The sequence below is a fragment of the Bacteroides sp. 43_46 genome (assembly GCF_001915455.1).
Classification (GTDB): domain Bacteria; phylum Bacteroidota; class Bacteroidia; order Bacteroidales; family Bacteroidaceae; genus Bacteroides; species Bacteroides caccae.
Window position 1 is genome coordinate 1 of the sequence record NZ_MNQN01000118.1, and the last position, 46,207, is coordinate 46,207.

At 43.4% G+C, this 46,207-nt stretch carries 42 protein-coding genes; 15 read left to right on the top strand and 27 right to left on the bottom strand.

Annotated features, from left to right (window positions below; translation table 11 throughout):
- Positions 1-481 (top strand): transketolase C-terminal domain-containing protein (locus tag BHV72_RS12900; RefSeq protein WP_286856126.1); only part of this gene is annotated, 481 nt, incomplete at its 5' end.
- 84 nt (positions 482-565) lie between these two features.
- Here BHV72_RS12900 and BHV72_RS12905 read toward each other — a convergent pair.
- The 4 genes from BHV72_RS12905 to BHV72_RS12920 all read right to left on the bottom strand — a co-directional run bounded on the left by BHV72_RS12905 (position 566) and on the right by BHV72_RS12920 (position 6,236).
- Positions 566-3,853: a S41 family peptidase gene (locus BHV72_RS12905; protein WP_286856127.1), complete on the bottom strand. Its 3,288-nt coding sequence runs from the start codon at positions 3,851-3,853 to the stop codon at positions 566-568.
- Positions 3,854-3,873: 20 nt separating this feature from the next.
- Positions 3,874-4,695 carry an MBL fold metallo-hydrolase gene (locus BHV72_RS12910; protein WP_122364963.1) on the bottom strand — a complete coding sequence of 274 codons (822 nt, stop codon included), beginning with the start codon at positions 4,693-4,695 and terminating at the stop codon, positions 3,874-3,876.
- 252 nt (positions 4,696-4,947) lie between these two features.
- The gene (locus BHV72_RS12915; protein ID WP_005678067.1) at positions 4,948-5,487 is read right to left on the bottom strand and encodes a flavodoxin family protein; all 540 of its coding nucleotides are present in this window, start codon (positions 5,485-5,487) and stop codon (positions 4,948-4,950) included.
- A gap of 119 nt (positions 5,488-5,606) precedes the next feature.
- Positions 5,607-6,236 carry a nitroreductase family protein gene (locus tag BHV72_RS12920; RefSeq protein WP_122264963.1) on the bottom strand — a complete coding sequence of 210 codons (630 nt, stop codon included), beginning with the start codon at positions 6,234-6,236 and terminating at the stop codon, positions 5,607-5,609.
- A 132-nt stretch (positions 6,237-6,368) separates the two neighbouring features.
- Here BHV72_RS12920 and BHV72_RS12925 point away from each other — a divergent pair, with 132 nt between their 5' ends.
- Together BHV72_RS12925 and BHV72_RS12930 are read left to right on the top strand one after the other, a co-directional pair.
- Positions 6,369-7,223: an AraC family transcriptional regulator gene (locus tag BHV72_RS12925; RefSeq protein ID WP_022042164.1), complete on the top strand. Its 855-nt coding sequence runs from the start codon at positions 6,369-6,371 to the stop codon at positions 7,221-7,223.
- A gap of 113 nt (positions 7,224-7,336) precedes the next feature.
- Entirely contained in the window at positions 7,337-8,026 is a 690-nt protein-coding gene (locus tag BHV72_RS12930) for a Crp/Fnr family transcriptional regulator (protein ID WP_022042163.1), read from the top strand.
- A gap of 72 nt (positions 8,027-8,098) precedes the next feature.
- Here BHV72_RS12930 and BHV72_RS12935 read toward each other — a convergent pair whose 3' ends face one another.
- The 11 genes from BHV72_RS12935 to BHV72_RS12985 all read right to left on the bottom strand — a co-directional run bounded on the left by BHV72_RS12935 (position 8,099) and on the right by BHV72_RS12985 (position 18,046).
- Entirely contained in the window at positions 8,099-9,376 is a 1,278-nt protein-coding gene (locus BHV72_RS12935; RefSeq protein WP_122364965.1) for an alginate export family protein, read from the bottom strand.
- A gap of 29 nt (positions 9,377-9,405) precedes the next feature.
- Entirely contained in the window at positions 9,406-10,197 is a 792-nt protein-coding gene (locus BHV72_RS12940; protein ID WP_005681415.1) for a cytochrome c biogenesis protein, read from the bottom strand.
- Positions 10,194-11,429: a cytochrome c biogenesis ResB family protein gene (locus tag BHV72_RS12945; RefSeq protein WP_122364966.1), complete on the bottom strand. Its 1,236-nt coding sequence runs from the start codon at positions 11,427-11,429 to the stop codon at positions 10,194-10,196. The genes BHV72_RS12940 and BHV72_RS12945 overlap by 4 nt, the downstream gene beginning before the upstream one ends.
- Positions 11,430-11,440: 11 nt before the next feature.
- Positions 11,441-12,922: an ammonia-forming cytochrome c nitrite reductase gene (gene nrfA, locus BHV72_RS12950; RefSeq protein WP_005678036.1), complete on the bottom strand. Its 1,482-nt coding sequence runs from the start codon at positions 12,920-12,922 to the stop codon at positions 11,441-11,443.
- 42 nt (positions 12,923-12,964) lie between these two features.
- Positions 12,965-13,561, bottom strand: coding sequence for a cytochrome c nitrite reductase small subunit (gene nrfH / locus BHV72_RS12955; protein ID WP_005678035.1), 597 nt, complete (start codon positions 13,559-13,561; stop codon positions 12,965-12,967).
- Positions 13,562-13,702: 141 nt separating this feature from the next.
- Complete coding sequence (locus BHV72_RS12960; protein ID WP_122264449.1) at positions 13,703-14,185, bottom strand: DUF4625 domain-containing protein; 483 nt, start codon at positions 14,183-14,185, stop codon at positions 13,703-13,705.
- On the bottom strand, positions 14,185-16,341 hold the full coding sequence (locus BHV72_RS12965) for a TonB-dependent receptor (RefSeq protein ID WP_122295486.1): 2,157 nt from the start codon (positions 16,339-16,341) through the stop codon (positions 14,185-14,187). The genes BHV72_RS12960 and BHV72_RS12965 overlap by 1 nt, the downstream gene beginning before the upstream one ends.
- 86 nt (positions 16,342-16,427) lie before the next feature.
- Positions 16,428-16,742 (bottom strand): hypothetical protein, encoded by a 315-nt coding sequence (locus BHV72_RS12970; protein WP_032837819.1) that lies wholly within the window; start codon positions 16,740-16,742, stop codon positions 16,428-16,430.
- A gap of 141 nt (positions 16,743-16,883) precedes the next feature.
- Complete coding sequence (locus BHV72_RS19660; RefSeq protein ID WP_229093677.1) at positions 16,884-17,030, bottom strand: hypothetical protein; 147 nt, start codon at positions 17,028-17,030, stop codon at positions 16,884-16,886.
- Positions 17,031-17,176: 146 nt separating this feature from the next.
- Positions 17,177-17,332 carry a hypothetical protein gene (locus BHV72_RS12980; RefSeq protein WP_172680729.1) on the bottom strand — a complete coding sequence of 52 codons (156 nt, stop codon included), beginning with the start codon at positions 17,330-17,332 and terminating at the stop codon, positions 17,177-17,179.
- 12 nt (positions 17,333-17,344) lie between these two features.
- Positions 17,345-18,046, bottom strand: a complete 702-nt coding sequence (locus tag BHV72_RS12985) for an SIMPL domain-containing protein (RefSeq protein ID WP_005681419.1) — start codon at positions 18,044-18,046, stop codon at positions 17,345-17,347.
- 469 nt (positions 18,047-18,515) lie between these two features.
- Between BHV72_RS12985 and BHV72_RS12990 the strand changes: the two genes are divergently transcribed.
- Complete coding sequence (locus BHV72_RS12990; RefSeq protein ID WP_005681420.1) at positions 18,516-18,791, top strand: putative quinol monooxygenase; 276 nt, start codon at positions 18,516-18,518, stop codon at positions 18,789-18,791.
- A 133-nt stretch (positions 18,792-18,924) separates the two neighbouring features.
- Here BHV72_RS12990 and BHV72_RS12995 read toward each other — a convergent pair whose 3' ends face one another.
- Positions 18,925-19,341: a pyridoxamine 5'-phosphate oxidase family protein gene (locus BHV72_RS12995; RefSeq protein WP_122295485.1), complete on the bottom strand. Its 417-nt coding sequence runs from the start codon at positions 19,339-19,341 to the stop codon at positions 18,925-18,927.
- An 81-nt stretch (positions 19,342-19,422) separates the two neighbouring features.
- A complete protein-coding gene (locus BHV72_RS13000) occupies positions 19,423-20,247 on the bottom strand; it encodes an AraC family transcriptional regulator (RefSeq protein WP_055173676.1) in 825 nt (274 codons plus the stop codon).
- A gap of 75 nt (positions 20,248-20,322) precedes the next feature.
- On the opposite strand from BHV72_RS13000, the gene BHV72_RS13005 reads away from it, so the two are divergent.
- Positions 20,323-20,925 (top strand): 3'-5' exonuclease, encoded by a 603-nt coding sequence (locus BHV72_RS13005; protein ID WP_122295484.1) that lies wholly within the window; start codon positions 20,323-20,325, stop codon positions 20,923-20,925.
- Between the two features lie 75 nt (positions 20,926-21,000).
- Here BHV72_RS13005 and uxuA read toward each other — a convergent pair whose 3' ends face one another.
- From uxuA to BHV72_RS13030, 5 genes are all read right to left on the bottom strand, one after another.
- Positions 21,001-22,170, bottom strand: coding sequence for a mannonate dehydratase (gene uxuA, locus BHV72_RS13010; RefSeq protein WP_005681423.1), 1,170 nt, complete (start codon positions 22,168-22,170; stop codon positions 21,001-21,003).
- A 43-nt stretch (positions 22,171-22,213) separates the two neighbouring features.
- Complete coding sequence (locus tag BHV72_RS13015; protein ID WP_005678019.1) at positions 22,214-23,026, bottom strand: SDR family oxidoreductase; 813 nt, start codon at positions 23,024-23,026, stop codon at positions 22,214-22,216.
- Positions 23,027-23,048: 22 nt separating this feature from the next.
- Entirely contained in the window at positions 23,049-24,119 is a 1,071-nt protein-coding gene (locus BHV72_RS13020) for a LacI family DNA-binding transcriptional regulator (protein ID WP_005681424.1), read from the bottom strand.
- 376 nt (positions 24,120-24,495) lie between these two features.
- A complete protein-coding gene (locus tag BHV72_RS13025; protein WP_005678016.1) occupies positions 24,496-24,783 on the bottom strand; it encodes a YtxH domain-containing protein in 288 nt (95 codons plus the stop codon).
- A gap of 46 nt (positions 24,784-24,829) precedes the next feature.
- Positions 24,830-25,075: a GlsB/YeaQ/YmgE family stress response membrane protein gene (locus BHV72_RS13030; protein WP_005678015.1), complete on the bottom strand. Its 246-nt coding sequence runs from the start codon at positions 25,073-25,075 to the stop codon at positions 24,830-24,832.
- 360 nt (positions 25,076-25,435) lie between these two features.
- Here BHV72_RS13030 and BHV72_RS13035 point away from each other — a divergent pair, with 360 nt between their 5' ends.
- On the top strand, positions 25,436-26,638 hold the full coding sequence (locus tag BHV72_RS13035) for an MFS transporter (RefSeq protein ID WP_005678013.1): 1,203 nt from the start codon (positions 25,436-25,438) through the stop codon (positions 26,636-26,638).
- Positions 26,639-26,734: 96 nt separating this feature from the next.
- Here BHV72_RS13035 and BHV72_RS13040 read toward each other — a convergent pair whose 3' ends face one another.
- Together BHV72_RS13040 and BHV72_RS13045 are read right to left on the bottom strand one after the other, a co-directional pair.
- A complete protein-coding gene (locus BHV72_RS13040; RefSeq protein WP_286856128.1) occupies positions 26,735-28,216 on the bottom strand; it encodes a RagB/SusD family nutrient uptake outer membrane protein in 1,482 nt (493 codons plus the stop codon).
- Between the two features lie 14 nt (positions 28,217-28,230).
- Positions 28,231-31,356, bottom strand: coding sequence for a SusC/RagA family TonB-linked outer membrane protein (locus BHV72_RS13045; protein WP_122140712.1), 3,126 nt, complete (start codon positions 31,354-31,356; stop codon positions 28,231-28,233).
- A gap of 160 nt (positions 31,357-31,516) precedes the next feature.
- Between BHV72_RS13045 and BHV72_RS13050 the strand changes: the two genes are divergently transcribed.
- The 6 genes from BHV72_RS13050 to bioD all read left to right on the top strand — a co-directional run bounded on the left by BHV72_RS13050 (position 31,517) and on the right by bioD (position 38,390).
- A complete protein-coding gene (locus BHV72_RS13050; RefSeq protein WP_005678009.1) occupies positions 31,517-32,626 on the top strand; it encodes a DUF4421 domain-containing protein in 1,110 nt (369 codons plus the stop codon).
- 90 nt (positions 32,627-32,716) lie between these two features.
- Complete coding sequence (gene bioA / locus BHV72_RS13055) at positions 32,717-35,158, top strand: adenosylmethionine--8-amino-7-oxononanoate transaminase (RefSeq protein WP_286856129.1); 2,442 nt, start codon at positions 32,717-32,719, stop codon at positions 35,156-35,158.
- On the top strand, positions 35,155-36,309 hold the full coding sequence (locus BHV72_RS13060; RefSeq protein ID WP_005678007.1) for an 8-amino-7-oxononanoate synthase: 1,155 nt from the start codon (positions 35,155-35,157) through the stop codon (positions 36,307-36,309). The genes bioA and BHV72_RS13060 overlap by 4 nt, the downstream gene beginning before the upstream one ends.
- Complete coding sequence (locus BHV72_RS13065; RefSeq protein WP_149882289.1) at positions 36,306-36,965, top strand: DUF452 family protein; 660 nt, start codon at positions 36,306-36,308, stop codon at positions 36,963-36,965. The genes BHV72_RS13060 and BHV72_RS13065 overlap by 4 nt, the downstream gene beginning before the upstream one ends.
- Before the next feature lie 10 nt (positions 36,966-36,975).
- Complete coding sequence (bioC, locus tag BHV72_RS13070; RefSeq protein WP_286856130.1) at positions 36,976-37,743, top strand: malonyl-ACP O-methyltransferase BioC; 768 nt, start codon at positions 36,976-36,978, stop codon at positions 37,741-37,743.
- Positions 37,740-38,390, top strand: coding sequence for a dethiobiotin synthase (gene bioD / locus BHV72_RS13075; RefSeq protein ID WP_122350544.1), 651 nt, complete (start codon positions 37,740-37,742; stop codon positions 38,388-38,390). Before bioC ends, bioD begins: the two co-directional genes overlap by 4 nt.
- Before the next feature lie 56 nt (positions 38,391-38,446).
- On the opposite strand, the gene BHV72_RS13080 is transcribed toward bioD, so the two are convergent.
- Genes BHV72_RS13080 through BHV72_RS13090 form a run of 3 tightly spaced genes read right to left on the bottom strand, consistent with a single transcriptional unit; the run spans position 38,447 to position 42,101 of the window.
- Positions 38,447-38,971 carry a biotin/lipoyl-containing protein gene (locus BHV72_RS13080; RefSeq protein ID WP_005681434.1) on the bottom strand — a complete coding sequence of 175 codons (525 nt, stop codon included), beginning with the start codon at positions 38,969-38,971 and terminating at the stop codon, positions 38,447-38,449.
- Between the two features lie 23 nt (positions 38,972-38,994).
- Positions 38,995-40,506 carry an acetyl-CoA carboxylase biotin carboxylase subunit gene (gene accC / locus BHV72_RS13085; protein WP_005678003.1) on the bottom strand — a complete coding sequence of 504 codons (1,512 nt, stop codon included), beginning with the start codon at positions 40,504-40,506 and terminating at the stop codon, positions 38,995-38,997.
- Positions 40,507-40,556: 50 nt separating this feature from the next.
- A complete protein-coding gene (locus BHV72_RS13090; RefSeq protein ID WP_005678001.1) occupies positions 40,557-42,101 on the bottom strand; it encodes an acyl-CoA carboxylase subunit beta in 1,545 nt (514 codons plus the stop codon).
- A 250-nt stretch (positions 42,102-42,351) separates the two neighbouring features.
- On the opposite strand from BHV72_RS13090, the gene BHV72_RS13095 reads away from it, so the two are divergent.
- The 3 genes from BHV72_RS13095 to BHV72_RS13105 all read left to right on the top strand — a co-directional run bounded on the left by BHV72_RS13095 (position 42,352) and on the right by BHV72_RS13105 (position 46,010).
- Positions 42,352-42,939 carry a DUF3575 domain-containing protein gene (locus BHV72_RS13095; protein ID WP_286856131.1) on the top strand — a complete coding sequence of 196 codons (588 nt, stop codon included), beginning with the start codon at positions 42,352-42,354 and terminating at the stop codon, positions 42,937-42,939.
- 25 nt (positions 42,940-42,964) lie between these two features.
- Positions 42,965-44,416, top strand: a complete 1,452-nt coding sequence (locus BHV72_RS13100) for a DUF3868 domain-containing protein (protein WP_286856132.1) — start codon at positions 42,965-42,967, stop codon at positions 44,414-44,416.
- 94 nt (positions 44,417-44,510) lie between these two features.
- The gene (locus tag BHV72_RS13105; RefSeq protein ID WP_286856133.1) at positions 44,511-46,010 is read left to right on the top strand and encodes an L-lactate permease; all 1,500 of its coding nucleotides are present in this window, start codon (positions 44,511-44,513) and stop codon (positions 46,008-46,010) included.
- The last annotated feature ends 197 nt before the right edge of the window (positions 46,011-46,207 follow it).

Sequence of the window (46,207 nt, forward strand, 5' to 3'; positions counted from 1 at the left end):
TCAGAATGAACACCCGGTGGCTATCCGTGTGCCCGCAACAGATGTGATTAGCTGTGGCGAGTCTGTGGAATCCGATTACAGCGTTCTCAATCGTTATAAAGTCGCTCATCGCGGTTCGAAAGTAGCTATCCTTGCGTTAGGTTCGTTCTTCGGATTAGGACAGTCGGTGCTGTCATTGCTGAAAGAAAAGGCAGGTATTGATGCAACGCTTATCAATCCCCGATATATCACCGGCATTGACAATGAGCTAATGGAAGAACTGAAAGCCGACCACCAACTAGTGATTACATTGGAAGACGGTGTGTTGGACGGTGGTTTCGGTGAAAAGATTGCCCGTTATTACGGTGCCAGTGATATGAAAGTCCTTAATTATGGAGCGAAGAAAGAATTCGTAGACCGGTACGACATACAAGAGTTACTTCGTGCCAATCATCTGACAGATGAACTGATTGTAGAAGATATCAGAAAGATTATCGGCTAAAGAAGTCCTAACCAGTTCATTATATATTCATGTAGGTTGATGCACTTCCGTAACGGGGGATATGCATCAACCTACTTCTATTTACTATCTATTCTGACTGTCTATCTCTTTAAGCAATTCGTCAACAGCCGTTTTCAGTTGCATATCTTCCCCTTTCACTACCGTTTCAGGGCTATTGGCAACCTTAATATCAGGCTCTAACTGGCTATTTTCCAGATAACTTCCATCCGGCAGACGATAACCGATAATAGGAATACCGAATACCAGTGAAGGGTCTTGCAATGTTTCCCAAGATACGCTTGTCATTGTTCCCGGCACAGGCATACCGACCAGTTTGCCTATCTTCTGGTGTTTGTACACCCAAGGCGTACCGTGCGCATTGGAATAGTTAGCTTCACACTGCAACATGATAGAAGGTTTATTCCAGCGACGGCTCGGCATATCACAGGCTTCGCGTCCGCGTACTACCTGCGTAAAGTATTTCTGACCGCTGAAAAGTATCTCGATATCTTCGTGCAGACGACCGCCGCCATTGAAACGGGTATCAATCACAATTCCGTCACAGTTGTTATATTTACCCAAAATATCCGAGTAAACAGTACGGAAACTTCCGTCGCCCATGGACTGGATATGTACATACCCCAACCGGCCGTTCGACCATTTCTCAACATCGGCAGCACGTTGTTTTACCCAACGTTTGTATAACAAACCGTTGAGTCTTCCGCTAGTGATAGGCATTACCACTTCTTCCCAACGCTCCTTATTCTGCGGATTATACAACGAAACCAGGGTTTTCTTTCCGGCTTTATTATTCAGTAAAGCAGTAATATCCTTATCCGGAGCCAGTTCCTCACCGTTAATCTTTTCAATAATGCAGCCTGCTTTTACTTTTGTACGGGAATGGTCGAACGGGCCTTTCTCGATTACCTCAGCGATTTTCATTCCTTTTTCCTGGTAATTCCAATCGAACAACAAGCCCAGATTAGAGGTCACATCTCCCCCGCCTCTTGGAGAATAACGTCCTCCCGTATGCGAGACATTCAGTTCGCCCAACCATTCGCTCAGTAATTCCGCGAAGTCGTAGTTGTTATCAATATGAGGCAGGAACTTGCGGTAAGCAGCCGTCATGGCATCCCAATCGACCCCATGCATAGTAAGATTGTAGAAGCGTTTTTGATGTTGCTTGTACACATGGTCGAACATTGCTTCACGCTCGGCAGCCAAGTCCATTTTCATTTCAGCCTGATAACTGATTGATTTCAATGCATCCGACTTCGCATCCATTTTCTGCATCATCCGGCTTCCCAACAAGAAAATGTCCCCTTTCTTATCCAACATCAATGATGCCCAACCGGTATTGAGTTTGTGCAAACGTTTTGTGTCTTTTTCACGAAGATTCATTTTCCAAAGGTCATAGCCGCCTTCGAAAGCTGAGAAGTAATAAAGATTCTCTCCGTCTTTTGAGAGTATGGCACTGCCTAAATCGGAAGAGTTGGGAGTCAGACGGACGATACGGTCTTCAATGCCGTTAAGCTCTACTACTATATCTTTCTTGTCTGCTTTATCTTCGGATGACTTGTCCTCGTCAGCTTCATCCTTTTTGGACTTATTTACATCTTTCTTCTTGTCACCGTCTTTCGCTTTCTTCTGTTCCTTTTCTAATTCTTTAAGCAGTTCGAAGTTTTCCTTGCTTAAGCGATAGCGGTCATAAGCATCCTGATTCAAGAATACCAGCATCACATCCTGTTGTGAACCCCAAGAAGCATGCGCACGCATACCGTAACGTTCAGTTTGGAAAAGAATAGCGTTTCCGTCCAGTACCCAACGCGGAGAACCGCTAATATATCCGCTGTTAGTCAAGTTGGTAATAGTACCGCCTTGTGCGCTGACAATACCTATATCCGAATAAGGATCATGGCGATTGCCAATAAATTCAAGAGTAAACCATTTGCCGTCCGGCGACCATTCATAGTCGAATCCGCCTCCGGTATTATACCATGTAGAACCGTCCGTCACTTGACGAACTTTCTTCGTCTTTAAGTCAAGTACCATTAAGCGGTTACGGTCTTCGATAAAAGCCAGCTCCTTACCGTCCGGAGAATATTGCGGATAAGCACGTTCCACTGTTTTTGAAGGAAGCAAGACTTCTTCCTCGATAAGAGTTGCATTAGGGAAATTGGCTTCTTCCTTACGGGCTATTTTGGCGGTGTAAAGTTGCCAGTTACCCGTCCTTTCACTGGCATAGACCAGCGTCCGGTTATCCGGGGCAAAGGACACAGCGGCTTCTTTTCCCGGAGTATTCGTGATTTGCTTTGTTGTAGTGTAATCCGTCGAAGTGACAAAGACATCACCACGCACAATGAAAGCAACCTGTTTGCCGTCCGGAGATACGGAAGCGGAAGTAGCGCCCTGAGAAAATTTGAGGGAAGCAATCTCCTTTTCGTCATCCCGGACAAGTTCGACGTTTACTTTCTTCGGACGGGCATTGGCTTCCTGTGTATAAAGCTCTCCGTCATAGGTATAACACAATGTACCTTTATCACTGATTGACAAGAAACGTACCGGATGCGTACGGAATGTAGTTATCGTTTTTACCTCTTGAGGCACATTCGACGTTTGCGAAGTATTCAGTGAAAAGTTATAAACATTGAATGAGCCGCCGTTGCGCTCGCTAAGAAAATAGACAGAATTGCCGTCGGGCGCATACACCGGATTGCGGTCTTCCCCTTCCCGGTTCGTTAGATTGGTATGTTTTCCCGATTGTGTGTTATACAGCCAAATATCTCTGGTTATAGAAGAAGTATGGTGTTTTCTCCATTCATCTTCGAAGCCTTTACGGTCTTGATAAAGAAAGTTTTTCCCCGATTTATCAAAGCAAACCCATTCGGCAGGAGTAGCGAGTACTTGCTCGGTACGTCCCCCGTCAGCAGGTACTTTATACAATTCCGTCATTGCTCCGGTAGGAAACAAAGCGCTACCTGCGGGGTCTTGAATAGATGCGGAGAAAAGTACAAACTTTCCGTCCGGAGTAAAAGCCGAAGGAATCTCCGAAGCGGAATGATAAGTCAGCCTTTGGGCGGTTCCGCCGTCAGCAGGCATGATAAAGAGGTCGAAATTCCCATTCCGGTCGCTGGCAAATGCAATTTGTTTTCCGTCGGGCGACCAAACGGGGTTGGCTTCATAAGATGCTTGTGTTGTCAACTGAACGGCTGTCCCACCCTGTGCGGGGACTTTGTAAATATCGCCTTTATAACAAAAGACAATCTCCGTTCCATTCGGTGAAATACGTGCGTCACGCATCCACAAAGGAGTAATGGCATAGCCGGACAATGCGGTCAATGCCAGTGCTAAAGAAGTTATTAGTTTCTTCATATCAAATTATTATATATATTTTATTTCAACAAATCAGTTTGAATTAGTTTTCCCGTGTAATTATAGAATACCCTGTCACCAAAGTCTTTGTAGAAGAAAGCATATTTATCTACTCCTGTACAATGGCAGACACCAATCTGACGCGGCAGATATTCTTTCAGATAATCTGCAATGATCTGATATTTCCGTTCTTCTGCGTTATGAATATGAAAACCGCCTAACAGTAAGTTACAAGGAGATTCGGGAAATGCCGCACGGACTGTTCGCAGGATATTTGTAATTCCTCGATGAGAACAGGCGCTCAATACAGAAAAACCGTCCGGCTCTACCAACACTACCGCCAATTCATCCTGAAAAGTATCCGGTATATGGCAACCATCTTCTTTCTGAACCCGAAAGCGTTCGAAATGGGTATCCTCACGGTCGATAATATCAATAGAGGGAAAGAGAAATACGCCGGGAAGCAGTTCGGTCTGTTCTTCGATAAAACGGAAACGGGAAAGGTCGAAAGTCTGCGTATGCTTCATTCCATTTTCGCGTTCATCCTTAAATTTTGGAGAGAAGGCTTCGCGTTTGCAGACAACTGTTGCTTGTTTGTTCAGCTCCAAGAAATGACGCAGACCTCCCGTGTGGTCACTGTGCCCGTGGGATAATATCAGATAATCGACTTTCTGCAAGTCAATATGCAGCAGGCGGGCGTTACGGATAAACAAATCGGACGCTCCCGTATCAAAGAGTAATCTATGTCCCGATGTCTCAATATAGAGAGAAAGACCGTGCTCTGCCTGCAATTTACGTCCATAGACACAATTCTCTACAAGAGTCGTTATTGTATAGCCCATGATGCTTAGTTATTAAACGAATCATACAAAATAAAAAGTTCTGCCACAAAATTATAATAATTCTGTGGCAGAACAAGCAATCCAGTCAATTAAAATTCTTGACTTTTCAATCTATTCGATTGAAATATCATTTTTATGCTTCAAAAGGTCACATAAGATAGCGTCACTATCCGGTCGTCATAGCGTCACTATCTTGTTGTTATAGCGTCACTATCCTGCAAGCATAGCGTCACTATAATAAGCCAGTGACAGTTATACCATTTTTCCCATGTTGTAGGCTTCCTGCATGTATGGAGTATCTTTAATCTCCCCTACCTTCCAGGCGCCGATTCCATAGACCGTTCCTTTTTCCTGTGGCCCTTCCAGACAATCGAGGAAGCCACGGAAACCGTCTATTGTACGTTCCATCATTGCCTTATTATCCTCTGCCGCCGCAATAATGAAATAAAACTCCTTGTTCGTTATCTCCGTATAGCGTGCGCAGCAACGGTCAATCATAATCTTCATCTGTCCGCACATCGTATAGAAATAAACAGGAGTTGCCATTACAATCACATCGGCAGCAATCATCTTCTCCACGATTTCCGCCGCATCATCCTTCTGCGGACAAGGCTTTCCGTACATACTGCAAACACTGCATCCCGTACAAGGATGAACCGTTTTGTCTTTCAATACAATCTTTTCCACTTCATTGCCCGCTTCGAGAGCACCTTTCATAAATTCATCACAAAGCAAATCCGAATTGCCGCCTTTCCGCGGACTGGACGAAATTATCAGAACTTTTTTAGCCATAACTTTACTTTATTAGTTTTATCTTTTAGAATGATTCAGTCTTTTCACTCTGCAAAAATAGGCAATTTATAACATAGCGAATGTATATAAATTACAGAGAGATGTACCTTAATTACAGATTACCAGACATTCCTGTGAATCCTATCCCCTACCCGGATTTCTTTCTGCTTACAAATATGTGCATTCTCCGCTGCATAGCCAATAGCGAGAAAACAGGCAAACTCATATCCGTCAGGAGCATTGACGAGATGTTTCACATACTCCGGTTCGTTGCCAATAGGAATACGGAATGCACACGCCAGTCCTTCCGCCGTTGCTGCTAACAGGATATTCTCAACGGCTGCCCATGCAGAAGCGAAATAGTTAAGTGAACTTTGGTCGGCAGGTTGGCACAGAGGAAAATCCTTTTGCCGAAAAAATGGAAGTACGAGACAATTACTTTGCATAAGCATACGTTGTTGTTTGGGCAACGCATCGACAAACATGGCGTGTTCATCCTTATCCATCATGTCGGCAGCAGCATCAAGCCCTGTCTGCTGAATGTTCTTGGTGTTTTCCGCCACAGGCGATATGAGTCGGGCAATGTTTTCCTGCCCTCTCACGACAATAAACTCAAACTGTCGCAAATGGTCATTAGTCGGAGCCTTGAATGCAGCCGACAATACCTTCTCCAACACTTCATCCGTCACCTTCTTATCGGAAAAGTCGCGAATAGTTCTTCTTTTCTCTAGTACTTGATAGAAATCCATAACAATACATTTTAATAGTTATACTTATTGTTTCCGGCAGCAAAGTTACCCAGCTTTCTTGTTATATATTTGTGGTATCATCTTAGATATTTGTCGTATATTTGCATATAAGTCATTTTAAGCATTACTTTTATGGAAGATACCGCCATTCCTTATGAATTGCCCGAAGTGGAGAATCACTCTTTTTTCTTTATAGACCAACGAGTGACAACAAGCATCGAAGCCAAACTGCACCGGCATGATGCATGGGAGTTGTATTATGTTGTCCACGGATATGGCAAACGAATGGCAGGCGACACACTACACCCTTTCGCAGCAGGTGATGTGGCGTTAATACCGCCGTCCATGCTACACCGCTGGGAGTATTCGCCGGATTCAGCAGACGATGACGGGTATGTCCGTTATTTAATGGTCGCTTTCAGCCATTCGCTTGTAGAACGGTGTATGGCAGTATTCCCCGAACTACGTAATCGTCTGACGGGCATTACATTCCCGACGAACGCTCTGAAATTCGGTATTGGAAGTTCACAAAGCATTCGCCGGATATTGTCACGGATGAACGATATGGACGAGTTGGGACGCCTATGCGAAATGTTTCGTCTGCTACCTGTCATCTTTACCTCATCCGACCATACCCTTGCCGGAAAGCCCATGAGTATTGAACGTGACGTGAGACGTATGCAGCAAATCTGTGCTTATGTAATGGCTCACTATATCCATACCATATCTTTGGATGATATTGCCGCAGAAGTAGGCATGAACCGCTCTGCTTTCTGTTCCTACTTCAAACGTTGCAAAGGAATGACCTTCTCGCAGTATGTAACCCAATATCGCTTAAATACAGCCTGCGAACTTCTTAAACATTCACAAAAGCAAGTATCCGAAATTTGTTTTACGGTCGGCTTTAATGATTTGCCCCATTTCGTCCGGATTTTCACAAACACCTTGGGAGTATCTCCGTCCAAATACAGAAGACAATTTCAATAGTCATCTCTTTGACTGTTTTGCATTCAAGCTATTTTAATGCCATTTCTCCCCTTTTATTCGTTTATTACGGAGATTTTCAGTAAGTTTGTCCACGATACGAACAACATGATGCAATGAAAAAAATACAACTGACCGACACACATAAAGAAAAGCTGTTCCAAATCCCTCTTTTCCGGGATTTGCCCTTGAATATTAAAGAATCCCTATTGGAGAAACTGGATTTCGTAGTCTACGCAGCAGACAAGAAAGAGATAGTTGTCACACAAGGAACGCCTTGTAACAAACTGTATGTGTTGTTGGAAGGGAAATTACGCACGGATATTATCGACGGACTGGGAAACGAAGTGATGATTGAATATATCATTGCGCCACGCACCTTTGCCACTCCTCATCTTTTTAATCCGAATAATACATTGCCTGCCACGTTCACCGCCCTTGAGGACAGTGTGATACTTATGGCAACCAAGGATTCCACCTTTAAAGTTATCAGCCAAGACCCGCAAGTGTTGCACAATTTTCTCTGCATTGCCGGTAATTGCAACATTTGTACCGTATCACGGCTGAAACCACTCTCCCGAAAGACTGTCCGGGAAAGATTTATCGTTTATCTGTTTGAGCACAAAAAGAAGGATTCTCTGATAGTAGAGATTACACATACGCAATCCCAACTTGCCGAATACCTCAATGTATCGCGCCCTGCTCTATCGAAAGAAATAAATAAGATAATCAAGGAAGGACTCATGACTATGGAAGGGAAACGGGTGGAAATTCTGAACAAAGTAGCTTTAGAGAAATTCATATAATAAAAATGTGGCGCAGCTTAAACTTTCGGTATTATGCTGCGCCACGCTTATCAGAATATTATCCTTATTTAATTACCATTTTGTGAAAAACACTCTCGGATTGATATTCAACGATACCCATCCCCAATCTTGCCAGCTCTTATGATTACCGCCTTTCACTGCATCCATCGTCTTTGTGCCACGCATGAAAGAATATCCGGCAGAGAGTTTCACGTCTTTCATCACCGACCAGTTAATCTGATAATCGACTTCCGAACCCAAGGACTTCTTCAAGTCCGGCAATTTAACCGCAGTAGTGAAATAGTGATAATTCAACTCCATATCCACTTTGTCCGACGCACGGAAACGACCACCGATACGGCTGTCCATTAAACCCGGTGCATAACCGTTCACAAATAGATTCGCATAGAAATAATCCATACTTCCGTAGAACTTATGGTGTGTTCCGTAGAGAGGGTCGAACGCTTTAAACTTGTCGCCGTTTCCCTTATCGCCACTCAGATAATCGAAACTTGCTACAACTCCCCATGTCTTGTCAAAAGCATAGGCAACCTGCACGCTTCCCATTAATGCCGACACTTTCTCAGCATCCTTATTCTTGCCCGTCTGATAGTAGAAAGCACCGTCCAGATTCCAGCTACCGGGCTTATAGGTAAGATACGTTCCCATTGTTTGCAGATAACGGGTATGCGAATCCTGCGTAGCCGCATCCCCGGTTTCCAATCCCAGGTTCATAAACAGCAAAGAAGCGCCGAACGGAATTGCATCCGCCTTATAGTGATACCATACAGTCTGCATATTCTTATAAGGCTGTGCACCGGAAGCATAATAAGTACCGCCTATCTTCTTCTCGTCATTCTGGTTGAAGGCAAGAATAAGGTGTACCTCATTATTCTTATTCGCATATCCCAGTTTCAATGCGTCATGATAACGTCCCGCCACATTCCAGTCCAATCCGCCCAAAATACGCTCATCGTCATAAACCAATGCCTGACGCCCCAACTGGGCAAAAAGGCCGTGTCCGAAATCAAGTTTTGCCCATGCTTCGTTCAGGACAAAACGCCCGTTCTTGTCGATCTGCGGATCTTGTCCCCAAACTCCGACGTGCTGTGCCGACATCTTGATTTCCAAGTCCGACCGCTTGTAGTCAATTGACAAACGGGCACGATTGTTGATAGACGATGCGGCTTTCACCCCTTCATTGCGAGGAAACCAAGCTCCGTTCCGATACTCCGCCCGAGGTCTGATTTGCATCGACATCGAGAACTCATTTTCCTTCTCCGTGTTTTGTGTGTATGCCATGCTTGGCAATAGCATCATAAGCACTAATGACCAATAAAATGTTTTCATCAATATTGCAATTTAAATGATTTGATATTTCAATTCAAATTATAAGTGTGTACACTGACACCTTGTGCCGACGGAAGATAATTGATTCCATACCAGCACATCTGTAATAAAACAAACGATACTAACAAAATAACTAATGCCGGACGCACTTTCAACGGTTTACCCAGTCGGAAATGTATATATGTAAGATAAGAGAACCAAGTTGCCGCTGCCCATGTTTCTTTCGGATCCCAAGCCCAGTAATGTCCCCAAGCTTCCTTTGCCCAAATAGCTCCCGTAAGCATACCCAATGTCATAAAAGCCAGACCTACATAAGTAAGGTTATCGCATAAATCCATTTCTTTCCGTTCAATCTCTTCTTTCTTGAACCAAAGCAGATAAATAGCCATTACCACCGCAGCCCCCAACATAGCATAAGCAAACATATACACAATAACATGAGGAGCAAACCATGGACTCTGTAAAGCAGGCATTAACGTCTTGTTGTGAATCTCCGGCTTAAAGATATTGATACAGATAAAGACTAATGACAGAACGCAACTGAAACTAAGAATCCATTTATACTTCCAACGTATATACGTTATCAATCCAGCCAACGGCAGAAAGAAAGAATACCACAAACGTGTCTCTCCCATTGTCCGCATCGGAGGACGTTCCAAAGAAACCCACATGCCGAGGATAAAACAGAAAAATACAGCCAATCCCAACAGAGTAAATCCGTATGCCCATACCGTTTTCTTTCCTTTCCAAGCAGCAAAAGCCCCCAAGCTCCAACAAACCAATGCGACTACCGCAAACAATATAAAATATTCCCAACTCATTCCTTTTCCTCCTCTTTTCTCTTTTGTGCATTCACAAACAGACAAACGGCCCCGAGCATCATCATAACTATCCCTGTATAAACTACCGGCAACCACGGATCACGAACCAGTTCGAAGATACTAATATCACTCCAACCCCCTTTCGACTCATCATAACTAAGCTGATAGATTTTCCAGCCTTCTATCTCCATAGGACGGTTCACTTCAATCGTATCTTCCGTAATTGTTCCCTCCTGCGTATAGACTTTCACTTTCGAAGCAAAGCGTTGCGGTTCTCTTTCCGGCATTACGAGGCTAGTCAGAGAATCAAGGCGCAATGCCTTATAAGGGAAAAGAAAACTCCCACAACTCACCCAGCCTTCCTTCGTCTGCCGGTTCTTTCGGTTCACAGCTTTCAAATGTACAGCGTAAGTTGCTCCCATAGAATGAAAATCCGTAAACTTCAGCGTATCCTCGGTAGCTACGGAGGCCGCCATTGGAATGGATTGTTGAATAGTCAGTTCCCAATCCTGCAAAGTCCCACCGTATACTTCTTCTTCAAGCAATAAATGTACAGGAGATTTTTCGGGAAGTGCACGTCCGGTTTCATTATCAATCAGCATCAGTTTCGGCGGATATTCATCAATAGTAAAATCTTTTAATTCGATAGCCAACGGAAGTTCTGTCAGTTGTCCTTTATCATCGGTAGCCCGCCATTCCGCGTTTCCCATTCGGGTAGTCATTTTCAGTCGCTGCATATCGGCATTCCCTAAAGTAGCTGCAATCAATGCAATGAATAATCCGATATGATTGAGAAGAAACGAAAGGCGGCCGAACTTCAAAGGGAAACTGGTACGGAGTATCGTTAATCCCAATGCAGTGGCCATCCATAAATAAAGCAGAACGAAAGACCAGGATGAAATCATCTGTGAAAATCCCAGTATGTCATTCGAAGCATGACCGGAAGGAGCCTGCCGGATAAGACCCATTACCACCGTCATACCGACCACCCAGACAAGGGAAAAAACGGCTGCGGAATAATGGCTCAACCACCCAAACAAATAGACTCGTTTACGGAGAAGGTGCATGGCTATCAGAACAATGATATATACTGATAACACTATTAAATTAACCGGCCAGGCAAACAGATTCCAATTGATACCTCCTACCGTTATTTGCAGCAGTGCACCTATCACCAATAATCCTGCACCAATAATCAGACCTTCTTTATAGCTCCACGGTTTGCTCCACATATACTACTATCTTATTTTTGTGCCAGACGACCATTTGATTTCGCTTTCTCCAACCAAGCCGGAACAGTCGTTTTCAGAAATCTCTCCTTGGCCGCTTTTTCCGCGTCGATATCCAGACCGATATATTGCTGTGCCTTTCCTTTAGTGGAAATATCAGGCATCGGCACATCTCCGGTAAATCCATTCTTCGCAAGCACCTTAGATACAGCTAAACGGGCCTGCATAGCACGATCGAGCCCATGAGAAAGGATTCTCTGAATTTCCTGCGGCGCATGAAAAGCACCTCCGTGGGAAGCCACTCCGAAATCCCAACGCCACTGCGCCTGACGAATCAGAGCAAGCACATTTTTCATTTGCTCTTCTGTCGCCCCATTATCCCAGGCATATTTAGCTTCGATATGCGCTTTTGCCAACTCCTGCTCCAAACGGTTACGGATTTCATTCGCTTTGCGTTGACGTTCATAAACGTTATTACGCAATGTTTCTTCGCTTTCACGGTGACAGACCTGACAAGTACGGTCAATCATTGCCAACGGACTCTGGATATGGTGGTCGCTGAACTTCACACCGCCTTCACTCTTATAAGGCATGTGGCAATCGGCACAAGAGACACCTCTCTGACCGTGAATACCCATTTGAGCAATTTCGTAATCCGGATGCTGTGCTTTCAAGATCGGGGTACGGCTCAATTTATGAATATAATCATAAAAACCGGCTTCATCATAATAGGCTTCCATATCTTCCACAGTAAAGCCTTTATCCCAAGGGAAAGTCAGGTATTTGCCGTCACCCTTGAAGTAATATTCTACGTGACATTGCGCACATACGAGCGAACGCATTTCCTGTGGAGTAGCCTTTGTGATATCCTTGCCTTGACGTTGGAACGCTTCAATCAAAGCCGGACGGCTGATATGAAGATTCATCGTTTCCGGATCGTGGCAATCGGAACAACCGATCGGGTTCACAATTTCCGCACCCATGGCACCCCACTTATTGTTATAGAAAGAATCAACGCCCAATGCTTCCATCATACGGGGAACATCCGGGCTCTTGCAGGTCCAGCAAGTAGACGGTTGAGGACCGTCGGTAGGATTCACAGGTGCTCCGGTACGAAGCGAAGCCGTGATATCTTCGATAGCATGCATATGTCCGCGCGGAGTGGAATAATCTTTCGAGAAAGCATATCCCGCCCAAAGTATTACCATATTAGGACGTTGTTCCAGTACATCAACAGCAACATTTCCATTAAACTCACTTTGGAAATCTGTTTTTGCAGTTTCCGCCCAAGTCTGATATTCACGAGGGAAATCATTCTTAAAGAGTTCGTTGCGTGCTTCAATCCCTTTGATGACAGTCTTGCGATTATTAAAGATACTAGTTACTTCCGCCCGCCTCTCCATTAATGCAGAAACGCATAGTCCCAAAACAAAAACAACAACCATTGAGCCTCCGAACAACAGCCATCCTTGCCATGATTTTAATTTCTTTTCCATTCTATATCGGTTTTATTGTTTTATTACGTAGTTATATTTTGCTTATTCTTTATTATCTATCATTTTTTGGAGCCATTCCGGCACGGGCGATTCGGGAAGCGGTACAATAGCTCCCGGAGCCGTGGACAGCGAGTTCTTCCCGCCATGAGGGACATCGCGGTGACAATCCCAACAAGCCTTTCCTTCTCCTACTTGCGACAGCATATAATCTATCTTTCCCGTCTTCACAAACTCCGTATTCAGTTGTGTATGGCAACGGATACAGTTATTCATAATCACTTGCGAACTGGCTTCGTGTGCCTGTATCACCTGCGGCTCACTTTTCGTGAGAAACGCCGCTACGTGCTTCATTCCGTCAATCCCCTTGAATGTCCACTTCTTTACCGCGTTTTCGTGAGGAACATGACAGTCATTACAAGTAGCATCCCGGGCATGCGAACTATGAAACCAGGTTGCATAATAAGGAGACATGATATGGCAATTCACACATGCTGCCGGATCATCTCCCAAATATGTATGTGCCCGAAGCATATACATAAATAAAACTCCTCCGCCCACGATAACGCCGGTAACAATGACAGCTATTATCTTCGATTTGTACGAAGGAAAAATTCGATTTATAATTGGCAACTTTATCATAGGGAAAAGTATTTTTCACAAAAGTAAAGCTTTGAAAACAATAAAGGTGTAATATCTATTACACCTTTAAATTTCTTTCTCCAATTTTGTACCTACAAAGGTCGCATTTTTTACAATGCACCTACTTATAATACCTTTATTCTATTCATGATGATGATATTCTTCTTCTACATCGTTACTCAATTCGATATTACGGGCAACATACGTCTCGTTTCCTGCAGCGTCCGTGCAATAAACCATTAAATGATAATCTCCCGGAGTTGCATCCTTCGGAATCATAATATCATGATGATGAATATGTGCCGTTTTCTTTCCGGAAATATCATAAGACTTGTTGAAGCTGAAATCGATGGTTTCTCCGGCCCCCCTGCTTTTTCCATGCGAATGGTGATCGAAGTTGCTGTGTATTTCAATCATATACGACTTCAACATCACGTCGTCCGACAGATCCATTTCAAAATGCACGCCGTATTCACTTCCTATTTTCAGCGCTTGCCCTTCTTCGGGTTCGTGCAGTTCAATCACCGGCTTAGTGGTATCACTATCCGAATCGTCACAAGAGATAAATACAAAAACAGACATTGCCAAAAGGCTGATTATCGGGAGATATAATTTAGTTCTCATTACAGTAATTTTTTAAATGGAATTTTGATTAATAATTGGAAGTTGTGTCCCGGTTCGGGGATTTCTACTTTCCTGTAAAAACTAAGATGATTGTAATATCGGGTATTGAAAATATTCCGGGCGGTCAGGGTTATTTCTATTGCCTGATTCCCCCGAATGGGAATATTCAACGAACCGCCTAAATGGAACAGGTTTGCACCCGGTGTACGGTCTTCGTTACGATCTACGCGATTTTGCCGGGCTATGGACTGCCACTCTGCATAAAGCATAACCTGTTTCCTCTGCCATGTCAACGTGTTCCGCATACTAAACGGAGGAGAAAAACTTAACGGGATATGCTCGTCGCAGTTGTAGGTATAAACATACTCACCGGAAATACGGTAATTGAAACTACGCAGAAAGTGAATGTCTATCGTTGCTTCCGTTCCGGCAAACAGCACCTCGGCTCCTGTGTAACGATAAATCTGTCCGGCATGCGGCAGGACAGACCACTCGCCCGTAGGACGCAGAAAGATGTAGTTACTAAACCAACTGACGAAGGGAGAAACGGAAATGGAAAACCCGTTATACCGTAAGTTATAAGAAGCGTCCATTTGCCATCCCTGTTCTGATTTCAGATTTGCATCTCCCTGTTCATGCCGGAAGGTCCCGTGATGCACACCGTTAGCCGCCAGTTCGTTCGCACCGGGCAGACGGAAGCTACGACCGACGTTTGCTTTTACCATGTGCCGTTCGGACGGTGTCCATACCAATCCCAGAGAGAATGAATAATCACCGAATTTCTTTTTCACTGCATGGCTGTTCCACTTATAGTGTTCTACCTGTTCTTCATCATATCCCTGTTTTCGGAGATAATCGGCAAGATAGGCGTCTTCATGCGAAGATATATGAATATATCCATAGTCATACCGCATTCCTCCGCTGACGGAGATAACATTATTAGGCTTATAAGTCGTAAGCCAAAGCAATCCGGTGGTGGAACGGTAGTATTCAGGCAATAAGAATGAATAACCGGAAATATCGTTCCGTTGATGCTGTCCGTCCCAACCCAATGCATGTTCCCACGAAGAAGAACCGATAAAGCGGACTTTTACCGATGCACTGAGAGTATTCAAGTTGAAAGCCAGTTCCTTGTCCGGGTCTTTCTCCGGTACGGGTTGCGAACCGTAATGGGTATGGAAAACACTCCATTCTTCACGGTGATTATTCTGGAATCCAAAGTCGCCCGACAAAACTAGCTTCTCCCACGCATACTGCTGAAGGGTAGTCACCTTCAGATGATTCACCTTGCTGTAAGGCAATTCCATGTTACGGCTGTCCCCGTCATCTTCTACGCGGGATGCATCCGGTATACCATGCGCCCCCGGAAAGAAACCAGTTTTTTGGTAGACGTTACTTACGGAATAGTTCGCTTTATATCTTTGCCGTTGATATTGGGCGAAGAATCCGATATTGCGTTCAATGCCTGCCGTATTCTTTAGCTTACGCCCGTAAACAGGCATTTTTTGCGTCAGGTAAACAATAGTATCCGTAGGGATGCGGTAATCCCCGAAATGCTGTTCGGAATAACGGACTTGTGCATACCAGAAACTCTTCTTTATTCCCAGCATAAATGATCCTCCGAGCGTTCCGTTGACGGACTTTCCCAGAAGTGTAACGTCTCCGAATAACATATCTACCGAGGGTACGGGAGGTGAAGTTATGTCAATCACCCCTCCCATTGCATCACTGCCATATAGTAGTGAAGAAGGACCTTTCAGGACATTGACAGTTCCGATATTGAAAGCATCCAGTTCCAGTCCGTGGTCGGCTCCCCATTGTTGTCCTTCCTGCTTGATTCCGTTTTCGAGTACAGCAATCCGGTTGAATCCCATTCCTCGGATCATCGGTTTGGAGAAGCCGGAACCTATATCCATTGCTTGCACGCCGGGGATGTTCTCCATTGCTTGCATGAAGTTTCCCGTAAAATGTTTGCGCAGAAAATCCTGATCCACTACATCAACCGCAAGCGCAGACTTTTTGGCTTGACGTTGCTGGTACGACTCAGTCACAACGACATCAGGCAAAAGTAAACTCTTGATTGAATCGGACTTCTGTGCGTGGGCGGGTAAGACTACAGTCAGCCCCAATACGCCCGAAATAATTCCGATACGCATCAATTACAATCTTTTATATAATGTGTAAAATGAATGTGAGGACAGGTTACGATAAGCCCGCCTTCTTGAAAAGTTTGATTATGTAATTATGCAACAGGGGGTGCACGCAATTGATGTGAATAAGTCCGTTTGCAAACGACCTTATCCTGATAAACAACCGGCTCGTAAGGCACGAGCGTTAATGTACAATGAAATTCTACCGGTTGAGGTTCAGTAAAGAAAGAAAGGGAGTATTGGCATATCGCACAATCTTCGGATGATTTGTGAGAATGCCCGGCATGAGAACATGACTTTTCATCCTCGCTTCCATGATAGTGAAAGGTCTTCACTACAAAGAACGGAATGAATGTCATGAACAACACCCATGCTATGTACGCTCTTGTTTTTCTCTTATGATACATTCTCCCTCTATTGATTATATAGAATAGCGGGAACAAATATAGGGGTATGAAAGAGAACTGACAAATTATCAGGCTTAATATGTGTTATCAGACAATATTCCTTTTCTGAAATTACCTCTGAAAAACTATTTTTAAATCATCTCATTCTTCCTGTTTCCATACATAAAACACATTCCTTCCCGCTCTAGTCACGGCAGCAGTATTCAATGCCCATTCACGGATATATACTTCGTCCGCTTCCGGTGTATCAACCAACTTCAATCTCTGCGGCTGCGCATTGACAGTCAACAGTTCGCCGACGGTGGTTTTCGCATCCAGTTTATTCTGGTACTTTTCGATAGCTTATGTATCCAAAGAAAGAAGGATTGTATGCCACTCCGATCTTCTCTGATATCTTCATCGGATAAGCAGAGTTCATCCAAGCGACTACCAGATTAGGAGAATTTCAACTTCAGTTCCTCACGCTTCGCCTGAGCAACCGAACGGCTTTTATCCAAAACAGCAGTTATATACGCATTGTTTCTACCCGCCTTACGGATGATAATCTTAGGTTCGATGATTTGCAGGAATCCGGTTTTCTTATACCCCAAAATAGGCATTTTTTATTTTATGGCAAAACGGGCGGTCATTTCATATCTCAGCTTGATGACACGGTACTGTTCGGTAGCCGCCGTCCCCATGCTGACATTGCTCTGTGCCTGGAAAGGAAGGTAACGGCTTATATTGTTATCGGCAGGTTCGATGATACGAATGACTTCACCCAATTGCTGTCCCATTGCTGCCACCAGATAGGATGCTTTCTCACGGGCTGCTTTCAATGCTTCAATCTTTCCCTGCTTCCTATACATCGGCAAGTCCTTATGTTTCAGTTCCCCGATACGCATTGATTCAATTCCCCATGTATTGACAGACCGGATAATGGAATTGATTTGCTCGAAATCCGTAAGACGAATATCCAGTTGTTTGCCAATCAGGAATTCCTTCCCTCTCTGACGCCAATAGTCCCCTACTTCCTGCGTACGGATAGCCTCATCCGATATTCCTATTTTACGCAAACTTTTACGCAAATCTTTCTCTATCACAGTCAACGGCACTTTCGTCCGAAAATCTTCCTCTTTCTTTGATTTACCCGTATATTCTTCTTCCCAGTATTCCTTTATCTGAATCAGAAAGTGTATTTCGTCCGGGACGACTTCTATCTCCGAAGAACCGGTCACTTCAATATATCTTTCATCACTTTCCTGAGCATTGGCAAGGATATTCCATGCGAACAAGGCAAAAGCCAATAAAAATACTTTTCTCATATCTTCGATTATTAGGGTGTTATTACTTTTTATATGCCATCAGTTCACAAAGCTATAAAAAAAATCCATATTACGAACTTCATTCTAAAATATCAAACAAGCACTTTCTATGTATCAAAATAACATCTCCTTTCTTTACTTTATACTTATAAGGCTGTTTGCCCAAAAGAAGAGAAACTATGCAGTAAATAACAAAATGAAAAACGGCTCGAGTGGAATTACTCAAACGAAAGAAATTAGCCTGTGGTTCGTGAGGCTAATATTAAGCCAGAAAAAAATTAAGAGTTGCGTCCAAAATAGTTGCTTTTTGATTCCAGAATAAATATAATCGTTTTTTTGATGATTATATGACGTTTTGATGAAATTTAAAGAACAAGCTATCCGACAAAGCACAAAAATAGTATCTTTGCCTGCGATTTATTCACCAAGATGTGATAAAGCTATTTTTAATCATTTAATAATAAAGACTATGATTAGATTGAATGTTTTCGTCCGCGTAAGCGAGACAAACCGCGAAAAAGCGATTGAAGCAGCTAAGGAACTGACTACTTGCTCTTTAAAGGAAGAAGGATGCATTGCTTATGATACTTTCGAAAGCAGTACCCGTCACGACGTTTTCATGATTTGTGAAACATGGCAGAACGCTGAGGTATTGGCAGCTCACGAGAAGTCTCCGCATTTCGGCAAATATGTAGGTATCATTCAGGAATTAGCTGAAATGAAACTAGAGAAGTTCGAATTCTAAATGAAACACGGAGAATAGATATACTATCTATCCAACTATCATCAGAAAGAGAGAGACATTCTTCTTCGGAAGGAAAGAATGTTTCTCTCTTTTTATATTTCCATATCCCACGGGAATAAAAATGTATGAAGGACTAGTCCAGTTTCTTATGAATAAATGTCCCTTCAATCCAATAAGTCGCGTGATTCGATTCAAATTTCAGCAGTACATAGCCCGGGTCGGTAGGGCCACCGGGGCAATGCTCGATAAACCAGTCCTGCCAAAGTTCCTTTTTCATTTTCTCGTCCGTTACCACTTCTACAGTTCCCGTTAAGGCTACGCTGTCTCCCTTATCCTGAAAGCATAATCCGGCTTTCGGGTTCTTACGAAAGTCGATAGTTTTTAATGAGTCCGCTCCGGTAGACATCCAAATAGTAGAAATTCCCTCTGTTGCAATCTTGCTCATCGGCACAGGACGGGGATATCCCTCTTTGTTTACAGAAGCAAGCACTACAACTTCACATCTCTGCAACAACTCGGTTGCTTTCTCTTTCATTGTTTTTGTTGACATAATCTTATTGGATTTATATTATACCTGCAAAGATAATGGCATAAACCTCTGTTCTATTGTAAAAAATCGACTTTTACAAACCTACTTTTGCGGTTCGATATAGGTCAACGTCGTATCATCCGGTATTGTAATCGAAAGAAATGAGGCAGGAGTGCTACCCGATAATGTCTTAATCTCTTTTGAGAAATGCGCCAAGTCATAATATCCCGCATTCACTGCCGTAGTCAATAAATTGGGAGATGTTGTATTCCTTAACAATTCTACGGCATTCTTGAATTTGACAATACGGCTGTATTCTTTCGGAGTAAATCCGGTATAATACTTGAACTTCCGTTCAAAATGGCGCTGACACAAACAGACCTCATCGATCAAACTACGAACAGGACGTTTTCCTCCGAACTGATTGATTATATCCACCGCCACAACAATATGAGAATCGGCAGACTCATAATGACGAGACAGATACGACAACAAATATTCTTCTACTATCCGTATCCGGTCGCCTATATGTTCTTGCTCGCATAGCCTTTCAACAAAAGTATCATCAAAAACTGCTTTCATTTCCCTTGTACTGATTCTATCATTTACAAATTCATGTAAAGGCAACTTTGTAAAACAGGACAATCCGCAAGGCAAAAAACGAACACCAAACATATGAACCGATTCGGAATATGTAATCAGTTCGGAATATTTCGTCATCGGCCCCACAAAGTACGAACGATAAGGTTGCATAATCAAGCTTTCTTCCTCCACTGTATCTGCGACTTCTCCAAGCGTAAAAATAAAATCGGTACAACCATCCGGCAGAATATGGATGCGCATACCATATTCCGGGTTACCTTTAAATTCCCAATAGTTGTCAATATAGGGAGCAAGCAAATGAGAAGGCTGATATTCTGTATACATTGATATATTTTACAGGCAAATATAGAGAGAATAAATTCTAATTCAATACATTTGTATTCAAAAAACAACGGACTAATGAAAGACTTTGCAGCAATCGACTTTGAAACTGCCAATGGCAAGCGTACCAGTGTATGCAGTGTCGGTATTGTCATCGTAAAAGGCGGTAAGATTGTGAATAAAATCTATCGTCTGATTCGTCCTGCACCCAACTATTATACTCAATGGACAACAGCTATCCACGGACTTACCTACGATGACACTATGGAAGCGGATGATTTTCCAGAAGTATGGGCGGAAATCAAGCCATTGCTGGAAGGACTTCCGCTTGTAGCTCACAATAGCCCTTTTGATGAAGGTTGCCTCCGTGCTGTTCACGAATTATATGGTATGACTTATCCTAATTACAAGTTTTATTGTACCTGCCGTACTTCAAGGAAAGTGTTCGGAAAGGATCTGCCCAATCATCAGTTGCATACAGTAGCAGAACGATGCGGATATAACTTGGAGAATCACCACCACGCACTTGCTGACGCAGAAGCCTGCGCCCAAATTGCATTACTAATTATTCCTGAACCGAAAAAAGCGAAGCCAGCGAAAAAAGCAAATAAAGATACGCACGTCGGAGACTTATTCGATTCACTCATTCCTCAAACGGTAACAGTGAAAAAGACCAAATAAAAAACACTACAACTATTATCTCAATCAATAATAGCCGTAGTGCTTCTATAATAAAATGCTAATTATGTACTCAAATTAAAGGATAGACTTAGCGATGCCCATTTCCAAACCGCGAAGTTCTGCCAATCCGCGAAGGCGTCCTAAACAAGAATACCCCGGATTTGTCTTCTTCTTCAAATCATCAATCATCTGATGCCCGTGGTCGGGACGCATAGCGATAGAGCATTTGCGACGTTGTTGCAGAAGAATAAGAGCTTTCATTACATTGTACATATCTACGTTTCCTTCCAAATGGTTTGCTTCGTAGAAATTGCCTTCTTCATCACGCTGTGTACTACGCAAATGTACAAAGTTTACACGATCACCGAAACGTTCCATCATACCGGCAAGGTCATTATCAGCACGTACACCGAAAGAGCCTGTACACAGGCAAAGACCGTTGGATTCGTTAGGTACGGCTTCAATCAGTTTTTTGAAGTCTTCTTCTGTACTCAGGATACGCGGCAGACCTAAGATTGTATAAGGAGGGTCATCCGGGTGAATCACCAGCTTCACTCCTACTTCATCGGCAACGGGAGCAATTTCTTTCAGGAAGAAAATCAGGTTGGAACGAAGTTTTTCAGCGTCAATGTCATTGTAACGGTCGAGCGCTTCCTGAAATTGTTCTACTGTGAAACTTTCTTCAGAGCCCGGAAGTCCGGCAATCATGTTACGAACCAAGAGATTCTTATCGTCTTCGCTCATCTGTTCAAAGCGAGCTTTCGCTTTGGCTATTTCTTCAGGAGTATAGTCTTTTTCTGCGTTCGGACGTTTCAAGATGAAAAGGTCGAAAGCTACAAAAGCCGCTTTTTCAAAACGAAGCGCTTTAGAGCCGTCGGGCAGTGTATAGGCAAGATCAGTACGTGTCCAGTCCAATACAGGCATAAAGTTGTAAGTAACTACCATTACGCCACATTTTGCCAGGTTACGGATACTTTCCTTATAGTTCTCGATATATTTCATGAAGTCGCCTGTCTGTGTCTTGATATGTTCGTGCACAGGTACACTTTCTACAACAGACCATGTCAGACCTACCTCTTCAATCATTTGCTTACGCTTCATGATTTCTTCTACTGTCCATACTTCACCATTTGGAATATGATGAAGCGCGTTTACTATACCGGTAGCGCCGGCTTGTTTAATATCCCACAAGCTTACCGGGTCGTTAGGACCATACCAGCGCCAAGTTTGTTCACATAAATACATATATAGCTGTTATTTATAGATTACTGATTATGATTGAAATAAATTAGATAGAGAATGCGTCGAAACCACCATCGATAACAGCTACTGTACCTGTTACGAAGTTAGAAGCATCACTAATCAGATAATGGATTGTTCCATAAAGATCTTCCGGTTCGCCGAAACGGTTGAACGGAGTATGAGCAAGGATTGTCTTTGAACGGTCAGTCAAAGAACCATCAGGATTAGTTAATAATGTACGGTTTTGTTCTGTCAGGAAAAAGCCCGGAGCGATAGCGTTTACGCGCAAGCCGTTACCGAATTTCAGAGCCAGTTCACCAGCCATATATTTAGTAAAGTTGGCGATAGCAGCTTTTGCCGCACCGTATCCTACTACACGGGTCAACGGACGAAGAGCTGATTCAGAGCAGAAGTTTACGATAGAGCCTTTCTTCTGTTCTACCATGATCTCAGCAAATACCATTGTAGGTAACACTGTACCGAACAGGTTCAGGTCTACTACCTTTTTGAAAGCGTCAATCTGCAAGTCGAAGAAAGTCTTGTCCGGCGCGATTGTTGCACCTGCCATGTTACCACCGGCAGCGTTCAGCAGTACATCAATGCGGCCATAAGCTTTCATAATTTCCACTTTGTTGCCTTCCAATACTTCTTTGTCCATTACATCAGTATAAAGGAACATAGCTTCGTTGCCCTCAGCTTTGATGCTGTCTACCAATGCTTTTCCTGCTTCTTCGCTTCTATCGAGCACAACAACTTTTGCACCTTCTTTTGCGAGGTATGCAGCAATTCCTTTACCTAAGATTCCGGCTCCACCGGTAATTACAACAACTTTGTCCTTTACGTTAAATAATTCATTCATGGTTTCTAAAAAATTTATATGTTTATAGCTTATTGTTCAGATAATATTTCAGATTCTCTTTCAGGAGAATATCTATCGGCATCAGATTTACCATTTCAGAATGTTGCTTGAACAACAGATGATTGCATAAGGATTTAATTCCTTCATATCCCTGCCGTTCGGGACGCTGTGCAACCAATGCGGTAATCACTCCTTCCGAAAGTAACTGCGTATTTCTCTCGATAAGGTCATACCCTACCAGTTTTACCGATTGCATGGCTCTTGCTTTCAGGTAATTTCCCAAAATATAGCAGGTAGAATTGAAAATAACAGCTCCTTCGATATTCGGATTTGATTCAAAGATTTCATCAAGTTTTGTGAAATTGTATACCGAGTCATTGATTTTCAACTCCACTTCATGCAGACTTCCGGTGAATCTCATTTCTTTTAGGTAACGGCAAAATCCCTCTCTACGGTTTCTTCCCTGATTAGAGTCATTCTTTCCGCTATGGATAATCCGTGCCATGAGAATATCGGAAGCGGGAGAGATTCTATCTGTCAGCAACCTGGCGGCAATAACTCCGGCATCATAAGATTCTGTACCGAAATAGGCTAGTTGATGTTGTCCCTCAATATTGGAATCAACATAAATATAGGGAATTTCGAATCGGTCGAGTTCCCGCGAAAGCCGGATAACTGAATCGGTAAACAATGTGGCAATTAACACACCGTCCACCTTCTTGTCCAACAGATTGCGAACTATATCATCAAAAGTTTTGTTGTCATACTGGTCAAAAAAGAGTTTCGTGATAGTTATATTATAAGACCCCATTTCGGATGCAGCCTTATCAATGCCTTCCGAAATGGCTTCCCAATACTCTCCCTGAGCAAAAGACGGGGTGATTGCAATAAAGTGATACTGTTTCTTAGACGCCAATGAACGTGCCATGAGATTAGGCTGGTAATTAACCATCTCCAGAATAGCCTGCACTTTTTTCCTGTTTTCTTCAGATACCCGTCCACGATTATGAATGACTCTATCCACCGTACCGACAGAGACACCCGCCATTTTAGCGATGTCTACAATACGAATATTTGAGAATTCTTTGTCCATTCTTAATAAGTATCTTGTTTTTCGTCGACAAAAGTAAAATGAATTATTGAATTAAGCAATAGTGTGTGCGCACACACATGAAGTCATAAAACGAACTATAAAACTAATTATCAAACACTTACCTCAACGACAACAAACATATACATGTTATTAAACATAAGAAAAAAGATAAAAACATTAAGAAAAAGCACTCCAGAGAATGGATACAGAAAAGAAAAGAAAGACTTTTGATCACTGAAAAAAGACAGAAAGAATAGAGAAATGGTAAAGTGTGCACGAACACATGAAAATATTCAGTGTATATAAAAGCAAATAGAATGGTAAAAAAGAAATTGGTAATCAATTAGATGTTAACTGATTACCAATTCTGGGAATGTTATTTTTCCCATTTTTCTTTTGCTTTTCCAGCGACTTTATCAGCTTCTGCTGCCACTTTATCAGCTATTTCAGCTCCGGTTTCTACCGCTTTCAATCCAAGATTCATTGCTTTCTTCTCTGCACAAGCTGCTGCCACCTCAGCATCACGACCAATGCGGTGGATAGCGTCATAAATTTCACTTTCCAGTTGTTTAGCTTTTGCTGTACGTGAAAGACGATAAACAACAGCACCAAGGATAGAACCTATTCCGAGTCCAATCCAGAAATTTCCATGTCTACATTCCATAATTAAGTTCAGTTTTTTTAGATTAAAAATAAATTATATAAAATACCTATTTGGATTTTGAGAATAAAGAAGCAATCCATAATACAAGAATAGCCCCCACTGTAGAAGTTATCAAACTTCCTATCAATCCCGAGGCTGCAAGTCCGAAAAGGGCAAATACCCAACCGCCTAATACACCTCCTAGAATACCAAGTAATAAATTTATTACAAGACCAAAACCTCCGCCGCGCATAATTTTGCCTGCAAGGAATCCGGCCACAATACCAATAATAATATACCAAATAAAGCTCATATCATCCTCCTTTTTTATTTAACAACAGCAGGTGTGGCGAATGGTTCAGTCAGTCAAAAATGAATTAACGACAATTTACAATCCTTAGTTCTAGGGTTTTATTATCAGAGACTATTCTCTTGAAGTAAAAAAAGGGTCTGCCAAAGAAATGACTTCACAATATCCGAACAAACTATCTTTATACCCTGCTCGGCAGTCTTATCCGCTTCAATCGAGGACAGACAACCTTTAAAAGAATCTATCGCCAGCACTACTTTCTTCATATCATATAGAATTAATCGTAGCAAATATATTGAGAAACGGGAAGTTTGCGTACCTTTGCAGCCAATTTTTCAGGAACATCTCTAAAGAACAGGTATTATGGTACAGAATCAGGAACAACCCGTAGGAAAAATTACATTCTCCATTTTAATCGCATTGAGTCTCTCACATTGCCTCAATGACCTTTTACAATCGGTTTTATCGGCCTCTTATCCTCTATTCAAAGATGACTTAGGACTTAGTTTCGCTCAAATCGGACTGATAACATTGGTTTATCAACTTTCAGCTTCGGTTTTTCAGCCGATTACGGGAATTATCTTTGATAAATATCCCGTCGCGTGGTCATTGCCTATCGGAATGAGCTTCACTATGATAGGGCTGATAAACTTAGCTTTTTCTGATAATCTTTATTGGATATTATTGTCTGTATTCTTAATCGGAATCGGTTCTTCCGTATTGCACCCGGAAGCCTCGCGCATCACATTCCTTGCTTCGGGCGGGAAACGCGGATTGGCACAGTCACTCTTTCAGGTGGGTGGTAATTTTGGCGGTTCATTAGGCCCTTTACTAGTAGCTTTACTGGTAGCTCCCTATGGAAGACAACACCTTCTTATATTCGCATTTGTCGCATTGGCAGCAATTGCCGTCATGTATCCGATATGTAAATGGTATAAGTCTTATCTCAATCGGATGAAGGCTCAGACGGTCAGCATCAGAAAGCCGGTCCACCTCCCTTTACCTATGGATAAAACAGCTATTTCTATCGGTATATTATTGATATTGATTTTCTCAAAATATATCTATATGGCAAGTCTGACCAGTTATTATACATTTTATCTGATTCACAAATTCAATGTTACGGTACAGGAATCACAGCTATATTTATTCATATTCTTAGTTGCTACCGCTATCGGGACATTGATTGGCGGTCCTGTGGGCGACCGTGTCGGTAGAAAATATGTTATTTGGGCCTCAATTTTGGGAGCTGCCCCGTTCAGTTTATTAATGCCTCACGCTAATCTGGTATGGACTATTATTCTTAGTTTCTGCGTAGGATTGATGCTTTCTTCCGCTTTTCCCGCCATATTACTTTATGCACAAGAGTTGCTTCCGACCAAGCTCGGATTAATATCAGGACTGTTCTTTGGATTTGCTTTCGGAGTTGCCGGCGTTGCATCGGCTGTGCTTGGCAACTTAGCGGATAAGACGAGCATTGAGTATGTTTACAATATCTGTGCTTATATGCCGTTGCTGGGATTAGTCACGTTCTTTCTGCCTAATTTGAAGAAACAGAAAATATAAAATAATATCCTCAATATAGAAAATAGTCGGCACGCATCCTCACGATGCATGCCGACTCACAAGTTAAGGTCAAAGTCAAAAAATTAAGAGAGCTATTTATATGTTAGGATTAGCATTAATTTCTTTTTGCGGGATAGCATACAAATAATAAGTGCTATTTACTATAAACGGCTTTCCGTTCGGGAAGTTAAGAAACCAATGTCCCAATGGATTACGTTTGGCAAAGCTACCATCTTCCTGCCAACAGTCTACTTCCATTTTTTGTTCATCTTCCGACAAGGCTGTACGCTCCACAGCTTTTTGTGTACGAAGTATATCTGTAATACCAAATCCTTCTCCCCAAAGTTCGCGGCGACGTTCCATCAGAATCTCATTGATTACATCTTCCTGTGATTTTCCCGTTACCTCATAATCCCCTACTCCACGGGCATTACGCAACGTGTTCAAGGGTGCAACAGCCTGCGCCAACGCCACGCCATCGCGTACTTTTGCTTCAGCTTCTATCAAATACATTTCAGCAGCACGCATCAAGACCAAGTCAGCCGTATCATCTGCACGCATATGGAATTTCTTATATCCCAAATATCCTTCACGCATCCACTGAAACAAAGGCAAACGAATATCACCTTCGGTAAAGGTATCTTTTAAATGAGGATCAGCCATAAAACTGCTATAAGCTCCGACGTATGTGGCATCCAAATAATAGAAGTTATAGCTGGCGTCCGATTGGGAAGGTATTTGAGGGAATCCCCATATCCATTCCTTATTGGATATATTATTAAAACCTTCGTACTCGGCAGTAGTTGTCATCAATGTATAGCCTGCACGAGCGGCTTCAGCAACTTTTGCAGCTTCTTTCCACTGTCCGGTCAGCAAGTAGGCACGAGCCAGAAGGCCGTTGACGACTGCTACATTCGGCTTGAACTTCTGGTTATCACCACTGCGAACATAGTTTTTCAAATAATCCTGCGCCAAGTTCAAATCGTCAAAAATACGCTGGTAAACCTGTGCCACTGTCGATTTTCCTTTCGGTACCGTCTCATTATTACTCGGTTCGGTATAAATAGGAACACAAGGTGCATCCTTATCCTTCAAATAGGTAAATTGATAATGCTGTACCAAATGCAAATAGCAGAAAGCACGCAATGCCAATGCTTGTCCCTGTACCTGTCGGAGTTCTTCCGAATCCCCCTTGATAGAAATGGCAGTATTACAATTATCTATCGTTTTATATATCAGATACCAAGCAAACTCTGTTCTACTGTTCGAAGAAAGTGCTATATCATTAAACTGATACGAAGAATTAAAACCATATTTCGGACGGGAAACAACATCACTTGCCATCATATCATCCAGACACTGAAGTGCCCGATAACCAATATTGGCATAGGTACTTGAATAATCGAACAGATTATACCAGGCACCATTTACAAGTGCTTCCGCATTTTCGGGTACAGATACCTTATCCGAACTTACCGCATCTGTGGGATCTGTATCCAAAAAGCTACTGCTACAGCTCGTTGCCAGAAAAAGACCGGCAACAGCTACAAGAATGGATTGTATTTTTATTTTTCTCATAATTTAGTCTGAATTTAGAAAGAAACATTGATACCTCCGGAAATGGTTCGCATAGCCGGATAACGGTAATAAGTAATACCGGTAATTCCCTGTTCAGGGTCCAGTCCTTGATTCCGATGAATGGTAAACAGATTATCTCCTTGCACATACACCTGCACACTGCTCAATGACAACTTACTGATCCACTGTTTGGGCAAGTTATAGGAAAGTGTCAGGTTTTTTAATCGCATATACGAATTATTCTGCAAGAAACGGGTAGAAGCCGAGTTCCAGTTATTAGAAGTAGTACTCAAGGCAGGAACATCTGTATAACGATTGTCGGGCGTCCATCTTCTTAGAATCTCCGTCGACCAGTCGCGTCCTTCCAAGCTACCATTGTGCAGAATCATCGTAATATCACGATTGTAGATATATCCACCGATACTATAGGCAAAGATGGCCGAAAGATCGAATCCTTTCCAGGAAAGAGACGTATTGAATCCGCCATACACCTTCGGAAGAGACGACTTATTGACATAATAATAGTCAGCCGAACTATAATCGTTTGTTGTGACACGTCTTCCGGTCGGATTTTTATTTGCATCTTTCTCATCCATATACCACAGCGGATCTCCATTTTCCGGATCTACTCCTGCCCACTCTATCATGTAGAAATCGTAGACCGAACGGCCTACCTGCAACTTGTTCACGCCACTTCTCGGCATATCCTTCAAAGGAAGGTCCGTCACCTTATTCTTATAATGCGTCAGGTTCATTCCCAGTTTCCATACCCAACCGTTCTGATTAATAATCGTTCCGTTAAGAACCATTTCAATACCCGTATTTTTTAACGCTCCCACGTTTTCGTCAATAGAGCCATATCCCAAAGAAGGAGCTATCGGACGCGAATAAAGCAAATCTTTCGAACGACGGGTAAAGAAGTCGAACGAACCGGAGAAACGGTTGTTAAACAGAGAAAAATCAATGCCGACATTAAAGTTCAGGTTCGTTTCCCATTTCAGATTTGGGGTTGCCATGCGGTCGGACACCAACGCATTTTCTCCCAAGTTGGAAACAATTGAATAAAGCCCTTTGCTTGCATAGTATGTACCCAGGTTGTCATTTCCTTGCGCACCATAACTCATCTTCAACGTCAGGGCAGAAAGCCAGTCTGAAGTGGAAGCCATAAAACTTTCCCGATCGACACGCCATGAAGCACCCAATGACCAGAAGTTTCCCCAACGAGTCTCCGGTGCAAAACGGGAAGAACCATCACGTCGATAAGAAGCAGAGAAGAAATATTTATTCCGGTAGTCATAGAGTAACTGGGTAAGATAACCTACCAAAGCATAATCAATACGATAACCCGAACCTCCTGTCAATTGCGAACCCACTACCAGTTCCGGCATATCAGGTTGCGCCATTTTAGAACGTGAAGCCGTCAGTTCATCATACCGATAAGAGTAAGACTCCATACCGGCAAGAACATTAAAATGATGTTCACCGATAGTCTTGTCATACGTGACAATATTATTCCATGTCCAGGAAAAGGTACGGGTATTCAACCGACTGACACCACCTCCGTTTTCCTTGGCAGGACCCAATTTCGGGTTCGTATAATCCAACGTATTGTAGTTTATCAAATCGAAATTGAAACTTGTCTTGAATTTCAATCCTTCAATAATCGTAGCTTCCAGAAAAGTACGACCGGAAACTTCATCTTTCATCCGCTCCGATTTGTCCAAAGGTAAAGTGGCGGGCAAGTTCCAGTTCGCCATAGAGCCTGAAGGACGGTAAGAGCCGAAATCGTAAATCCGGTTTCCGCTATCATCCAGTTTATAGCTTCCGTCGGCATTCATCTCATAAATCGGATAAAAACCGGGCATTGTACGTCCTGCTGTAATTACATTGCTGGTTTTAGAGTCTGACGATACCGGATAATTCTGCATGGAGTGGGCGAAACTCAAATTGACGCCACCCTTCAACCAAGAAGTTATTTCACTGGTTATATTCGAACGAAGATTAAAACGCTGGTAACCGGATTCGAGTGCTATACCTTTGTCATTCAGGTATCCGGCGGAAAAGAAATACTGATTAGCTTTACCGCCACCGGAAACACTCAAATTCAATTCCGTACGGAGCGCCTGCTGTTCCATAGCGTCGCTCCAGTCAGAATCCCATAACGGACGGGCACCCGCTACCAACTTTCCGTCTGTACCGACAGGCTGTGCATACTGCGGACCATAAGGATTGGGACCTCCGCCCATTAATTTCGTTACCAAATCCTTGGAAGCCTGGGCAGCGGCAGTTGCGGAAGTATAATCCGAGCTTTTGGCATACTGATTGCGCAGCGCTTCCCAATACAATTCAAAGTACTGATTCGTGCTGACACGGTCGTAATCACGGACAGCACGATTGGAACCTCCTAAAGACGCTTTCACTTTTACCGTCGCCTTCGAGTCCTGTTGTCCCTGCTTGGTAGTAATGATAATCACACCATTCGCACCACGCGAACCATACAAGGCAGCCGATGCGGCATCTTTCAGGACAGTCATTGAAGATATATCATCGGGATTGATAGAATTGACACTACCATCGAACGGAACACCGTCCACCACATACAGCGGAGCACTGGAAGCATTAATAGAGCCGATACCACGAATACGGATTTCCGCATCCGTTCCCGGCTGACCGCTTGCCGCACTTGCCTGTACACCGGATACAGTGCCTTCCAATACACGTGATACGCTGGAAGTCTGCAACTTCTCAATCTCGCCTGCCTTCATTGTCGAAGCAGCCCCGGTAAAGCTATATTTCTTGGCGGTAGCATAGGCTACTACCATTACTTCTTCTAGTTCCTTACTTTCGGAGTCCAGCGTCACGTTAATCACATTCCGGTTATTGACCGGTTGTTCCACTGTTTTCATTCCTACAAAGCGGAAAACTAACGTACCGTTGACGGGAGCTTCAATAGAGTAATTTCCATCAATATCGGTAATCGTACCGGAAGAAGCCCCTTTCAGTTGTACGGAAACACCGGGCAGCGGTTCCCCTTCGGAAGTTACTGTCCCCGTCACGCGTTTTTCCTGTTGTGTATTTGCATATATACTTCCTGCAAAAAACAGAAAAAACGCTGCTAATAAATGTAAATAGATTCTCATAATTTTGTGGCTTAATATTTATTTGCTTGCCGTAATTAACAGTATAGAGAAGTTTTTTGTTTAGGAAACGAAACATTTTTTAGATGATTGTTAGCATAAATCAGCGAAAGATAGTACTTTCGTGAAACGAACAACATCTATAACAGTAACGAAGAACCTTATGATGAAACGGCTTATTCTATCTTTCTTTCTGCTGCTGTCACTCTCTTTGCAGGCTCAAACTGAAAAGAGGGACAGTCTCATGAATGACAATATAGAAGCCGACTCACTCACATCCGTCCGACCGAGCGCCTTTAAAAGAGCCATCAAAAAATTCATGAACTTCAGTGATTTCGATACGCTCTATATCAGTCCCAACCGATATAATTATGCGCTAATGGCCACTCATTTCAGCAACTTCGAATACTACTCGGTCAGCAGTGACCTGCCCCAACCTCAAAAGCTCAGTTTCTCCCCCAATCCACATAACAAAATCGGATTGTACTTTGGCTGGAGGTGGATTTTCCTGGGCTGGTCTGTTGATGTGGACGATATTTACAGGAAAACCAACCGAAAGAATAAAGGTACGGAGTTCGACCTAAGCCTTTACAGTTCCAAGCTGGGTGTAGATATTTTCTATCGTCGCACGGGAAACAATTATAAAATTCATAAAATCAGAGGATTCTATGACGAGATTCCTTCCAATTATTCCGAAAACTTCAATGGCCTGAAAGTAGATATCAAAGGCTTGAATTTATATTATATATTTAATAACCGGAAGTTTTCCTATCCGGCTGCTTTTAGCCAGTCAACCAACCAGCGTCGTAATGCAGGTACATTCATTGCAGGTTTTTCTATTTCAAAACACAACCTTGATTTTGATTATGAAGAATTACCCGAGTATATTCAAGAAAAGATGAATCCGGGTATGAAAGTCAATAAAATCAAATACACCAATGCCAATATCAGTTTCGGTTATGCCTACAACTGGGTATTTGCGCGTAATTGCCTGGCTTGTATCTCTCTCACCCCCGCCATTGCCTACAAGGCTTCCGACGTAGATGCGGAAACCCACGAAGGAAAACAATGGTACAGTAAATTCAACCTCGACTTTCTGATTCGCGCAGGCATTGTCTACAATAACGGAAAGTATTTTGTCGGTTCCTCCTTTGTTGGAAAAAACTATAATTATCATCGGAACAATTTCTCTTTGGACAACGGATTCGGCACACTTCAAGTGTATGCAGGCTTCAACTTCCATTTGCGCAAAGAATATAGGAAGAAGAAATAAAAATACATACATCAGAAATCTCCAACTTGCTTGCTTATCCAAAGAATCTTTGTACATTTGCCCCGTTCTTACCTTTAAAACAAGAACCAAATGAAGAAACAACGTCATATACAGACCACACGTACCCTTCTTTCCCGTTTCCGCTACTGGGGCAGGAAGAACTATGCTGCTTTTGCAAGTATGGGACGTGAATTCCAAATCGGTCATCTGCATACCAATGTGGTGGACGTTGCCCTTCGCAAGCAGAATGCTGCACAAACTATCCCTTATCATACATTTATGACACTTCAAGAAATCAAAGACCAAGTGTTGGCAGGCATTGACATATCGCCCGACCAAGCCGCTTGGCTGGCCAATATGGCTGACAGCGAGGCGCTCTATGCCGCCGCGCACGAGATTACCGTCGCACGTGCTTCACACGAATTCGACATGTGTTCTATCATTAATGCCAAGTCCGGCAGATGTCCGGAGAACTGCAAATGGTGTGCACAATCCTCTCACTACAAGACGCAAGCCGAAGTCTACGACCTCCTTCCCGCTAAAGAATGTCTCCGACAGGCTAAATACAACGAAACCCAAGACGTCAACCGTTTCTCCCTCGTCACTAGCGGGCGAAAACCTTCTTCCAGACAGATAACCCAACTTTGTGATACTGTTCGCCATATACGACGACACTCGTCGATTCAGCTTTGCGCTTCCTTAGGACTACTTGACGAAAACGAATTGCATGCATTACACGATGCCGGAATTACCCGCTATCATTGCAACCTGGAAACTGCACCTTCTTATTTCCCGAAACTGTGCTCCACACATACGCAAGAGCAGAAACTGGCTACCCTCAATGCTGCCCGCCGTGTAGGTATGGATATTTGCTGCGGCGGTATCATTGGCATGGGAGAAACAATGGAACAACGGATTGAATTCGCTTTTACGCTGAAAGCACTGAATGTCCAATCCATACCTATCAACCTGCTGAGTCCGATACCCGGAACGCCGTTGGAGAACGAAAAGCCTTTGAGTGAAGAAGAAGTTCTCAGAACAATTGCCTTGTTCCGTTTCATTAACCCAACTGCTTTCCTGCGTTTTGCCGGAGGACGTTCACAACTATCTTCCGAAGCTATGAGCAAAGCGTTATACATTGGTATTAATTCCGCCATTGTAGGTGATTTACTCACTACACTCGGTTCCAAAGTCTCGGAAGACAAGCAAATGATCCTGAAAGAAGGGTATCAGTTTGCCGGCTCTCAATTCGACCGGGAACATCTATGGCACCCATATACATCCACCACCGATCCGCTACCTGTATACAAAGTAAAACGGGCGGACGGAGCCACTATCACCCTCGAAAACGGACGAACACTCATCGAAGGGATGTCATCCTGGTGGTGTGCAGTGCATGGATACAATCACCCGGCATTGAATCAGGCTGCCAAAGACCAATTGGATAAAATGTCTCATGTAATGTTCGGAGGATTGACACATGACCCTGCCATTGAACTGGGTAAATTACTATTACCTTTAGTACCACCCTCCATGCAGAAAATCTTCTATGCAGATTCCGGTTCGGTAGCGGTGGAAGTGGCTCTGAAAATGGCTGTACAATATTGGTATGCAGCCGGAAAACCGGATAAAAATAACTTTGTGACTATCCGTTCCGGATATCACGGCGACACATGGAATGCCATGTCCGTATGTGATCCTGTAACGGGAATGCACAGCCTTTTCGGTGCGTCACTTCCTGTCCGTTATTTTGTTCCGGCTCCTCCATCGCGTTTCGACGGTGAATGGAATCCTCAGGACATCGAACCGCTACGGAAAACAATAGAAAAACATTCGGGGGAACTAGCAGCGCTCATTCTTGAGCCTATTGTCCAAGGAGCAGGCGGTATGTGGTTCTATCATCCACAATATCTTCGCGAAGCGGAAAAGCTTTGTAAAGAGCATGGACTTCTTTTAATCTTTGATGAGATTGCAACTGGATTCGGACGTACCGGTAAACTTTTTGCCTGGGAATATGCCGGAGTAGAGCCGGATATCATGTGTATCGGGAAAGCATTGACAGGTGGATATATGACACTTTCTGCCGTATTGGCTAGTAATCATGTGGCAGATACTATCTCCAATCATGCACCGGGAGCCTTCATGCACGGTCCTACCTTCATGGGGAATCCGCTCGCTTGCGCGGTGGCTTGCGCGTCTGTCCGGTTATTACTCCAATCCGGCTGGCAGGAGAATGTGAAACGAATCGAAACACAATTAAAAGAAGAACTGGCACCTGCCCGGGAACTTCCACAAGTAGCCGATGTAAGGATATTAGGGGCAATCGGAGTAATTGAAATGAAGCGTCCGGTAAATATGGCATTTATGCAACGCCGTTTTGTGGAAGAAGGAATTTGGGTACGCCCGTTCGGAAAGCTCGTCTATCTGATGCCCCCCTTTATCACCACTCCCGAACAACTAAGCAAACTAACGACCGGATTACTCAAGGTAATCAGTGGAGAACGTAATAAAATATACATCAATAACTTATGATATCAGACCATATAAACCAAGAACTTCTTACTCTAAAGGAAAAGAAGAATTATCGCTCTCTCCCACCCCTCATCCACGACGGGCGGAATGTAATTCTGAACGGGCAACGGATGGTGAACCTGTCTTCCAATGATTATCTCGGACTGGCTAATAACATATCGCTGAGAAAGGAATTCCTAAAGACAATAACTCCTGAAACATTCCTGCCTACCTCTTCTTCTTCCCGATTGCTTACAGGCAATTTTACCGATTATCAAGAACTGGAACAACAACTGGCAGCCATGTTCGGAACAGAAAGCGCACTTATATTCAATAGTGGTTATCATGCCAATACAGGGATTCTTCCTGCCGTCAGCAATGCTCAGACATTAATTCTTGCAGACAAACTGGTACACGCCAGTTTGATAGACGGAATCAGGTTGTCATCTGCGAAATGTATCCGGTATCGCCATAATGACTTATCCCAGTTACAGCGATTGATTTCCGAGAATCACAATGCGTATGAGCAAATCATTATTGTCACTGAAAGTATCTTCAGCATGGACGGTGATGAAGCCGACCTTCATGCCCTTGTCCAATTAAAAAAAAGTTATTCCAATATTCTTCTTTACGTGGACGAAGCCCATGCTTTCGGTGTACGGGGAGACAACGGATTAGGATGTGCTGAAGAACAAAATTGCATCAACGATATAGACTTTCTGGTAGGAACATTCGGGAAAGCAATAGCCTCAGCAGGAGCTTACATTGCCTGCCGACAAGTTATCCGGGAATATCTAATCAACAAGATGCGCACGTTTATATTCACAACAGCCCTTCCACCCATTAATATTCAATGGACCTCGTGGATACTAGAACAACTACCCTCTCTCCAAGAGAAAAGGACTCATTTGTTACGGATCAGCAACAAACTAAAGACTGCACTTGTCGACAAAGGATATAACTGTCCTTCGGTAAGCCATATTGTCCCTATGATTGTAGGGGCAAGTGAAAACACTATATGTAAAGCAGAAGAAATCCAACGCAAAGGATTCTATGCATTGCCGGTACGTCCGCCTACGGTTCCTGAAGGGACTTCACGCATCCGCTTCTCATTAACAGCGGACATCACCGAACACGAAATCGACCAACTTATAAAATTGATAAACGGATGAAACAGCATTTTATCATAAAAAATAATCAAAAGCATCTATTGCTTTTCTTCGCAGGTTGGGGAATGGATGAAACTCCATTTTTGCAAATCCGCCCGACCGATAAGGATTGGCTGATTTGTTATGATTATCGTTCATTAGAGTTCGATGCCATCATCTTGCAAGAGTATTCCGAAATTACCCTCATTGCCTGGTCCATGGGAGTATGGGCAGCTTCTCAGATAATGAAACAATATCCATCCCTGCCCCTCTCCCAAAGTATCGCTATCAATGGCACCCCTTATCCTATACATGAAACGAAAGGGATCACTCCTGCCATTTTCGAAGGGACATTGCAAGGTTTGAACGAACAATCCTTGCAAAAGTTTCAAAGACGGATGTGTGGTTCAACAGCCGGTTACAAAACTTTTCAGACAGTAGCTCCCCAACGTTCCATTGAAGAACTCAAGGAAGAACTTGCTGCCATACAAAAGCAATACTTATCATTACCACCTTCGGACTTTGCATGGCAAAAAGCCATCATAGGAAAGAACGACCATATCTTCCTGCCGGATAGCCAATGGCTGGCATGGAGAAACAAAGTGGATTCTCTTGAGTATACAGAAGCCGCCCACTATCAACAAGAACTTTTTGATAACGTAATCATGCATATCAACTAATTATTGATTTATGGATAAACAACTAATTTCAAAACGTTTCTCTAAAGCCATTGCTACCTATCCGCAGGAAGCAAACGTACAGCGGCAGATTGCAGATAAAATGATTCACCTGCTTACAAAACATATATCCTTCCCCTGTTCTAAAGTAATTGAGTTCGGATGCGGTACGGGCATTTATTCCCGTATGCTGCTCCAGGCTCTACGACCGGAAGAATTATTTCTGAACGACCTTTGCCCGGAGATGAAATACTGCTGTGAGGATATACTAAGAAAAGAGCAAGTATCCTTTCTTCCGGGAGATGCAGAAATCGTTCCTTTCCCTACTGGAAGCACATTGATAACTTCCTGTTCCGCGTTGCAATGGTTCGAATCTCCCGAAAACTTTTTCAAAAGATGCAATGCTTTGCTCAATAAACAAGGCTATTTCGCTTTCAGCACTTTCGGGAAAGAGAATATGAAAGAGATACGAGAGCTAACAGGAAGCGGACTCCCTTATCGTTCACGGGAAGAACTTGTAACAGCCCTGTCAACTCACTTTGACATACTCCATTCGGAAGAAGAACTTATTTCTCTTTCGTTTGATAATCCCATAAAAGTACTTTATCATTTGAAGCAGACAGGAGTAACAGGAGTAACCGGCACATCTTCCCAACAACTGCGGACACGCCGTGACTTGCAGTTATTCAGTGAACGTTACACACAAGAATTTACTCAGGACACTTCAGTATCCCTGACTTACCACCCCATTTATATTATCGCAAAAAAGAAAAAAGTATGAAACAGAATGTATATTTCGTAAGCGGCATCGACACCGATGCCGGTAAAAGCTACGCCACCGGATTTCTAGCTCGTGAATGGAACAAGAACGGACAACGTACCATCACTCAAAAATTCATCCAGACAGGAAACGTCGGTCATTCCGAGGATATTGACTTGCATCGTCATATTATGGGAATCCCCTTTACAGAAGAAGACAAGGAAGGACTCACTATGCCGGAAATATTCTCCTATCCTGCCTCTCCACACCTCGCTTCCCAACTGGCTAACCGTCCCATTGACTTCGGTAAAATCAAACGTGCTACGGAAGAATTGAGTGAACGATATGATTATGTCCTACTCGAAGGCGCAGGCGGTTTAATGGTTCCATTAACTACGGAACTTCTGACAATAGACTACATTGCCCAAGAGAATTATCCTCTTATTTTTGTTACTTCCGGGAAATTGGGAAGCATCAATCACACCCTTTTAAGCCTTGAGGCCATACAAAAGCGTGATATTGTACTGGATACGGTACTTTACAATATGTATCCCACCCCAAAAGATAAAACGATTCAGAATGATACGATGAACTTCATTCAAAACTGGTTGAAGAAGTATTTTCCGAACACGAAGTTTATATTGATTCCGGAAATAAAAGACTTATGACTTCAAAAGACTAGCCTCACTATTTAGCAGGCTAGTCTTTTGTTTCTACAGACCACTTATTCGATTACCATGATGCGGTCATTCAACCCAACCTTCATATTATCTTCTATGAACACTTCTTTCACAACGCCGTCGGTCACCGCACGAATCTCATTTTCCATTTTCATGGCTACCAACACACAGAGCGGATCGCCGCGTTTCACGCTATCACCCTTCTTTACGTATGTTTTCAGGATCACTCCCGGCATAGGAGCCTGAACCACCTGACGTCCCACAGCTTCCGCCCCGCTACGGGCATTGTGTATCTTTTCCATTTCTCCCTGCAACTCAATCTGATAAAACTCCCCCTTATTCATTATAGTATATGAATTATTGGAAGAAGGAGAAATCTGTACTCCATGTGAATGATGGTCGATGATGATTGAATGGATAGAGTCACCCCCCATATTGTAATCGACCTCATATACCTTGCCATTGACTGCAATCTTCTTGATTGGCCCATCTTCCAGAATTTCCACCTTATATTCACTATCCGGCATATCCTGAAGTTTGGCATAATATGTAGCCAGTGTTGTACCCATAAGCTATTTCTTTAGTTTTTAGTTTAATAATTATTGGCTGTCATTTGCAACTTACCGTAATATTTCCAGAGCGACTCTCCCACTACCGGAAGCGTCGTTGCACGCGAGGCGGCCTCCTTCTCCCGTTCGTAATGCCTTACTGCGGCAGCTATGACGGCCACCGTCGGATCAGTATTCTGCCGGCGTTTCAAATCTTCCTTATCGAAGCGTGTATCAATAAAAGTAGTATCATACTTTCCTTCCAGAAATGCCGCATTCTTCAATACACGCTGATGGAAAGGAATCGTCGTCTTGATACCCAAAATCTTATATTCGCGCAACGCACGCGCCATATTCGAAATAGCCGATTCGCGGGTACGTCCCCAGCAACAGAGTTTTGCAATCATCGGATCATAATGCAGCGAAACTTCAAATCCGGCATAAGCCGCACTATCCAGACGCAAGTTACGTCCTTCGGGAGCCTCACGAACCGTAATCACGCCGGGAGAAGGCATAAAGTTATTTTCCGGATCCTCCGCATAAATACGGCATTCAATAGCAGCTCCGCTAAACTTTATATCATCCTGTTTATAAGGCAGAGGATTGCCCGCAGCCACGGTTATCATATCACGTACCAGATCGACACCGGTGCATTCTTCCGTCACCGGATGTTCCACCTGCAAACGGGTATTCATTTCAAGGAAGTAGAAATTCTGATCCTTATCCATCATAAATTCCAGGGTTCCGGCACTATAATAACCGATTCTCTTACAGGCTTCCACAGCAACCTTCAGCATTTTCTTCCGAGTATCTTCCTTTACAAAGGGAGACGGAGATTCCTCAATCACCTTCTGATTCCGTCGTTGGATAGAACATTCACGCTCTCCCAGATGAACGACATTACCATATTTATCCCCCATAATCTGTACCTCAATATGATGCGGGTTTTCTATATATTTTTCGATATAGACAGCGTCATTACCAAACGAAGTCCCGGCTTCAGATTGAGACAGACGGAGAGCCGCCTCCACTTCCTCTTCGGAACGTACCAGACGCATCCCCTTCCCTCCACCTCCGGCAAGTGCTTTCAGCATGATAGGATAACCGACTTCCTTAGCCACCTTTTTCACTTCCTCGATTCCCTGCACAGGCGCTTCTGTTCCGGGCACAATAGGAAGTCCTGCTTCACGCATAATTTTACGGGCTTCCGTCTTGATTCCCATTTTAGCTATAATGTCGGCACCCGGACCAATAAAAATCACTCCTTCTTCTTCGCAACGACGAGCAAAATCCGCATTTTCCGACAAGAATCCGTATCCCGGATGAATGGCGGCTCCGGTCTTTTTGGCAATGGACAATATAAGTTCCGGCTTCAGATAGGAAGTATCTTCGGGTGATTCGGAGATACAATAGGCTTCTTCGGCATAACGGACGTGCAAAGCTCCCCGATCTACATGGGTATATACAGCTACCGTTGAAATATTCATCACCCGGCACGTACGAAAGATGCGCATGGCTATTTCACCACGATTAGCTACTAATATTTTCTTTATCATAATCTTTTTCTTTTTAATGAATACTCTCTCCATTCTCAACTCTCCACTTCTTAAAGCGGAATATTCGAATGCTTCCGGGGTGGATTGGACTGCCGCTTGTTGGCAAGCATCTCGAAGCTGCGAATCAGGCGTAAACGGGTCATTGCCGGATCAATCACTTCATCTACATATCCCAGTTCTGCCGCACGGTATGGATTCGCGAACTTTTCCCGATAGTCGTCCTGAAGTTCTTTCCGCTTCTCTGCGGGAGCCTGCGACTTTTCTATTTCTTTCTTGAAAAGGATGTTTACTGCTCCGTCCGGTCCCATTACTGCAATCTCGGCAGTGGGATAAGCCAGGTTCACATCACCACGGATATGTTTGGAACTCATGACGTCATAAGCTCCCCCGTATGCCTTACGGGTGATAACCGTAACTTTCGGAACGGTAGCCTCACAATAAGCATACAGCAACTTCGCCCCGTTACGAATAATACCGCCGTATTCCTGATCTACTCCCGGAAGGAATCCCGGCACATCCACCAATGTCAGCAAAGGTATATTGAAAGCGTCGCAGAAACGGACGAAACGGGCAGCCTTGACAGATGCATTAATATCCAAAGTCCCTGCCAGTACCAACGGCTGGTTAGCAACGACTCCCACCGTCTTTCCGTTCAGACGGATATAACCGGTAACAATATTCGCCGCAAATTCCGCCTGAAGTTCGAAGAAACTGTTATCGTCAGCCACGGCCTCAATCATTTCCTTGATATCATAAGGTTGGTTCGGATTCGTAGGAACCAAGTTAGAAAGTTCCGGAGTCAGGCGAGTGGGCGAATCGCTCGTTGCTACAAACGGAGGTTCCTCCATATTATTTCCCGGCAGATAAGAAATCAGTTCGCGGATATAGTTGATACATTCAATATCATTTTCTGCGGAAAGATGAGCCACGCCGGATTTGGTCATGTGCACGCCTACTCCACCCAGATCTTCCTTGCTCACCTCCTCCTGTGTCACACTTTTCACGACATCAGGGCCGGTAATAAACATATAGCCGGAATTTTTTACCATGAGAATAAAGTCAGTCAGTGCAGGTGAATAAACAGCTCCCCCGGCACAAGGTCCCATAATCGCACTTATCTGCGGAATCACTCCCGACGCCATAGAGTTGCGCAGGAATATTTCGGCATATCCTGCCAGAGAACGGACACCTTCCTGAATACGCGCACCTCCCGAATCATTCAGTCCGATGATAGGTGCCCCCATTTGCATCGCCATATCCATCACCTTGCAGATTTTCTTGGCATGTGTTTCTGAAAGAGCTCCTCCGAACACGGTAAAATCCTGTGCAAAGACATAAACCAGGCGCTTGCCGATCATGCCATAACCGGTGACAACTCCGTCTCCTGCAAACTTCTGCTTCTCCATACCGAAATCGGTACAACGGTGAGTAACCAACTTGTCCAGTTCGATAAACGAACCTTTTTCCAAAAGTAATTCGATACGTTCGCGGGCGGTGAGTTTGCCCACGGAATGTTGTTTTTCAATGCGTGCGTCGCCGCCGCCTTTTTCTGCTTTCCTGTTCAGTTCTTCCAGGTTCTTGATAAGCTCTTTCATAGGCTCTATTTAATTTAAAATTGTATGTGTGTAAAAATAAGCAGTAATAATATAGAATCATTGTCATATTGATTACACAAAGGTATTTTATATAATGAACGCACGACATCCCGAAAATGTTAGCATTTATGCCTTTAAACATCTTTATTTATTCTTCAAGGCATCATTTTTTTTGCAGACGGAGACAACAAACACCCGTTCTTTACTGTTTATCGCGTATCATTTTTAATAAAATCTAGACCCTAACAAAATGAGAACAATTAAATTTTTACTAGCAGCCGGTTTCCTGCTCATGTCCGGTACAAGCATTTATGCGCAAGTACAACGGAACGAAGCCTATCTACCTAAATTCGCTGTCAAGACCAATGCCCTCTATTGGGCAACCTCCACGCCCAACCTCGGCTTCGAAGTGGGACTGGCAAAGAAACTCACCCTCGACATATCGGGTAATTACAACCCGTGGAAATTCGGAGATGACCGCCAGATTAAACATTGGCTTGTTCAGCCGGAACTGCGTTACTGGCTTTGCGAACGTTTCAACGGAAGTTTCTTCGGTCTGCACGGACATTACGGAGAAATGAATGTCAGCAACCTGAATATCTTCGGAATGGGGCACGACCGTTACGACGGGAATGTATACGGAGCGGGTATCTCTTATGGTTATCAATGGATAATAAGCAAACGTTGGAGCATGGAGGCCACCATAGGCGTCGGATATGCCCACCTGAAATATGATAAATACGCCCGTGGCGACGGAGGAGAGAAGCTGGGACATAACAACCGCAATTGCTTCGGTCCAACCAAAGTCGGTTTAAGCTTCATTTATATCATCAAATAATCGAACCTTCCAAAAACTTACAAAGATGAAAAGAAAACTTATCTATCTATTTATAGCCTTTGCCGCCGCAATATTGCCGGCACATGCACAGAAATTTCTGAATGATGAACTCACTCTCTCCAATGTATCGTTATGGCAACAAGGCAACTCGCTCTATGTCGGAATGACTTTTGACATGAGCAAACTGACAATAGGCTCCACCCGAAGCCTCAGCCTGATTCCTTTATTGACAGACGGACAGCACAACGTCCCCCTGCAAGAAATTATCGTCAACGGTAAAAGACGCGAAAAGGCCTATATCCGCGGACTAGCCATTACCAAACAGGAACCGACTGCTCTTATCGTCCCTTATAACAAACGGGAGACTTTTAATTATACACAGATCATTCCATATAAGCCTTGGATGAGCAACGCCTCCTTACAGCTCGTAGAGAATTTATGCGGCTGTGGCAATTATCAGGAGATGAACGCGCAAGAATTAATCACCAACGACGTATCTACCGAAGCCAAACGGTTAAGTGCCATGTCTCCTTTCGTCGCCTATATCCAGCCTACGGTAGAAGTTGTGAAAAACCGTAGCGAACAATATGAAGCTCATCTGGATTTTCCGGTCAACAAATCAGTTATCCTTACCGACTTTATGAATAATCATACCGAACTGGTGAATATTCATTCCATGTTCGACAAGATTCAGAATGATAAGAACTTGACTATAAAAGGAATCGGAATCGAAGGTTTCGCCTCTCCCGAAGGACCGCTGGCCTTCAATGAACAGCTTTCCAAGAAACGTGCGGAAGCCTTGAAAGATTATCTGGTCAAGAATGAGAAAGTTTCTTCCAAACTTTATAAAGTGACTTTCGGCGGCGAAAACTGGGACGGACTGGTGAAAGCTTTAAAGTCCTCGTCCATGAAAGACAAGGAAACTTTCCTGAATATTATCAAGAATACAACTGATGACGCCAAACGGAAACAGGAAATCATGCGTGTGGGCGGTGGAGCTCCCTATCGTAGTATGCTCAAGGAAATCTATCCGGGATTGCGTAAGGTGAATTGTAAGATCAACTATACCGTCGTCAATTTCGACGTAGAACAGGGACGCATCATCATTCGTGAGAATCCGAAGTATTTGAGCCTGAATGAAATGTATCAGGTAGCCAACAGTTATCCGAAAGGTAGCAAAGATTTCGTGAATGTATTCGATATCGCAGTACGTATGTATCCTACCGACCAGGTAGCCAACCTGAATGCCGCCGCCGTCGCCTTATCACAGAAAGACTTGAATACAGCCGTGAAATATATGGAAAAAGCAGACCACACAACTGCCGAATTTATGAACAATACCGGAGTTTACAATTTCCTGAGCGGAGATATCCAACGTGCTATGGCCGCATTCGAACAAGCTGCCAAATTAGGTAACGAAGCAGCTCAGGCGAACCTGAAACAGTTACAGCAAATATTAAATGTGAAGATGAAATAAATAGAAAAATCTATTTGCCGCATCGACCCAAGTGAGACGTTTGTTTGTTATACTCATAACAAATGAACGTCTTACTTTTTAAAACCAGACTATTATGACCTTGATTCTTGCTATCATTCCGGTACTATTATTAATCATATTAATGGCATTCTTCAAAATGCCGGGCGACAAAAGTAGTATCATTTCCTTAGTGGTAACCATGCTGATTGCACTTTTCGGCTTCACCTTTTCTGTGGACAATCTGTTTTATTCCTTTCTATACGGAGCGTTAAAAGCTGTCTCCCCTATTTTAATCATTATACTAATGGCTATTTTCAGCTACAACGTATTGCTGAAAACAGAAAAAATGGAGACTATAAAGCAACAGTTCGCTTCCATTTCCACCGATAAGAGTATTCAGGTATTGTTATTGACTTGGGGATTCGGCGGATTGCTGGAAGCGATGGCGGGATTCGGAACGGCAGTTGCTATTCCGGCAGCGATTCTTATCAGCCTGGGGTTCAAGCCGATATTCTCGGCTACGGTCAGCTTGATAGCGAATAGTGTGGCTACTGCTTTCGGAGCTATCGGAACGCCGGTGCTCGTACTGGCAAAGGAGACGAATCTGGATGTTCTGAACCTTAGTACCAATGTCGTATTGCAATTATCAGTCCTCATGTTCCTTATTCCGTTTGTATTGCTTTTCCTTACCGACCCCAAACTGAAATCACTCCCCAAGAATCTGTTCTTGGCTTTATTGGTAGGCAGTGTTTCTTTAATCAGCCAATACCTCGCAGCCAGATATATGGGAGCGGAATCTCCGGCTATCATCGGAAGCATCCTGTCTATCATCGTCATCGTCCTTTATGGCAAACTGACTGCATCCAAAGAAGAAAAGGCACGGAAAAGCTCGTTGAAGACGAAAGATATTCTGAATGCATGGAGTATTTATCTGCTTATTCTCGTCCTTATTATTCTTACAAGCCCACTATTCCCGGGATTGCGCCATACATTGGAAAATAACTGGATAACGAAAATCAGTCTGCTTATCAATGCTTCTACCGTAAATTACACTATTTCATGGCTGACTCATGCGGGAGTATTGCTTTTCGTGGGTACTTTTATCGGCGGATTGATACAGGGAGCAAAAGTAAAGGACTTGTTCACCGTACTTTGGAATACGGTGAAACAGTTGAAAAAAACTTTCGTCACGGTTATCTGCCTGGTCGGATTATCCACCATTATGGACGCTTCGGGAATGATTGCCGTTATTGCCACGGCACTCGCCACTGCTACCGGAAGTTTATATCCGCTGTTCGCACCGGTCATCGGTTGCCTGGGAACATTTATTACCGGAAGCGACACCTCATCCAATATCCTTTTCGGCAAACTGCAAGCAAGTGTAGCGGGACAAATTCATGTCAGCCCCGATTGGCTTTCCGCTGCAAATACGGTAGGGGCTACGGGCGGTAAGATTATCTCCCCGCAAAGTATCGCTATTGCCACTTCCGCCGGAAACCAGCAGGGTAAAGAGGGGGAAATCCTGAAAGCAGCTATTCCGTACGCATTAACTTATGTGCTAATTACCGGAATTATCGTCTATATTTTCAGTTAGTTCCCGAAAAGTATTTCTTTGTCGGAATAATTTTAATTCCATGAGGTTCTTCTTCAAATTTGGTGGTAAAATTAATTAAGAAAATAATAATTTGATAGTTGATAGTCGATAGTATTCTCCATTCTCCTCCTTCGGGAAGGAGGAGTACCCGTAGGGGGAGGTGGTAGGTGAATGCGTAAGTCGGTTATTATCAACAT

Excerpts from the sequence above, each read along its gene's own strand:
- BHV72_RS12905 (WP_286856127.1), bottom strand. The coding sequence starts at position 3,853 with ATGAAGAAACTAATAACTTCTTTAGCACTGGCATTGACCGCATTGTCC.
- BHV72_RS12910 (WP_122364963.1), bottom strand. The coding sequence starts at position 4,695 with ATGGGCTATACAATAACGACTCTTGTAGAGAATTGTGTCTATGGACGT.
- BHV72_RS12915 (WP_005678067.1), bottom strand. The coding sequence starts at position 5,487 with ATGGCTAAAAAAGTTCTGATAATTTCGTCCAGTCCGCGGAAAGGCGGC.
- BHV72_RS12920 (WP_122264963.1), bottom strand. The coding sequence starts at position 6,236 with ATGGATTTCTATCAAGTACTAGAGAAAAGAAGAACTATTCGCGACTTT.
- BHV72_RS12925 (WP_022042164.1), top strand. The coding sequence starts at position 6,369 with ATGGAAGATACCGCCATTCCTTATGAATTGCCCGAAGTGGAGAATCAC.
- BHV72_RS12930 (WP_022042163.1), top strand. The coding sequence starts at position 7,337 with ATGAAAAAAATACAACTGACCGACACACATAAAGAAAAGCTGTTCCAA.
- BHV72_RS12935 (WP_122364965.1), bottom strand. The coding sequence starts at position 9,376 with ATGAAAACATTTTATTGGTCATTAGTGCTTATGATGCTATTGCCAAGC.
- BHV72_RS12940 (WP_005681415.1), bottom strand. The coding sequence starts at position 10,197 with ATGAGTTGGGAATATTTTATATTGTTTGCGGTAGTCGCATTGGTTTGT.
- BHV72_RS12945 (WP_122364966.1), bottom strand. The coding sequence starts at position 11,429 with ATGTGGAGCAAACCGTGGAGCTATAAAGAAGGTCTGATTATTGGTGCA.
- nrfA (WP_005678036.1), bottom strand. The coding sequence starts at position 12,922 with ATGGAAAAGAAATTAAAATCATGGCAAGGATGGCTGTTGTTCGGAGGC.
- nrfH (WP_005678035.1), bottom strand. The coding sequence starts at position 13,561 with ATGATAAAGTTGCCAATTATAAATCGAATTTTTCCTTCGTACAAATCG.
- BHV72_RS12960 (WP_122264449.1), bottom strand. The coding sequence starts at position 14,185 with ATGAGAACTAAATTATATCTCCCGATAATCAGCCTTTTGGCAATGTCT.
- BHV72_RS12965 (WP_122295486.1), bottom strand. The coding sequence starts at position 16,341 with ATGCGTATCGGAATTATTTCGGGCGTATTGGGGCTGACTGTAGTCTTA.
- BHV72_RS12970 (WP_032837819.1), bottom strand. The coding sequence starts at position 16,742 with ATGTATCATAAGAGAAAAACAAGAGCGTACATAGCATGGGTGTTGTTC.
- BHV72_RS12985 (WP_005681419.1), bottom strand. The coding sequence starts at position 18,046 with ATGAGAAAAGTATTTTTATTGGCTTTTGCCTTGTTCGCATGGAATATC.
- BHV72_RS12990 (WP_005681420.1), top strand. The coding sequence starts at position 18,516 with ATGATTAGATTGAATGTTTTCGTCCGCGTAAGCGAGACAAACCGCGAA.
- BHV72_RS12995 (WP_122295485.1), bottom strand. The coding sequence starts at position 19,341 with ATGTCAACAAAAACAATGAAAGAGAAAGCAACCGAGTTGTTGCAGAGA.
- BHV72_RS13000 (WP_055173676.1), bottom strand. The coding sequence starts at position 20,247 with ATGTATACAGAATATCAGCCTTCTCATTTGCTTGCTCCCTATATTGAC.
- BHV72_RS13005 (WP_122295484.1), top strand. The coding sequence starts at position 20,323 with ATGAAAGACTTTGCAGCAATCGACTTTGAAACTGCCAATGGCAAGCGT.
- uxuA (WP_005681423.1), bottom strand. The coding sequence starts at position 22,170 with ATGTATTTATGTGAACAAACTTGGCGCTGGTATGGTCCTAACGACCCG.
- BHV72_RS13015 (WP_005678019.1), bottom strand. The coding sequence starts at position 23,026 with ATGAATGAATTATTTAACGTAAAGGACAAAGTTGTTGTAATTACCGGT.
- BHV72_RS13020 (WP_005681424.1), bottom strand. The coding sequence starts at position 24,119 with ATGGACAAAGAATTCTCAAATATTCGTATTGTAGACATCGCTAAAATG.
- BHV72_RS13025 (WP_005678016.1), bottom strand. The coding sequence starts at position 24,783 with ATGGAATGTAGACATGGAAATTTCTGGATTGGACTCGGAATAGGTTCT.
- BHV72_RS13030 (WP_005678015.1), bottom strand. The coding sequence starts at position 25,075 with ATGAGCTTTATTTGGTATATTATTATTGGTATTGTGGCCGGATTCCTT.
- BHV72_RS13035 (WP_005678013.1), top strand. The coding sequence starts at position 25,436 with ATGGTACAGAATCAGGAACAACCCGTAGGAAAAATTACATTCTCCATT.
- BHV72_RS13040 (WP_286856128.1), bottom strand. The coding sequence starts at position 28,216 with ATGAGAAAAATAAAAATACAATCCATTCTTGTAGCTGTTGCCGGTCTT.
- BHV72_RS13045 (WP_122140712.1), bottom strand. The coding sequence starts at position 31,356 with ATGAGAATCTATTTACATTTATTAGCAGCGTTTTTTCTGTTTTTTGCA.
- BHV72_RS13050 (WP_005678009.1), top strand. The coding sequence starts at position 31,517 with ATGATGAAACGGCTTATTCTATCTTTCTTTCTGCTGCTGTCACTCTCT.
- bioA (WP_286856129.1), top strand. The coding sequence starts at position 32,717 with ATGAAGAAACAACGTCATATACAGACCACACGTACCCTTCTTTCCCGT.
- BHV72_RS13060 (WP_005678007.1), top strand. The coding sequence starts at position 35,155 with ATGATATCAGACCATATAAACCAAGAACTTCTTACTCTAAAGGAAAAG.
- BHV72_RS13065 (WP_149882289.1), top strand. The coding sequence starts at position 36,306 with ATGAAACAGCATTTTATCATAAAAAATAATCAAAAGCATCTATTGCTT.
- bioC (WP_286856130.1), top strand. The coding sequence starts at position 36,976 with ATGGATAAACAACTAATTTCAAAACGTTTCTCTAAAGCCATTGCTACC.
- bioD (WP_122350544.1), top strand. The coding sequence starts at position 37,740 with ATGAAACAGAATGTATATTTCGTAAGCGGCATCGACACCGATGCCGGT.
- BHV72_RS13080 (WP_005681434.1), bottom strand. The coding sequence starts at position 38,971 with ATGGGTACAACACTGGCTACATATTATGCCAAACTTCAGGATATGCCG.
- accC (WP_005678003.1), bottom strand. The coding sequence starts at position 40,506 with ATGATAAAGAAAATATTAGTAGCTAATCGTGGTGAAATAGCCATGCGC.
- BHV72_RS13090 (WP_005678001.1), bottom strand. The coding sequence starts at position 42,101 with ATGAAAGAGCTTATCAAGAACCTGGAAGAACTGAACAGGAAAGCAGAA.
- BHV72_RS13095 (WP_286856131.1), top strand. The coding sequence starts at position 42,352 with ATGAGAACAATTAAATTTTTACTAGCAGCCGGTTTCCTGCTCATGTCC.
- BHV72_RS13100 (WP_286856132.1), top strand. The coding sequence starts at position 42,965 with ATGAAAAGAAAACTTATCTATCTATTTATAGCCTTTGCCGCCGCAATA.
- BHV72_RS13105 (WP_286856133.1), top strand. The coding sequence starts at position 44,511 with ATGACCTTGATTCTTGCTATCATTCCGGTACTATTATTAATCATATTA.